This is a genomic window from Methylosinus sp. DMC45, from assembly GCF_056313885.1.
Genome location: NZ_JBQUZK010000057.1, coordinates 1 through 57,671, shown reverse-complemented (window position 1 = coordinate 57,671; position 57,671 = coordinate 1). Strand labels below are relative to the sequence as shown.

The 57,671-nt window shown below is 60.9% G+C and carries 43 protein-coding genes and 5 pseudogenes (1 of these 48 running past the window's edge); 27 read left to right on the top strand and 21 right to left on the bottom strand.

Going from position 1 to position 57,671, the window contains the following annotated elements:
* The 6 genes from ACT53T_RS22195 to ACT53T_RS22170 form a co-directional block, all read left to right on the top strand.
* A protein-coding gene (locus tag ACT53T_RS22195; protein WP_476162873.1) for a dipeptidase crosses the window boundary here: on the top strand, positions 1 to 30 show its 3' end. 1,095 nt of this gene lie to the left of the window's left edge; only the last 30 of its 1,125 coding nucleotides appear in the window; its start codon lies off the left edge, out of view; it ends in the stop codon at positions 28 to 30.
* Between the two features lie 173 nt (positions 31 to 203).
* Positions 204 to 857, top strand: coding sequence for a TetR/AcrR family transcriptional regulator (locus tag ACT53T_RS22190; protein ID WP_476162872.1), 654 nt, complete (start codon positions 204 to 206; stop codon positions 855 to 857).
* 130 nt (positions 858 to 987) lie between these two features.
* Positions 988 to 1,659 (top strand): IS6 family transposase, encoded by a 672-nt coding sequence (locus ACT53T_RS22185; RefSeq protein WP_476162871.1) that lies wholly within the window; start codon positions 988 to 990, stop codon positions 1,657 to 1,659.
* Positions 1,660 to 1,886: 227 nt separating this feature from the next.
* Positions 1,887 to 2,096 (top strand): cold-shock protein, encoded by a 210-nt coding sequence (locus tag ACT53T_RS22180; RefSeq protein ID WP_083967297.1) that lies wholly within the window; start codon positions 1,887 to 1,889, stop codon positions 2,094 to 2,096.
* 373 nt (positions 2,097 to 2,469) lie between these two features.
* Positions 2,470 to 2,835, top strand: coding sequence for a DUF6481 family protein (locus ACT53T_RS22175; protein ID WP_476162870.1), 366 nt, complete (start codon positions 2,470 to 2,472; stop codon positions 2,833 to 2,835).
* A gap of 68 nt (positions 2,836 to 2,903) precedes the next feature.
* Positions 2,904 to 3,188 carry a hypothetical protein gene (locus ACT53T_RS22170; protein WP_476162869.1) on the top strand — a complete coding sequence of 95 codons (285 nt, stop codon included), beginning with the start codon at positions 2,904 to 2,906 and terminating at the stop codon, positions 3,186 to 3,188.
* Between the two features lie 292 nt (positions 3,189 to 3,480).
* Here ACT53T_RS22170 and ACT53T_RS22165 read toward each other — a convergent pair whose 3' ends face one another.
* Complete coding sequence (locus tag ACT53T_RS22165; protein WP_476162906.1) at positions 3,481 to 6,618, bottom strand: efflux RND transporter permease subunit; 3,138 nt, start codon at positions 6,616 to 6,618, stop codon at positions 3,481 to 3,483.
* Between the two features lie 8 nt (positions 6,619 to 6,626).
* Positions 6,627 to 7,820 carry an efflux RND transporter periplasmic adaptor subunit gene (locus tag ACT53T_RS22160; RefSeq protein WP_476162868.1) on the bottom strand — a complete coding sequence of 398 codons (1,194 nt, stop codon included), beginning with the start codon at positions 7,818 to 7,820 and terminating at the stop codon, positions 6,627 to 6,629.
* A gap of 247 nt (positions 7,821 to 8,067) precedes the next feature.
* On the opposite strand from ACT53T_RS22160, the gene ACT53T_RS22155 reads away from it, so the two are divergent.
* From ACT53T_RS22155 to ACT53T_RS22145, 3 genes are read left to right on the top strand one after another with little or no spacing between them, the layout of a single operon-like run.
* Complete coding sequence (locus ACT53T_RS22155; RefSeq protein ID WP_476162867.1) at positions 8,068 to 8,754, top strand: response regulator; 687 nt, start codon at positions 8,068 to 8,070, stop codon at positions 8,752 to 8,754.
* A complete protein-coding gene (locus ACT53T_RS22150) occupies positions 8,751 to 9,848 on the top strand; it encodes an ATP-binding protein (RefSeq protein ID WP_476162866.1) in 1,098 nt (365 codons plus the stop codon). The genes ACT53T_RS22155 and ACT53T_RS22150 overlap by 4 nt, the downstream gene beginning before the upstream one ends.
* A gap of 42 nt (positions 9,849 to 9,890) precedes the next feature.
* Positions 9,891 to 11,714, top strand: coding sequence for an ABC transporter ATP-binding protein (locus ACT53T_RS22145; RefSeq protein ID WP_476162865.1), 1,824 nt, complete (start codon positions 9,891 to 9,893; stop codon positions 11,712 to 11,714).
* Here ACT53T_RS22145 and ACT53T_RS22140 read toward each other — a convergent pair.
* The gene (locus tag ACT53T_RS22140; protein WP_476162864.1) at positions 11,654 to 12,100 is read right to left on the bottom strand and encodes a hypothetical protein; all 447 of its coding nucleotides are present in this window, start codon (positions 12,098 to 12,100) and stop codon (positions 11,654 to 11,656) included. The genes ACT53T_RS22145 and ACT53T_RS22140 overlap by 61 nt on opposite strands.
* Here ACT53T_RS22140 and ACT53T_RS22135 point away from each other — a divergent pair.
* Together ACT53T_RS22135 and ACT53T_RS22130 are read left to right on the top strand one after the other, a co-directional pair.
* Positions 12,094 to 12,870: a hypothetical protein gene (locus ACT53T_RS22135; RefSeq protein WP_476162863.1), complete on the top strand. Its 777-nt coding sequence runs from the start codon at positions 12,094 to 12,096 to the stop codon at positions 12,868 to 12,870. The genes ACT53T_RS22140 and ACT53T_RS22135 overlap by 7 nt on opposite strands.
* Before the next feature lie 11 nt (positions 12,871 to 12,881).
* The gene (locus ACT53T_RS22130) at positions 12,882 to 13,529 is read left to right on the top strand and encodes an ABC transporter ATP-binding protein (protein ID WP_476162862.1); all 648 of its coding nucleotides are present in this window, start codon (positions 12,882 to 12,884) and stop codon (positions 13,527 to 13,529) included.
* A 542-nt stretch (positions 13,530 to 14,071) separates the two neighbouring features.
* On the opposite strand, the gene ACT53T_RS22125 is transcribed toward ACT53T_RS22130, so the two are convergent.
* Positions 14,072 to 15,853, bottom strand: coding sequence for a WG repeat-containing protein (locus ACT53T_RS22125; protein WP_476162861.1), 1,782 nt, complete (start codon positions 15,851 to 15,853; stop codon positions 14,072 to 14,074).
* Between the two features lie 159 nt (positions 15,854 to 16,012).
* Here ACT53T_RS22125 and ACT53T_RS22120 point away from each other — a divergent pair, with 159 nt between their 5' ends.
* Positions 16,013 to 16,195, top strand: a complete 183-nt coding sequence (locus ACT53T_RS22120; protein WP_476162860.1) for a hypothetical protein — start codon at positions 16,013 to 16,015, stop codon at positions 16,193 to 16,195.
* Between the two features lie 458 nt (positions 16,196 to 16,653).
* On the opposite strand, the gene ACT53T_RS22115 is transcribed toward ACT53T_RS22120, so the two are convergent.
* Positions 16,654 to 16,788 (bottom strand): hypothetical protein, encoded by a 135-nt coding sequence (locus ACT53T_RS22115; protein ID WP_476162859.1) that lies wholly within the window; start codon positions 16,786 to 16,788, stop codon positions 16,654 to 16,656.
* Positions 16,789 to 17,934: 1,146 nt separating this feature from the next.
* Positions 17,935 to 18,363 carry a phasin family protein gene (locus ACT53T_RS22110; RefSeq protein ID WP_476162858.1) on the bottom strand — a complete coding sequence of 143 codons (429 nt, stop codon included), beginning with the start codon at positions 18,361 to 18,363 and terminating at the stop codon, positions 17,935 to 17,937.
* Between the two features lie 569 nt (positions 18,364 to 18,932).
* Here ACT53T_RS22110 and ACT53T_RS22105 point away from each other — a divergent pair.
* From ACT53T_RS22105 to ACT53T_RS22075, 7 genes are all read left to right on the top strand, one after another.
* Complete coding sequence (locus ACT53T_RS22105; protein WP_476162857.1) at positions 18,933 to 19,343, top strand: response regulator; 411 nt, start codon at positions 18,933 to 18,935, stop codon at positions 19,341 to 19,343.
* A gap of 139 nt (positions 19,344 to 19,482) precedes the next feature.
* Positions 19,483 to 20,706 carry an ATP-binding protein gene (locus ACT53T_RS22100; RefSeq protein WP_476162856.1) on the top strand — a complete coding sequence of 408 codons (1,224 nt, stop codon included), beginning with the start codon at positions 19,483 to 19,485 and terminating at the stop codon, positions 20,704 to 20,706.
* Between the two features lie 1,859 nt (positions 20,707 to 22,565).
* Entirely contained in the window at positions 22,566 to 23,507 is a 942-nt protein-coding gene (locus ACT53T_RS22095; protein WP_476162855.1) for an NADH-quinone oxidoreductase subunit B family protein, read from the top strand.
* 1 nt (position 23,508) lies between these two features.
* Complete coding sequence (locus tag ACT53T_RS22090; protein ID WP_476162854.1) at positions 23,509 to 25,032, top strand: nickel-dependent hydrogenase large subunit; 1,524 nt, start codon at positions 23,509 to 23,511, stop codon at positions 25,030 to 25,032.
* Between the two features lie 13 nt (positions 25,033 to 25,045).
* Positions 25,046 to 25,507, top strand: a complete 462-nt coding sequence (locus ACT53T_RS22085; RefSeq protein ID WP_476162853.1) for a hydrogenase maturation protease — start codon at positions 25,046 to 25,048, stop codon at positions 25,505 to 25,507.
* Positions 25,500 to 28,205 carry a sensor domain-containing protein gene (locus ACT53T_RS22080; RefSeq protein WP_476162852.1) on the top strand — a complete coding sequence of 902 codons (2,706 nt, stop codon included), beginning with the start codon at positions 25,500 to 25,502 and terminating at the stop codon, positions 28,203 to 28,205. Before ACT53T_RS22085 ends, ACT53T_RS22080 begins: the two co-directional genes overlap by 8 nt.
* Positions 28,206 to 28,573: 368 nt before the next feature.
* Entirely contained in the window at positions 28,574 to 29,356 is a 783-nt protein-coding gene (locus ACT53T_RS22075) for a hypothetical protein (RefSeq protein WP_476162851.1), read from the top strand.
* A 228-nt stretch (positions 29,357 to 29,584) separates the two neighbouring features.
* Here ACT53T_RS22075 and ACT53T_RS22070 read toward each other — a convergent pair whose 3' ends face one another.
* The 4 genes and pseudogenes from ACT53T_RS22070 to ACT53T_RS22055 all read right to left on the bottom strand — a co-directional run bounded on the left by ACT53T_RS22070 (position 29,585) and on the right by ACT53T_RS22055 (position 33,221).
* Complete coding sequence (locus ACT53T_RS22070) at positions 29,585 to 29,914, bottom strand: cold-shock protein (RefSeq protein WP_476162905.1); 330 nt, start codon at positions 29,912 to 29,914, stop codon at positions 29,585 to 29,587.
* 604 nt (positions 29,915 to 30,518) lie between these two features.
* A pseudogene (locus ACT53T_RS22065) lies at positions 30,519 to 31,280 on the bottom strand (IS5 family transposase).
* Positions 31,281 to 31,343: 63 nt separating this feature from the next.
* Positions 31,344 to 31,438 (bottom strand): annotated as a pseudogene (locus tag ACT53T_RS22060) (IS6 family transposase); the annotation flags it as partial.
* A 205-nt stretch (positions 31,439 to 31,643) separates the two neighbouring features.
* The gene (locus ACT53T_RS22055; RefSeq protein ID WP_476162850.1) at positions 31,644 to 33,221 is read right to left on the bottom strand and encodes a methyltransferase regulatory domain-containing protein; all 1,578 of its coding nucleotides are present in this window, start codon (positions 33,219 to 33,221) and stop codon (positions 31,644 to 31,646) included.
* A 578-nt stretch (positions 33,222 to 33,799) separates the two neighbouring features.
* On the opposite strand from ACT53T_RS22055, the gene ACT53T_RS22050 reads away from it, so the two are divergent.
* Both ACT53T_RS22050 and ACT53T_RS22045 read left to right on the top strand, forming a co-directional pair.
* Positions 33,800 to 35,767 carry a YadA family autotransporter adhesin gene (locus ACT53T_RS22050; RefSeq protein ID WP_476162849.1) on the top strand — a complete coding sequence of 656 codons (1,968 nt, stop codon included), beginning with the start codon at positions 33,800 to 33,802 and terminating at the stop codon, positions 35,765 to 35,767.
* 18 nt (positions 35,768 to 35,785) lie between these two features.
* Positions 35,786 to 36,370, top strand: coding sequence for a hypothetical protein (locus tag ACT53T_RS22045; protein WP_476162848.1), 585 nt, complete (start codon positions 35,786 to 35,788; stop codon positions 36,368 to 36,370).
* Positions 36,371 to 37,008: 638 nt separating this feature from the next.
* Here ACT53T_RS22045 and ACT53T_RS22040 read toward each other — a convergent pair.
* Positions 37,009 to 37,251, bottom strand: a pseudogene (locus tag ACT53T_RS22040) (transposase); the annotation flags it as partial.
* Positions 37,252 to 37,513: 262 nt separating this feature from the next.
* On the opposite strand from ACT53T_RS22040, the gene ACT53T_RS22035 reads away from it, so the two are divergent.
* From ACT53T_RS22035 to ACT53T_RS22025, 3 genes are all read left to right on the top strand, one after another.
* Positions 37,514 to 39,280: a PQQ-dependent sugar dehydrogenase gene (locus tag ACT53T_RS22035; protein ID WP_476162847.1), complete on the top strand. Its 1,767-nt coding sequence runs from the start codon at positions 37,514 to 37,516 to the stop codon at positions 39,278 to 39,280.
* A 30-nt stretch (positions 39,281 to 39,310) separates the two neighbouring features.
* On the top strand, positions 39,311 to 40,546 hold the full coding sequence (locus ACT53T_RS22030) for an ATP-grasp domain-containing protein (RefSeq protein WP_476162846.1): 1,236 nt from the start codon (positions 39,311 to 39,313) through the stop codon (positions 40,544 to 40,546).
* 340 nt (positions 40,547 to 40,886) lie between these two features.
* Positions 40,887 to 41,081, top strand: coding sequence for a hypothetical protein (locus ACT53T_RS22025; protein ID WP_476162845.1), 195 nt, complete (start codon positions 40,887 to 40,889; stop codon positions 41,079 to 41,081).
* Between the two features lie 98 nt (positions 41,082 to 41,179).
* Here the strand turns inward: ACT53T_RS22025 and ACT53T_RS22020 are convergent, their stop codons facing one another.
* Genes ACT53T_RS22020 through ACT53T_RS22010 form a run of 3 tightly spaced genes read right to left on the bottom strand, consistent with a single transcriptional unit; the run spans position 41,180 to position 47,048 of the window.
* Positions 41,180 to 42,733 carry a response regulator gene (locus ACT53T_RS22020; protein WP_476162844.1) on the bottom strand — a complete coding sequence of 518 codons (1,554 nt, stop codon included), beginning with the start codon at positions 42,731 to 42,733 and terminating at the stop codon, positions 41,180 to 41,182.
* A 32-nt stretch (positions 42,734 to 42,765) separates the two neighbouring features.
* Positions 42,766 to 43,641 carry a CheR family methyltransferase gene (locus tag ACT53T_RS22015; RefSeq protein ID WP_476162843.1) on the bottom strand — a complete coding sequence of 292 codons (876 nt, stop codon included), beginning with the start codon at positions 43,639 to 43,641 and terminating at the stop codon, positions 42,766 to 42,768.
* The gene (locus ACT53T_RS22010) at positions 43,629 to 47,048 is read right to left on the bottom strand and encodes a response regulator (RefSeq protein ID WP_476162842.1); all 3,420 of its coding nucleotides are present in this window, start codon (positions 47,046 to 47,048) and stop codon (positions 43,629 to 43,631) included. Before ACT53T_RS22010 ends, ACT53T_RS22015 begins: the two co-directional genes overlap by 13 nt.
* Positions 47,049 to 47,751: 703 nt before the next feature.
* On the opposite strand from ACT53T_RS22010, the gene ACT53T_RS22005 reads away from it, so the two are divergent.
* A complete protein-coding gene (locus ACT53T_RS22005) occupies positions 47,752 to 47,982 on the top strand; it encodes a BON domain-containing protein (protein WP_476162841.1) in 231 nt (76 codons plus the stop codon).
* A 977-nt stretch (positions 47,983 to 48,959) separates the two neighbouring features.
* On the opposite strand, the gene ACT53T_RS22000 is transcribed toward ACT53T_RS22005, so the two are convergent.
* Entirely contained in the window at positions 48,960 to 49,154 is a 195-nt protein-coding gene (locus tag ACT53T_RS22000; RefSeq protein ID WP_476162840.1) for a hypothetical protein, read from the bottom strand.
* A gap of 275 nt (positions 49,155 to 49,429) precedes the next feature.
* Here ACT53T_RS22000 and ACT53T_RS21995 point away from each other — a divergent pair.
* Positions 49,430 to 50,030, top strand: a pseudogene (locus tag ACT53T_RS21995) (IS21 family transposase); the annotation flags it as partial.
* Between the two features lie 146 nt (positions 50,031 to 50,176).
* On the opposite strand, the pseudogene ACT53T_RS21990 reads toward ACT53T_RS21995, so the two are convergent.
* The 6 genes and pseudogenes from ACT53T_RS21990 to ACT53T_RS21965 all read right to left on the bottom strand — a co-directional run.
* A pseudogene (locus ACT53T_RS21990) lies at positions 50,177 to 50,473 on the bottom strand (ATP-binding protein); the annotation flags it as partial.
* A gap of 164 nt (positions 50,474 to 50,637) precedes the next feature.
* Positions 50,638 to 51,057, bottom strand: coding sequence for a hypothetical protein (locus ACT53T_RS21985; RefSeq protein ID WP_476162908.1), 420 nt, complete (start codon positions 51,055 to 51,057; stop codon positions 50,638 to 50,640).
* 856 nt (positions 51,058 to 51,913) lie between these two features.
* Positions 51,914 to 53,026 (bottom strand): glycosyltransferase family 4 protein, encoded by a 1,113-nt coding sequence (locus tag ACT53T_RS21980; protein WP_476162904.1) that lies wholly within the window; start codon positions 53,024 to 53,026, stop codon positions 51,914 to 51,916.
* 924 nt (positions 53,027 to 53,950) lie between these two features.
* A complete protein-coding gene (locus ACT53T_RS21975) occupies positions 53,951 to 54,730 on the bottom strand; it encodes an HWE histidine kinase domain-containing protein (protein WP_476162839.1) in 780 nt (259 codons plus the stop codon).
* Between the two features lie 127 nt (positions 54,731 to 54,857).
* Positions 54,858 to 54,995, bottom strand: coding sequence for a hypothetical protein (locus ACT53T_RS21970; RefSeq protein ID WP_476162838.1), 138 nt, complete (start codon positions 54,993 to 54,995; stop codon positions 54,858 to 54,860).
* A 33-nt stretch (positions 54,996 to 55,028) separates the two neighbouring features.
* Positions 55,029 to 56,234 carry a zinc-dependent alcohol dehydrogenase gene (locus ACT53T_RS21965; RefSeq protein WP_476162837.1) on the bottom strand — a complete coding sequence of 402 codons (1,206 nt, stop codon included), beginning with the start codon at positions 56,232 to 56,234 and terminating at the stop codon, positions 55,029 to 55,031.
* 313 nt (positions 56,235 to 56,547) lie between these two features.
* Between ACT53T_RS21965 and ACT53T_RS21960 the strand changes: the two genes are divergently transcribed.
* A complete protein-coding gene (locus ACT53T_RS21960) occupies positions 56,548 to 57,558 on the top strand; it encodes a cytochrome c oxidase subunit II (protein WP_476162836.1) in 1,011 nt (336 codons plus the stop codon).
* Positions 57,559 to 57,671: the final 113 nt, after the last annotated feature.

Sequence of the window (57,671 nt, the reverse complement as noted above, 5' to 3'; positions counted from 1 at the left end):
GAGGAGATTGCAGAGAAATCGCGCGACTAGCCCCTAGCGCATCCCTTTCGACCGGATAGCACACTCGCATTCTTTCGTTAGAGCAAATTTTGGTCTGTTGGACGATGTCTGTAAGAGGAGGTAATGAAGGCGATCCGCGGCGACTGGCGCGCAGCCTTCGTGCATCGGTCATGCATGCGCCGCTCAGGCAGAAAGGGACTGCGATGAACGCGGAACTCCCGACGGTCGATAACGAAGCGGCGGAGAAACGCGCTACCCTGCGCAAAGACGTCATTCTCACGGCGGCGCGGGCGCAATTTCTGGGACAGGGCTTCTCGGAGACCAGCATGGACGCGATCGCGCGTGCCGCAGGTGTGTCGAAAGCAACGCTCTACGTATATTTCGCGAACAAGGAGGCGCTCTTCGCCGATCTCGTCGAGAGCGAGTTTCGAACGTCGGTGCTTCGCTGCGCCGAACCTGATCTCAGCCTCGGCCTCGAGCCCGCGTTACGCAGGCTGGCGTGGGAGTTTGTGGGGTGCTGGCTCCGAAAGGACTCCACCGCATTCTTCCAAGCTGTATGCAGTGAACGCTGGCGCTTTCCCGGACTCTGCCTTCTGGTGTTCGAGAGTAATCAACGAGCTGCGCTCAAACTCCTCGTTTCCGTCTTCGAGGAGGCCGAGCGAGAAGGACTTCTCACTTTTGTCGACGCGAAGATCGCCGCCTCACATCTGCTTCATCTTGTCTTCGCGGATATGCCCCTTCGGATCGCGCTCGGCATCGCGCCGCCGACCAGAGCAGAGGCAGAGGCGACCGTTCAAGCTGGAATTGACTGCTTTTTGAGAGCGTATGGAACGTTGCGGTTTGCTTCTCTGGGATAGTCCGCCCGAGACGGCGCGGCGAACGTGAAACTCTGTCGAGTCGCCCGGAGGAAATTCGGTTTTGTCGCAAATTTTTTTCGAAGGTCGATATGGCCTATGATCGTCGGCAGAGAGCAGGCGGAATAGCGCGATGATCGACTTCGAGGGGAGCCATTTTGAACGCGACGTGATCCTGTGTGGCGTCCGGTGGTATGTGGCGTATCCGATGAGCTATCGTCGACTTGAGGAAATGATGGAAGAGCGCGGCGTCGACGTCGACCATTCCACGCTCAACCGCTGGGTCGTCAAGTATGCGCCTTTGCTGGAGAAACAGTTCCGTGCTCGCAAGCATGCGATCGCATCCAGCTGGCGTCTCGATGAGACTTATGTGAAAGTCAAAGGCTGCTGGAAATATCTGTATCGGGCCGTCGACAAAGCGGGTGCGACGGTCGATTTCCTTCTGAAGGCCAAGAGGGATTGCAAAGCGGCGTTGCGCTTCTTGCGCAAGGCGATCGGCCAACACGGCGAGCCGAAGAAGATAACGATCGACAAGAGCGGAGCCAACACATCAGCGATCGAAAGTTACAATGAGGAGCGTGAAGCGGACATCGAAATCCGGCGCATCAAATATCTCAATAATATCGTCGAGCAGGACCATCGAGCAGTGAAACGCGTCACGCGGCCGATGCTGGGTTTCAAATCATTTCGATCGGCCGCTGCGACACTCTCGGGGATCGAACTCATGCATATGATCCGAAAGGACCAGCTGCAGGCCAGGGGCAAATTGCGTCCAGCGCAGCAGTTCTATGCCCTCGCGGCGTGAGCCGCGTCACTCTCGGACGCCCGTGTCGCGTCCGTAGACAAAATTTGCGACGCAACCGATTGCATTGCAATCAGCACCGCAGGCCACTATTTCTCGCATCCATCGATTTTCGGCATGACGACTTGGACTTGCTTTGGGAACGAAGCCGCTGACGACCTCTTCCAAACATCGATCGACCCGGCCCCGCGCATGCGGGCCTTCTCCCGATACATGCCTGGAGAGACGAAATGGCTACCGGAACGGTGAAATGGTTCAATGGTCAAAAGGGCTTCGGCTTCATCCAGCCCGATGAAGGCGGCCCGGATGTTTTCGTTCATATTAGCGCCGTCGAGCGCGCCGGTCTGCGCGATCTGCGCGAAGGCCAGAAGGTGAGCTACGAACTCGCCCAGGACCGCCGCACCGGCAAAACCTCTGCCGATCAGCTCAAGGAAATCTGAGCCGACGCGCGAGTGGCGGTTTTCCGCCGCATCGACAATGGGTCGCTGTTCGCGGCGGCCCATTTTAGAAGAGGTCCGCCTCGCGCCCGGGCTGGGATACGCGGTGTCCGCGATGGGCGCCATGGCCATGCCTGTGGCCGCAATGGTCATGCCCGTCGCCGTCGCCGTGGTCGTGGTCGCCGTGATCATGATCGTGGTCGTGACCGTCATGATCGTTGGTCACGGTGGAGGCTTTTCTATCGGTCGGGGCTCGCCTCAGCGCAGGCCCTCTCCAGTCCGCGATACGCGTTCAGCTAAATTTTGTCCTGAGAGCGCGATGCCTTAAGTGTCTCGAAAGTAGTGGAGCAATCTAGGTCAGCGAGGACGTGAAAGTATGGCCCTGTTCAAGAATTCCGATTTTGGCGAGCGTCGAAACGCCGCCGAGGCGGCGAAAAAAGCAAAGCTGGAAAAATTCCGCGTCTTGACGGCCCAAATCAATGAGGGCGCGGCCGAGCGGCTGACGGCCCGGCAGGCGATCATCGCCGCGCGCGAGGCGCGAGCCGGAGAACGCGAAGCCGCCCGCCTCGCCGCCGAAGCCCGCGCGGCGGGAGACCGAGCCGCGCGCGAAACTGTTCTGAAGGCCGAGCAGGCGGAACGCGACGCGAGAGCCGCCGAACAGGCGGCGCGTGACGTTGCTTCTGCGGCCGAACGCAAGGCGGCCAGAGACGCACGCTATGCCGCCCGAAAGGCCCGCAAATAGCGACGACCGTCGCCTGACCGGCGATCGGCGTCCGCAAATGGTCGAACAGCTATTGCGAGAGCCGCAATGTGCTGAACATCGACACTTTCGGCATGACCAATCTGACGACGCTGGTTCAGATGGTCTCGGCGGACATGGGCTGCGCGCTGCTCCCGGAGATGAGCCTGCCGATCGAAACGGCGAGAGGAAGCGTCCGCCTGCTGCGGATCGAGCCGCCGGAGCCGCGCCGGATCATCGGGCTTCGTCTGTCGCAAATCCTCGCGCCGCGGCGACGAGTTTCGCGCCCTCGGCCGGCTGATCCCAGCGTCGCGACAAAAATCCGTGCGCGCCTCCATCCTGACAATTTCACTTGACGCTTTCAGGCGCCGGACGTTCTATTTTCTCCGTTTTGTGAGGCTCTTTCCCGCCTCGACGGCCAGCGGAACGTAGCAAAAGCTACGCCCGCCCAATGATCCTTGATAGGCAGCATCTCGGCTATGGCGGAATAATCGAAATTGCACGGACGTGTTCGGCACCCCAAGCGTCAACGACGTCTCGTCGGCGGCGATGATATCGACTTCGAGCGCCTCTCCAGGGCGGTCTATGTCCGTGAGAGCTATTCGCCTTTCCACGATAATTGCTCCTGAAAAAATCTTTGAAACGAGATCAACGCCAATCGTGCGGCTGGCCCGAAAACGTCGGCTCTTGTTTGGCGGGACGTGACAACGAAAAGGTGGCGACGAACAGCAGTGGAACGAAGAAGATGACGAGCGCCGTCGCTGCGATCATGCCGCCCATGACGCCGACGCCGATCGCGTTTTGCGCGGCCGAGCCTGCGCCGCCGGCGAAGGCGAGCGGCGCGACTCCGAGGATGAAGGCGAAGGAGGTCATCACGATCGGGCGCAGCCGCTGGCGCGCCGCGAGCAGCGTCGCCTCGATCACATCCATTCCCGCCCTTTGATGGTCGAGCGCGAATTCGACGATCAAAATTGCGTTCTTGGCGACGAGCCCGATCGTCGTCAGCAGGCCGACCTTGAAATAGACGTCATTGGCCTGGCCGAACATCAGCGCGGCGACGAGCGCGCCGAGCACGCCGATCGGCGCGCACAGCATGACGGCGAGTGGGACCGTCCAGCTCTCATAGAGCGCGGCGAGGCACAGGAAGACGACGAGGACCGAGATCGCATAGAGCGCCGTGGCCTGATTGCCCGAGAGACGCTCCTGCCGCGACAGGCTCGTCCATTCATGGGCGAATCCAGATGGCAGACTGGCGACCAGACGGTCGATCTCCGTCATGGCGTCGCCGGAGCTGGCGCCGATCGCAGCCCCGCCCTGGATCTGGACGGCGGGCGATCCGTTGTAACGTTCGAGGCGCGGCGAGCCGAACGCCCAGCGGCCGGACGCGAAAGACGAGAAGGGCGCCATCTCGCCCGAAGCGCCGCGGACATGCCAACGGTCGAGATCGTCCGGCTGCATTCGGAAATCGGCGGCCGATTGCAGATAGACCTTTTTGACGCGGCCGCGATCGATGAAGTCGTTCACATAGGCGCCGCCCCAGGCCGTCGACAGTGTGGCGTTGACGTCGGAAAGCCCGACGCCGAGGGCGCTCGCTTTTTCCTGATCGACCTCGATCGCAAATTGCGGCGTGTCGTCCTGGCCGTTCGGCCGCACGCCATTCAAGAGCCTGCTCCGCGCCGCTGCGGCGAGCAGATGGTCTCGCGCGGCCAAGAGCTTTTCGTGGCCGGCGCCGGTCATATCTTCGAGATAGAAATCGAAGCCGCTGCTCGTGCCCAATCCCTCGATCGCAGGCGGCGCCAGCACGAAAACCTGCGCGTCGCGAATGCCCGAGAGCGCCGCCGTCGCGCGCTCTGTCACTGCGGTCGCGGACATATCGGACGCCTTACGTTCTGAAAAGTCGCGCAGGCCGACGAACGCCATGCCGACATCCTGGCCGAGGCCGCTGAAGGCGAAGCCCCTCACTGTCATGACGCCATCGACGGCCTTGCCCTCCTGATCGAGGAAATAGCGCGTCACGCGATCGAGCGCGCGCTCCGTGCGATCGCTGGTCGCGCCGACGGGCAGCTGCACGCTGACCATCAGATAGCCCTGATCCTCCTGCGGCAGAAACGAGCTCGGCAAGCGCGTGAACAATGCGGCAGCCGCGATCGTCATCACGGCGAGAGCCGCGAAGCCACGCCTCGGGCGCCGCAGAACAGCGGCCGCGGCCTCTCGATAGGCGTCGGCGATGCGTTCCATGTTGCGATCGAACCAACGGAACAAGCCTGCCTTCTCGGCGCCCGGCTTCGGCGGGCGCAGAAGCGTCGCGCAGAGCGCCGGCGTCAGGATCAATGCGACGCCGACCGACAGCGCCATGGCCGAAACGATTGTGACCGAGAACTGGCGATAGATGACGCCGACCGAGCCGCCGAAAAAGGCCATCGGCACGAAAACCGTGGACAAGACCGTCGTGATGCCGATGAGCGCGCTGGTGATCTCGCTCATGGATTTGACCGTCGCCTCGCGTGGCGACAGCCCTTCCTCATGCATGATGCGCTCGACATTCTCGACCACGACGATGGCGTCGTCGACCAGGAGCCCGATCGCCAGCACCATGGCGAACATTGTGAGCGTGTTGATCGAATATCCCGCCACCGCCAGAACGCCGAAGGTTCCGAGCAGCACCACCGGCACGGCGAGCGTCGGAATGAGCGTGGCGCGAATATTGTGCAGAAAGGCCAGCATGACGAGAAAGACGAGTGCGATCGCCTCGATCAGCGTGTGAGTCACCTGTTCGATCGAGATTTTGACGAAAGGCGTCGTGTCGTAGGGATAGACGACTTTCACGCCTTCGGGGAAAGTCGGCGCGAGCCGCTCGATCGCCGCCTTGACCGCCGCGGCCGTGCGGACCGCGTTCGCGCCCGTCGCCAGATTGACAGCGAGACCAGTCGCCGGCGCGCCATTATAGGTCGAGGCGCTGACATAATCCTCGGCGCCCAGCTCGACGGTCGCAACGTCGCCGATGCGGACCAGCGAGCCGTCGGCCGCACTTTTAACAATGACGTTCCGGAACTGCTCCGGCGTCTGCAGACGGCTCTGCGCCGTGACGGTGGCGTTGAGCTGCTGCCCTCTGCGCGCCGGCAGACCGCCGAGCTGTCCCGCCGAAACTTGCGCGTTCTGCGCCTGAATCGCGCTCGCGACATCGCTCGGGTTCAGCGCATATTTGGCGAGCCTGTCCGGATCGAGCCAAATGCGCATCGCATAGCCGGCGCCGAAGAGCTGCGTGGCGCCGACGCCTTCGACCCGCTTCAACGTGTCGTTGAGGGCGCTCTTGACGTAGTCCGACAGATCCGTGCCGGTCATCGTGCCGTCGGTCGAGACGAATCCGACGACCATCAGAAAGGCATTCGACGATTTGGTGACGGTGAGGCCATTGGACTGAACCATGGTCGGCAGCAGCGCGGTGACGAGCTGCAGCTTGTTCTGCACCTGCATCTGCGCCACATCCGGATTGGCGGCGTTCGTGAAGGTGAGGGTGATGTCGGCCTGGCCGGTCGATGTCGACGTCGAGGTCATGTAGTCGAGATGGTCGAGGCCGGTCATGCCTTGCTCGATGATCTTGGTGACCGAATTCTCGACCGTCCGCGCATCTGCTCCAGGATAGGTGGCGGTGATCTGGATCGTCGGCGGCGCGATCTCCGGATATTGCGAGACCGGCAGGCCGATGAGCGCCAGCAGGCCGCCGAGCATGACGACGATCGCGATCACCGAAGCGAAGATCGGACGGACGATAAAAAATGCGGAGATCACGCGCGTCAGCCTTTCGCCTGGATTTTCATCGTCGTCGGCTCACGCTCGCGCAGGTCGCCGGTGGCGTCGTCGATCACGACCTCGACGCCTGTCGCCGGTTGCCCGGCGCGCACGAGCTGCAGGCCTTCGACAACCACGCGGTCGCCGTCGCCGAGCCCCGCCGTGACCAGCCAATTATTGCCGACCGTCCTGCCGACGGAGAGCGTGCGCTCTTCGATCTTATCGTCCTTGCCGAGCACCAGCGCCGTCGCCTGCCCCTTGACGTTGCGGACGACCGCGCGCTGAGGGACGAGGAACGCGCCGGGCGCGACGCCTTCCTCGACGATCGCCCGGGCGTACATTCCCGGCAGAAGCAGTCGCGACGGATTGGGGAAGACCACCCGCACTGTCGCGGTTCCGGTCGTCTGGCTGACTTTGGCCTCTGTGAATTCGAGCCGTCCGGTCATCGGATAGACCCAGCCATTTTCGAGCTTCAGCTTCACATCGACTTTGCGCTCCGACGATCGGACGCGGCCCTCGTCGATGGCCTGTCTCAGATCGAGCAAGGCGGCGCTCGATCGGGTGAGGTCGACATAGATCGGATCGAGCGTGCGAATGGTGGTGAGCGTGTCGACCTGACCGGCCGTCACCAGCGCGCCTTGCGTGAGCGAGGATTTGTCCGCGCGGCCGCCGATCGGCGCCTTGATCGTCGTATAGTCGAGATTGATCTTGGCGCTCGCGACATTCGCCTGCGCCGTCGCCACATCAGCGCGCGCCTGGGCCAGAGCCCCGACGGCCTCCTCGAGATCCTGCGTGCTGACGGCGTTCTTTTTTATCAGCCCTTGATAGCGCTCGACCTTGGCTCGAGCGCTGGGCACGGCAGCCTCGGCCTTCTGCAAGGCGGCGAAGGCGCTGTCGTGCGCGGCACGATAGGGGGCGGGATCGATCTGATAGAGCGGCGCGCCCTCGGCGACCTCGCCGCCCTCCTGGAACAGCCTCTTCTGAATGATCCCCGCCACATGCGGCCGCACTTCCGCCACCAGCGAAGCAACAATGCGGCCGGGCAGCTCGGAGGAGATGGCGACATTTCGAGGATGCAAGGTGACGACGCCCACCTCGGGCCGCTCGGGCGACGCCTTGGCTCGGTCCCGCGAAATGAAGTCGCATCCGGCGAGCGCGACGGCGGCGGTGAAGGCGGCGATCGTCGGACGAAAATTCATGGCGCGCTTTCGAGAATATTGCCGAGGCTTCGGGTTCGATCGTGACCTACGCCGTCGCCGTTCGAGAATCGTGCAGATTCGATGGAGATTTGATGGAGACCGCGGATGTCCGCGCTCTCGAGGCGTCGGGGGCCGTTTGCAGCGGCCGGAAATTCGGCCATATGTCGGGGCGGCCAGAGCACGCGAAGGCGCCGTCCCACCCGCGAGGACCGATGAGCCCAGTCAGCAAGCCCGCGAGCGTTCGACGATGAACGAGCTCGTTCTCATCGCCGACGACGAACCGGAAATCACCGCGATTCTGGATGCCTATCTGGCGCGGGAAGGGCTGCGAACCGTGAGCGCTGCGGATGGCCGGATCGCGCTCGATCAGCATGCGATTCTGAAGCCGGACATCGTCTTGCTGGATGTGAATATGCCGAATGTCGACGGCTGGGAGACTCTGGCCGAGCTGCGGCGCCGCGGCGATACGCCGGTCATCATGATCACCGCGCTCGACGAGGACATAGAGCGCCTGCAGGGATTGCGTCTCGGCGCCGACGATTATGTGGTGAAGCCGTTCAATCCGGCGGAAATCGTCGCGCGCGTCAAAGCGGTTCTGCGGCGAACCAATGCCCGCGCCGACAGCTCGGTCTTGCGGATCGGCAAACTCGAGATCGATCTCGAAGGCTTTCTCGCCAAGGTGCGAGACGGCAATGCGACATCGCCCCTGCCCCTGACGCTGACGGAATTCCGCCTCCTCGCGCATATGGCGAAATCGCCCTCGCGCGCGTTCAGCCGCAGCGAGCTGGTCGACGCCTGTCTGCCCGGCGGCGACGCGCTGGAGCGGACCGTCGACAGTCATATGAGCAATCTGCGCCGCAAGCTCGACGAGGCCGGCGCGACCGGCCTGATAAATGTCGTGCGCGGCGTCGGCTATCGGATGGCGGCGCCATGACCCGCTATCGTTTGAGCCGACAGATCACGCTGTCGATGAGCGCTGTCGTCGCCGTCGCGGTGATGATCGTTTTCGTCGGCTCCTTCACCTTCTACGGTATCTATCTGACCTACTACCCGCCGCCGCCCGGGCCGCCGCCGCTTCTTCCCGAGGCGCCGGACTTCGTGCTGATCGCGGTCCTGCTGCTCGTTGCTCTCGTCATCGCGATCTTCGCTGCGCTTCGCTTGACGAAGCGGATTCTCGTGCCTCTCAACTCGCTCGCCGAAGGCGCGCGCAGCATCGCCGCCGGCGATCTCACGGCGCGGGCCTCGCCCGGCGACAGATCGCTCGGCGAAACAGCTCGCCTGGTGGACGACTTCAATGCAATGGCGCAACGCCTCGAGGACAGCGTCGCGGCGATGGCCTCCTGGAATGCCGCGATCGCGCATGAGCTCCGCACGCCGTTGACGATCCTGCGGGGCCGGCTGCACGGCCTCGCCGACGGCGTGTTCGAGCCGAGCGACGAATTGTTTCAAAACCTCCTGTCGCAAGTGGAGGGCTTGTCGCGCCTCGTCGACGATTTGCGCATCGTCACTCTGTCGGAGAGTCGCCGGCTGGAGATGCGTTTCGAGCCGACCGATCTCGAGCGGGAGATTAGACAGGCCGTCGACGCCATGCGGCCCGCCCTCGTCGAGGCCGGCTTCACGATCGAGATCGACGCTCGCCGAATCGTCCTGGCCTGCGACGGCGTTCGATTGCGGCAGGCGCTGCTCGCGCTTCTCGAAAACGCAAAACGCTATGCGACGCCGGGGCTTTTGCGCGTTTCGACAAGAGCGGAGGAGGACAACATCGCGATCGCCGTCGAGGACCAAGGGCCGGGCCTCACTCCCGACTTCACGCCCCATGCGTTCGATACATTCAGCCGGGCGGAAGCCTCACGCTCGCGTCGACATGGCGGCGCGGGCCTCGGCCTCTCCGTGGTACGCGCCATAGCGGAAGCGCATCACGGCCGCGCGCAATACAGAGCGTCCGCGACCGGCGGCGCAATCTTCGAGATCGTTCTGCCGCTCGCCCGAGCGCGCGATCGCATCGGCGGCGACGCGCCTGCCGAATGACGGCGCCGCCGTGAAACTGATCGAACGAGCATGGACGATCGAATGACAGCTTCGCCTGCCACGGACCGACCCGAGAACGATTACACGAAACTCGCAGCCACGCATGTGTCTCTGCGCCGCATTCTCGGACTGTTCGAGCCTTACCGCGCCAAGATCGTCACTGTCGTGCTCCTGATGCTCCTCGGCGCGGGCGCGGGCATGTCATCGCCTTTTCTCTTGCGGGCAATCATCGACGAGGCTCTGCCCCGTTCCGATCTGCATCAGCTCGTCGCGCTGGTCGCGGTCTTGCTATTCGTCGCCGGCTTATCGACGTGCCTCAGCACGACGCAGGTGATATTGTCGGTCAGGATCGGACAGGCGATCATGCATGATCTGAGGGTGAAGGTGTATTCGCACCTTCAATCCTTGTCTCTCGGCTTCTTCACGGCGACGCGCGCGGGAGAAATTCAGTCCCGCATCGCCAGCGATATTTCCGGGCTGCAATCGCTCGTGACCACTAGCGCGAACGAGCTGGCGCGTTCCTCGGCCACGGTGGTCATGACCGCCGCGGCGATCCTGCTGCTCGAATGGCGATTGGCTCTCTTCGTCTTTCTGATCGTTCCCGGAACAGTGGCGATCAGCAATCGGGTCGCGCGAATGCGCGAAAAGCTTCTTTTCGAGCAGCACGAGCGCATCGCCGACATGTCGTCGGCGATACAGGAGACGCTTTCGATTTCCGGCGTGATCCTCGCCAGAACGATGAACCGCGGCCAGCATTTGTCACATCGCTTCTCGAGCCTCTCTGGTGAGGTGGCGGAACTCGAAGCCCGCGCGCATACGGCGGGCGAATGGCAATGGGCGCTCATCAACCTCGCGCTCTCCGTGCTTCCGGCGCTGACGCTGCTGGTCGGCGGACTGCTGATACAGGCCGACACGCCGATCACCATCGGCACGCTCGTCGCCATGATCGCGCTACAGGAGCAGCTATTGTGGCCGCTCGAGCAGCTTTTGGATATCGCGCGGGAGATGCGAACGACCCGCGCGCTTTTCGCGCGGATCTTCGCGTATCTCGACAAGCCGGTCGAGATCACGCAACACGCCGACGCGGTCGCACTCGACCGGGCGGACATGCGCGGCGCGGTCCAGGTAGCAAGTGTCTCGTTTTTCTATCCTGGCGCCGCGACTCCCGCACTGCGCGACATCTCCATCGACATTCCGGCCGGCGGCCATGTCGCCATTGTCGGCGCGACCGGCTCCGGCAAGACCACGCTCGGCTATCTCCTCGCGCGACTCTATGACGTGAACGCAGGCATCATCTCCTTCGACGGCGTCGATATTCGCGCGCTTCGCTTCGAGACGCTGGCCGACATGCTCGGCGTCGTGACGCAGGAACCCTATCTGCTCCATGCGACCGTCGCAGAGAATCTGCGCTTCGGCCGCCCGGAAGCGTCCGACGATCAGCTCGCGAGGGCTGCGCGCATCGCCCAGATCCACGAGACGATCATGGCCTTGCCCGACCGCTACGAGACGCTGGTCGGGGAGAGAGGCTATCGCTTTTCGGGCGGCGAGAAGCAAAGGCTGGCGCTCGCGCGCGTTATCTTACGCGATCCGCCGATCCTGCTGCTCGACGAAGCGACCAGCGCCCTCGACGCCAAGACAGAGCACGCCATGGCGTCCGCGCTGGCTGGGCTATCGCAGGGACGCACGACCATTACGATCGCCCACCGCCTCTCGACGGTGAGGCAGGCCGACCAAATCATCGTCTTGCAGAAGGGCCGGATCGTCGAGCGCGGCACACACGACGAGCTCGTTTCCCAAGGACGAACCTATTCGGAACTGGTGATGCGGTCGCATCTCGATCGGCAAGCTGCGTTATGGAGGGTGTAGCTCTCGTCGTTCCACGGCGGCAGGCGGTAGCGTCGATCGACAGCTTGTTGCAGCCGCCCATCGAGCCGTGCGAAGCCTTCGCCGAGATGCGGCTTCAAAGGCGCGATCGGGTCGAAGCCGCCGAGCAACGCCTCGGTCGCATCGCGAAATAGCTCGTGCAGAGACACACGGGGGATGAGCTTTCCTTCGCGTTCGCGCAGGGCCAGGACGGCGAGGCTGTGCTGGGCGACGCTGAGCGGCAGATCCCATGCCGAATATCCGCCCCAGCGATAGGCGCGCGACAGCCCGATCGCCAGATCCTCGTCGGTCCAGGCGTCCGGCTTCGGATCGAGCAGGTCGAGCCGACCGCCCGATTTGAGCAGCATCCAGGCGCGGTGCAATGTCATGGTGTGGTCCTTTCTCGTTGGTCGAGCATGTCGTTCCAGTCGCTGTCCTCGACGGGCGGACGCAGTCGCTCGAAGGGGACGCCGGCGGCTGCCGCGATCAGCTGGTGGCGGGCCGCGTAGCGGTCGCCGGCGGGATTGGCGTCGGCCGCGCTGCAGAAGCGCGAGCCCGGAATGGGCGCGACTGGACAACCGGGTCCTCGATCGCCGCGCGATACGCTCTGCGAAAAGCGGCCTCGAAACGACGCCGCCTGCTTCCGCCGCCGCCCCTTCCACTGCTCATTCAGGGCAAGGCCCTCGCGGCGCATTCCACCTCGGTCGCGCTGCGCATCGGGGCGGCCATCGGCCTCGCGATCGGAGCGGATGCGCTCGTCGACGTCTTCTCCTATGATTCGCGGTCTCTGCCGACGCTCATCACCGCTCTGGCGGGAATCGCGATTCTTCTGAGCGGCGTCTACCGCATTTTGGCCGCCGCCCACCGGACCATGGCGCATTATCTGCGCGCGCTTCCGGTTCGTCCGGCCTATTGGCCGCTGCGCGACATGGCGCTGGTCGCGGGGGTCGGCGCGCTGCCGCTGCTCCTGCTGTCGATCCCGGCGGCAACGCATCGACTGGCCGCCTCGGCGACGCTCCTCGGCCTCGCCGGAGCCGACTTGGCGCTTCTCGCCGCCATGCGCTTCCCGGTCACGCATGGCGGGAGACACGCCGTGCTGCTCACCGTGGCGCCTGCCGGGCTCTGGTCCACCGCGGCGATGGCCGCCATCGCGCGATGAAGGAGGAGCCGATGCTGCGGGTAGAAGGCTTGAGCAAGTCCTACGGCGAGAAACGCATTCTGGATGGAGTGAGCTTTGCACTCGGCGCCGGAGTCTTTGCGTTGCAGGGCGCGAATGGGATCGGAAAATCCACACTGCTCGCGCTGCTCGCCGGCGCCGAGCCCGCCGATGGCGGAGACATTTGGATCGACGGGCGCAATCTACGCGAGGAGACGCGCCCCGCGCGCCACCTCTTGTCCTATGCGCCCGATGAAAGCCCCGCCTATCCGTTCATGACCGGGCGCGAGCTTCTCGACTTCGTCGCCATGATCAAGAAGGCGCGCGTTCCCGATGTCGCGCTCGGCCTCGTCGAAGGCTTCGCCCTCGGCGCTTTCCTCGACACGCGCTTTTCCGATCTGTCGCTCGGCTCGCAGAAGAAATTCGTGCTCTGCACGGCATGGATCGGCGAAGCGCGGGTCATGCTGCTCGACGAGCCGAGCAACGGGCTCGATCTCGCAGCGCGCGACCTTCTCGCCCGGATGCTTCGCGCGGAGGCGCGGTCCAGAACCATAGTGTACGCCAGCCATAACGCGGAATTTGTCGAGACCGCGGGCGCGGCCGTCATCGCGCTCGAAACTCTGCTGATGAACCGTGGCGCTTGCAGCTCGGCCCGGACATAGACCCGATAGAGAAGACCTATTCCAAGCTGAACCACTCCACTCGCGTCACGTCATCGAACGGCTTGCGATGAACTATTGGGATCATCGTGGAATCTTCCACAAAACGCACTCTAAGAAATTGCCTTGGGTGTTGATGTTGCGCGGTCATGGGAGACGAAGCGTGAGATCGTCCCGCGGCCGGGCCATCTCCGCGACGGATTTGCGCCCGGAGGCGAATGCGAGAGGAAGCGGGCTATTCGCGTTACGAATACGATCTCGCATGAACCATAGCGCGCCTTCGAAGGCCTAAGAGCCGACCCGACCGGGCGTGCGCGTCCATTCAGATCTGGACGTCGCGGTCAGTCACCGCGAGAAGATGCAATCGGCCGCTCGAGGCGCACACGCCTGTGGCTGCGTTCCGCTCGGCGACCTTCGAACCCATTGAACCCGTGGCAGGCGTAGCAAAGGCGGTGGTCGAGGGCCGCGTCGGATAATCGCAACTTTGGCGACGCCATCATTTCATGCGCACGAATGTCGGCTTGGTCCAACAGCTTCCAGCCAGTTCAATCATCGAACGCTTCAATGGCTTTGACCCCGGCCCCATAACAGTCGGCTCGTTCCCCCGGCGGTCCATCGCCGTTCTCATACAAGATGAGCGGTTGGCGGCAGTGGCAGGACCTCTCGTCGCTGATCCTCCCGGCCTTGTCGATCCTGCACCACTCGCGCCGTTCGGGAATCGCCGCCCAAGCCACACCATGATCGAAGGGGCCGACCGCGTCGAATTGTGGCGCGATGAGGAACTTGCCGTCTCCATCGACAAATCCCCACTTGCCTGCCGCCTCGTCGCGTTGCGCGGCTAGGCCCTCGGACATGGGGTAGCGTCGCGGCAATGGACGTGACAGGACAGAGGGATCGCGGGCAAGTTCAGCGACGAGCGCCTTGTCGAGACGAACCCATCCTCTCTCGAGTTCGACTTGATAAGGACTATCAATCAGTTTGTGGGTCATTTTCAGCGGACCGAGCAGAAATTCGCCTTCTCCGTCGATGACGGCCCAAAGGTTGTTGTCGACGACACCGGCTACACCGTCATAAAAGTCGCTGGCTCTGTCGAAGTATTGGTGCGCCAATAATTTTCCGTCGCGCGTAATGTAGCCATATTTACCATTTTTCTCGACTAACGCCTGACCGTCACAGTGCAGCTGCACATATTGGAACCATGTGTCCGGCATCGCCGCGCCCTGCGCGGAAACGATTTTCACCAGTCCGTTTTCGAACAATAGTCGGCGTCCATCGGAACATTGCGGCGGATCTCCGTCCAAGAGTCTCGTTTTGGCCTTGTCGGCCCACACCAACGCCCCATCGACAGACGCCACCAGCTCTTTTTCGAACGAATGAGCCGAGTCCGAAAGACGCACCTTCCTCTTCGTAAGCACAACGCCGTTGGCGTCGACTTCACCTTCCTCGCCCTCGAGGACGTAGGACGCTTTCCCATTGTTGAAAGCGCCGAGCTTGTCGAATTTCGGCTCGATGACGATTTCGCCGACTGAGTTGATAGCCCCCCAGCGTCCGTTTCGTCGCACTGCGGCGCGGTCCACGGCGTCATTGATCCTTCCTACGATCTCGAAGACGCCATCGCCGACAGTCGTTCCGTCTAACCGTGTCAATCGCCACCCCCCGTTGTAACCGGGAAGTTCGTTCGACCAGAACATCGTGCTCGGCTTGTTGGAAAACGGCATCACCTGTTCGTATTTCGGCTCGATCAGCCAAGCGCCGCCTGGCGCAACGACGCCCCATTTATTGCCCGTCGGATTAAAGGCGTGAATGGAAACAGAGTTGAGCGAATCGAGGCGCCGATATCCGAAGTAGTCATTATCCCTGGTGGAGAGGGCGGAGAGAAAGGCGTTATTCGACAGTCGCACAATCACGCCATAGAGGGCCGGCAATATTATTTTGCCGTCGCCGTTGACAACCCCGATCCGGCCCCTGTCCATGAACAGGGCCATGTCGCCATCGAAAGCGCTCATCTTTTCGTAGATCGGCGGAATGACGATTTCGCCCTTCTCGTTGATGGCGCCGTATTTCTTGTCCTTTAGAACGACGGCGCGCCGCTCAAAAAAGCGATCCGCCCAATCGAACTCCGGGCCGACGATAACCTTGCCGGCGGCGTCGACATAGCCGCATTTCGCACCTTCAAAACGGCAGGAGGGGATCGGCGGCCCACCGCCATATGCGGCTCCCATAAGAGCTGCGGCGAACACCGCTACAGCGAGCTTCAACCTCGCCCGTACGTTCTTCTTGCTCGGGTTGCCGCGTTGTTCGCAGTCGGCGTTTGAAAGGGATGTCATCGACGTGATTCTAGCGCGAACAGATCCAATTTAGCTAGACGAATTCGTTCCGATTTTATGGGCTGTGATGCGATCCGCCGCACCGCGATCGGAAAGGCGACAAACGGGATGACCTGCTCCCGGTCGCGCCACCAGCCCTGCGCGATCGACGGATATTTCTTGCCCCAGGCGGAAGCGCAGGGACTGGAGATCGTGCGCCTCCACCAGACGCTGGAGGATTGGCGAGATCGCCGACGGCTGGCCGACGCCGCGGGTTGGCCGACGCTCGCCACGCACGTCATCGGCGTCGAAATCCGCGCGGTGGAGCGGGAGATCGCCCGGCGAGTCCGCGAGTTGTTTTGAGGTCGCGCCGACGCGAATGGCGGACCCCGCATCCGACGACGCCGATCCGCGGCCGCATCGACGGGGCGACGCCGATCTGCGATGGCCGACCACGGTCACGGACGCCGGTATCGGCGGCGCGCGCGGGCGACGCGAATTTCGCGGAACAGGGCGTTATGGAACCTCACGAAAAGTCGGCGTTTTGCAAGGTTCTCGTCTGAAGCTGCATAGCAACGTTCCCCGCGGAGTGACGCCGTCAATCCTGGCCCTCTATGATACGATGCGCTCGTTCGCGCGGAGCAAATTCCGCGTGGTGATCGTCCGTTCCAAGCTACTTTTGACGACGCTGTTCGTTGGCAGGGTTCTCGATCCGCATCAGGCCAGAGTTCACAGTCGCGAGCACATGTCCAAAATCAAATTTTGCCCAACAATGTTTGCGAAAAAGCCCCGCTGGCGTTGGACGGCAGGGGGCATCCGGGTCAATTCTCGCTGCGCTGGGCAATGCCGCCGCCGCGATCCTTTTCGAGAAGGGCATCCCGCGCCATCCGCAGAAAATATTCAGCCATCGGTTCGATCGCGCCCACCTCGGGCCGCAGATAGTCGATCAGCCCCAAGAGCGATCCCAACTGGTCGACCTCTGTTGCGGGAGCCAGTAACGACGTGGGTCTCTCTAATTGCCGCATCAGATTTCCCCTTGCAAACAAGGCACTTACTCGCGTAAACAACTTTAAGGCTAAAACGTGGCATAAGACAATCTAAGTATTAATACGTAGTCATTGCCAAACGGTCGGCGGCATGCCTCGTGTGGCTGAAATGCCCGCGTCTGCGACGCCCATCCGATTTCGGACGCCCTTGGTTCCTCGGGCGGTAGTCGGATCTTAAGAATCCACGTGCGTCTCAAGCGGGCCGCGATCGTGCTGGCACCTGTCCGCTGGACGAATCGTCCGATCGGCGTTCAGGGCGGGAGCCACGAGCATCCTCTCGGAGCTGTGTTCATCGGTTCGGGACTGGGGCCGCGGGCCGGAACAATCGATCCGATCAGCGCCTTCGGCTATTTCAACGTCGCCTGCACTGATAAGGTTCAACTGACGACCGCGGTGCTCCGCGTTTCCGCGCATTTCCTAATTCTTGAACTGCCCGCAATGCGCGCTCGTTGTCCCTGTGCGAGCTTAGACGCCGATTGCGCAGCGAGGACGGGTTCTCGGAGGCGTGGGCGAAACGCCGAGCCGCAGCGCGTGCCTCTGAGAGAGCAATCGCAAATCGCGCGCCGGTAGTTCTCATCACCAGCCAGATAACACGCGACCGGCTGGGCTTTGAATTCCCGCAGGAAGTCGACTTCGAATCCCTCTACGCAACGGGCGCCGTCTTTTTGCGAAGAGATCCGGCCCCCGTGCCGGGCGCCGCGGATTACCGCGATAGCGGCTCAGGCGGCGCTCTCTAGGCGGGGCGTCGCCGTGCAGATCGTCCCGGTCGACATCTCGCACACCATAAGCCCTTTGACGTCGGTGTGACGGACGTGTTCCGCGCCAAGGACGGATATTACGCGCTGGCCGAATGCGACGCGTCGTTGCTGGGCTCGGCTGCGATTTCGCATGTGCCAATTCTATCCGCAACGTGCGACGAACATCTAGATCGATAGCGACGCCACGCATCTTGGATGTCGGCATCGCCGCGGTCATCTACGAGGGATACGCTGTCGTTCGACGAGCTGCGCAGCGACATGGAAGACGACGCCGGCGAATGGTCCCGATGCCGTTGCTTCAATCGGTTTCGCGCGTTCGTCGAACATGAAGGGCAAGCCGTTCGGCCTCTTCTTTGGCGCTGGCGCCTACTTTGTCCGTGGCCTCGGAAGCCGACTTGATCGCCTGCTCCGTCGTACTCCGGGCCGAAACGAAGCTTTCCTTGGCGAGATTGGAACACAGCTCCCCAACGCGCGAGGCTCTGGTGAAGAAATTGCCATACGCATTTCGGCAGAACTCGGACTGAAGTTCCAGGACTTCGTCGACTTTCTGCGCCCGTAACAAATTCTCGAAATAGGCCCGGCCGTTGTCCAGGGATTGCTTGGAATATTCAGTCGCTTCCACCGCGAGCGCGGTGAGTCCTCTCGCCGTCGAATTGGCCGCGGAATTAAACGCCTCCAATTGAGTTTTCCCGAGCTTGCGAAGGTCATCGAAGTCAAGATCGGCCACTACCGCTCCCTCCAAGCTCGGTCGTATATCTAAATCACAAGGCGTGACGCCGCCTGCGAGGCAATCTTGGGAACGGCGCGCCTGCTGGCAAATCGGGGAATTTACGTAATCTATGACCTGACCCGTCACGGACGCGCATTACCGAGACGGCGCCCGCCAGCGACGTGCTGTGGGCTCTTCCAGCCCCGTCAGCGCCGTCATCGCACGGCAAGAACTTTCGATGGTTTACCGGACGACTGCGAGCCTCGTACCGCGGTTTGCCACCCTGGCTCCAGCCTTCAAAATGGCACACGCCTCAGCTTAGAGGCGGAGTTTCCATACCGCCATCGGGGCGGATCCTTGGTCCCGCCACATCGCTTTCCTCATGTCCGAATCTCCGCCTTTAATGTCCTTTCGGAAATTCGACCTGACTGCGAGTATCCGAGGCGCAAATTTCGCCTGCTTCGTGACAGCGAACCGCCGAGACCAGCTCGGGCCGCCGATATCCAAGCTTGCTATTTAGTCCGGAATAGCAACTGTTGTTGTCGATGAATGGCGACCTTCCGTCGCACAGCGCGGGTAGGATACCAATGCACACTGCGCTTCACCCCCTTTGCCGGGTCTTGGGCGTCGATGACGACCACGACGTCGCAGACAGTCTCGGCGCCTTCCTGGAATGCTTGGGCGTGGAGGTTCGGATCGTGTATTCGGGCGCGGACGCTCTCGCCGCCATCCCCGAATTCATGCCAGCCCTCGTTTTTTTGGATATCGCTATGCCGGTCATGAACGGACTCGAGACGGCGTCCCGGATTCGCCAGCTGCCAGAAGGAAAGGATCTCGATCTCGTCGCGTTGACGGCATGGGGCGACATCGCGACGCGAAAGGCGGCCCAAGAAATGGGCTTTGACCATTACGTCGTGAAGCCGATGCAAATTGACCTCGTGGAAGCTCTGATCAGCTCTGTCTGCGCCAGAGCATCGACAAAAAAACTCGACTGCTGATCGCATTCGACGAACATAAAATCCGACTTTGTCCTGCAATCTGCAAGACCTAGATTCGGGTCGAGCGATCGTCAGTGAACTCGAGCCAAAGTTCGGATTCATCGAGCCGTCGCGACCGCCACTCGCAGGAGTGCTGCCCATGTTTTCCGCGCTGAACGACTGGCTATTCGGCGCCTCCGGCGTAACACCGCATGGCTTCTGCCTTCTCTGGGAGACAGGACTCGTTTGGCTATTCGCGATTTCGGACACGGTGATCGCGCTCGCCTATTTCTCGATCCCACTCGCACTCGTTATCGTCGGCAAGCGACGAGGCGATCTTGTATATCGGCCTCTGCTATGGCTATTCGCCGGCTTCATTTTATTGTGCGGCGCGTCACATTGGCTCGACGTCATGACGATTTGGACGCCGATCTACGGCTTTCAAGGTATCGTAAAAGCAGCGACCGCCGCCGCATCTACGATCACTGCAATTACGCTGTGGTGGGCCTTGCCGAGTTTCCTCGCGCTTCCATCGTCCGATCAACTACACAAGGCCAATGTGGCGCTGATCGAAAGTGAGGAACGTCTGGCGCGTGCGAAAAAAATGGAGGCTCTAGGTCGATTGACGGGAGGCATCGCTCATGATTTCAACAATGTGTTGCAGGTCGTTGCGACTTCTATTGCAGTCATCGACCGTCAAAGCGCACACGCTCGACGGGGCGACATCAAACCCTCGGTCGAGGCAATAAAAAAGGCATCCATAACGGCCGCTAATCTAGTCAACCGTCTGTTGGCTTTCTCCCGGCGACAAGACCTCAAGCCTCGCGTCGTCGAGCCCGAGAAGCTCATTCTCGGCGTCGAGGACATTTTGCGACGTACTCTCGGGTCGGAGATCAAGCTCGACCTGCATCTCCACGACAGCCGATGGAACGTGATCTGTGATCCGTCTCAGCTCGAGAGTGTTCTGCTCAATCTCACGATCAACGCGCGGGACGCGATGCCGACCGGCGGCGCGGTCACGATCACTACGACAGACCTCACGTCGATTGCCGACCCGTCCGACCCAGAAGCTCAGATAGGCGATTACGTCGAGATAGAAGTGAAAGATTCCGGAGTCGGCATGAGCCCAGATGTGGTCGCCCGAGCATTCGAGCCTTTCTTCACGACCAAGCCGGCGGACAGGGGGACCGGCCTCGGGTTGTCGCAAACTTACGGTTTCGTAAGACAATCGGGCGGGTTCGTGCAGATTCAGAGTCGTCCTGGTGAGGGCACAAGCGTCCAGATATATATGCCAAAATGCACCGCTTCGATCGAATCGATCGGCGACGACAGTCCGGTTTCGGAAAACGTCGCAAACGAAAAACCGGAGCACTACGATACCTGACAGTGGCGTGCTCGGAGAGCCACCCGTTCCGGCTCATTGTACGCACACCTCGATCGGAGGTCGACGTAACTCGCTCGCCACTTTGTTCGGTTCGATTGCCACTCGGCGTAACCGGACAGTCCTCCCCCTGTCCAGCTACGCCGAGCCTTTTGTTTACGCAGCGAGTGTCGAAAATATATGGAGTTTTCGAACACGCGGCGCGCGATCGCTTTTCGCCGATTCGATTTACCCTTTCCAGGCCGAATATTTACCGAATGGGAGGGTTCGAATTCGCGTCAAGGACGCGCTTCGTGCGACGCTTCAGAGCCTCGATGTTCCAGAGGTTTGAAAAGGCGAGGACACTCCTATTTCGGAAGGCGATGGCGGATTACCCGGGGCCATCGTCGCCGCCTTCCTTAGACTTCAGGCCGGCAGATAGCGGGGCTTTTTTTTGCGATCTTTGGGAGAGGGAAAGCTACAAAATGGATTAAACTCGCGCGGCGCAATATGGGCGCCCCGAAAAGCGCGAGAGGATCATCGGCGAAGCTGTCGCGGATGAGATCAAACGCGAAAAGAGCGCGATCGTTTCGAGTATGGACGAGACGGGATCCTGCATCGGCGGCTCGATCTTCATCGAGCCGGTCGAAACAGCTGCCGCCAGGAATGATAGAGCGGATAGGTGTCCTCGTTCCCGTCCGTCACACAATCCTCGTGGGACCTGTGCGCGACACAGATCGAAGGGTCGTGCGGGTAATCGAGAACCAGCGCCGCGCCTCGAGCCAGGATTTCCGCCTCCCCGATGGGTTCCGGGCCAATTCGTTGTCCTCCCAGGACTTCTCCGTTCTTCACCGCGAAAACGAATATCGCGGGCCCGGGAAGTAGATGCCCGAAAATGCGAGACGCTTCCCGAGTGGTCAATATGATCGCATCCGGCGAGGCCCCATGCGGCCGAAGGATCATCCGCGGTAGGAGAGACTCCACTAGAGCTGCGCCTTGTTCAGATGGGAAGGATAGCCCTGCCTTCGAGCAAACAAACCCCGCGGTGAGCAAGTTGGCTTGACCATGAGGGCCCGCGATATGGAGCCCCTCGATCTAGCGACCCTAACCGCAGAACCGACGGTGGGCGTCGCAAGCCGCTCGCTGCCGAACTGCTACACCACCAGTGGGGGCATGACCCTGCTTACTTCCGCCTCCGTAAGCACAATAGACCCTGGAAAATCGCGTCGTAGCGCCGCTCGCGTAGCATCTTCGGTCCGAATAAAAGCGGAAAGACTGGAAAAGAACAGGCATGCCTTCCCTTTTTCCTCACTAGCGCCGACTTAAGCGTAGAAAAACCTCATTGACTCGAACGCCTTCGATGAATTACGCCAAGACCTGATTGGGAACACGCCCTGGTCAATGGATGAACTGCTCGCGCTGGTTCCCCGGTCGATACCTTTGAACACGTTTTATTCCCGAGCCCCAGTCTGAACACTCGATCGAGTCGCAGCGGCGCGGCTCTTCCGTTCATCGTAGCTCAACTTTTCTCTCGTATTTGATCATCTAAATGGGCGCTCGGACGGCGGTCTGGCGCGCGTCCGAATTCTTCTCTTTCTAATCCTTTTCAAAAGCGCAGCTGTCGCGCTCGGTGACGCAATGGAAGGCGGACAGACGGAGCTATGGGTCACAGCGCCATGACCCGCCGCGGATAGATTAATCTCTCGTTCTCGCTCGGAGTCCGACAGGGAGAGGGATATTATTCGTCGCGCGCGCGCCAGCCATCGCGCGCGACGGGGTCAGCGACGACCAAAGCCGCGTTACCGACGGAAATGCCGTACCCGCATTCGGCTTTCATTCATCGAGGCAGACGAGCAGCACTCGACAGATCGAAGGAGAGGCGATTGAAGACGTTGTTTTGGCTCCAGACAGGAGCGTGCGGCGGCGATACTCTCGCGATCCTCAACGCGGAATCGCCCAGCTTCGAACAGCTCCTGACTTCCTACGGAATCGAGCTTCTCTGGCATCCCTCACTATCGCATGCGCCAACCGCCCGCTTTGATCTGCTGCTCGACGCCGTCGTCTCCGGCGCGCAAAGGCTCGATATTCTCTGCGTCGAAGGCAGCATCGTCACGGCGCCGCGCGGCACCGGGCTGTACGACAGCTACAAAGGGCGAGCTCGGATGGAGATTGCGCGCACGCTAGCTGAACACGCGGATTTCGTCGTCGCAATGGGCACGTGCTCCAGCTTCGGCGGCATTCACGCTGCGAACCCCAATCCGTCCGATTGCATCGGCCTGCAATTCGATCACGACGCGCCCGGCGGCCTTTTTCCTGCGGCATGGCGTTCGCGCGGCGGCATGCCGGTCATCAATATCGCGGGCTGTCCGGCCCATCCTCACGCGATGACACAAACCCTCGCGGCGATCGCAGAGGGCGTGCCGCTCGGCCTCGACGCGCTCAACCGCCCGAGCGCTTTTTTCAGCTCGCTCGTTCATCAGGGCTGCACGCGCAATGAATATCACGAATATAACGTGGAAGACGTTCAATTGGGCGGCCACGCCTGCCTATTCTTTAACCTGGGCTGCCAGGGACCGATGACCCAGGCGGTCTGCAACAGCGATCTTTGGAATGGGGTGAGCAGCAAAACGCGGGCGGGCGTCCCTTGCTTCGGCTGCACGGCGCCGAATTTCCCACGCGAGGTCGATCTTTTCGCAACTGCGAAGATCGGCGACATCCCCCTGCGCCTGCCCGTCGGAGTCGAGCGCGCCCGCTACATGGCGTACAAGAACCTCGCCCGCGCTGCAGCGCCCGCGCGCGTCCGAAAGAAGGAAATGGACGTCTGACATGGCGCGAGTCGAGCTCAACGTCAGCCTCAATCGAGTGGAAGGCGATCTCGAAATCCGCGTGACGCTCGATAATGGCGTTGTCGCCGAGGCCCGCACCGTGGGCACGATGTATCGCGGCTTCGAGCAGATTCTCATCGGCCGCGCGCCGCGAGACGCGCTGGTGATCACTCCACGCGTTTGCGGAATTTGCAGCACATCGCATCTTTATTCCGCTGCGCTCGCCTTGGAACAAGTTTGGCGGACGTCGCCGCCGCCCAACGCCGTGCGAATCCGCAATCTCTGCCTGATGGCCGAAGGTCTTCAGAACGATCTGCGCCAAACATTTCTGTTCTTCGCCCCCGATTTCTGCAATGCGCGTTACGCGGGCGAGCCCTGGTTCGACGAGATAGCCGCAGCCTTCCAGCCGTTTCGCGGCGCGATCTATCTCGAGACGCTCGCCATGACACGGAAAATCGTGCAGGTCATCGCGCATTTCGGCGGACAATGGCCGCACTCCTCCTACATGGCGCCGGGCGGCGTCACGCTTCCGGCCGATTTGCGACGAATCTCCGCTTGCCGGGCCGCGCTGGACGAGGTCCAGCGGTGGTATGAGCGCCGCATCGTCGGAGCGCCGCTCGAACGATGGCTTGCACTCGACCGCGCAGAGGATTTCTTCGCTTTGCTCGAGACGCCTGCTCATGCAACGAGCGCTCTCGGGATGCTCAGCCGCTGCATCCGCGCGCTGGGCCTTCATCGTTCGGCTGCCGGCGCCGGACATATGCTGAGCTATGGCGCTTGGCGCGATCCGGACGCCGATACGACCGACTCCGGTACGACATTGCTTCCCTCGGGATTTTACGACGCCAACAGCAACGTGATCGCTCCCCTCGATCAGGCGCAGATCACCGAGCACGTCCGCTACTCATGGTTTCAACACTACGAGGGCGGCCGACATCCATGGAATGGCGAGACCATACCCAATTTCCAGCCGAGCGGCGATCGCTACACATGGGCCAAGGCGCCACGCTATGGCGACAAGGTCGTTCAGACCGGTCCGCTGGCGGAACTGCTCATCGGCGGCGATCCGCTGATCGGGTCGCTCTACGCTCTGGAAGGCGGCAGCGCCTGGTTGCGGCAGTTCGCGCGGACGCGTCGTGTCGCCCATGAATTCCTGCACGCACGCCGCATGCTCGATGCGCTCGCCGGCAATCTCGAAGGCGAACACTTCGTAGAGCCTGCCAACGAAACGGACGGCGAAGGGCACGGTCTAATTATGGCGGCACGTGGGGCTCTGGGCCATTGGGTCAAGATCAAGAACGGCGTCATCGAGAAATATCAGATCATCACGCCGACCGCCTGGAATGCCTCCCCTCGCGACAGTGCAGGTCAACCGGGACACTGGGAGCAGAGTCTTATCGGCGTCGAAATCAAAGACCTCGACGATCCGATCGAAATCGGCCACATTATTCGGTCTCATGACCCCTGCCTGGTCTGCACTGTCCATATGCTGGACACCGGCAGGAAGATCCACTTCAACGCATGAGCAGGACCCATCAGTGATTCGGCGGCACATCATCTTTTTTGGAAACCCATTACACGGGGATGATGGCTTCGGCGCGGCCGTCTATGCTCTGCTGGCGGCACGCGAGCGTCCTGTCGGTCTACGTTTGACGGAAGCGGGCGCGCCGGGTCCGGCTGCATTGGCGCTGTTTCAGGACTTTGACGAAGTCATTATCGTCGATGCTCTCTCCCCAGCAGGCGCGCCAGGGCGCATCAGCCGCCCGTCCGTCACCTCTATCATCGAGGAAGGAACGATCGCCGGACACGGTCAAGGCCTCGGCTATCTGCTGCGGGCGCTCATGGCCTTGCAAGAGGTCACGCCGCGGGTCGAGATCATCGGCGCCGAAGTCGCTGCCGTGACGCCATTTCGTTTGGAACTTTCGGCGCCGGTCGCTCGCGCGGCGGCCCAGGTCGCCGAACTGCTCGGCTCCTATTTCGAGGAGCGCGCTCATGTCTGACGTCGCTGAAGCGCTCGAAATCGAGAGCCTGCGCGCCGAGGTCGAGACATTGCGCCTCGCCAACGCCGCCCTTCAGGAGCAGTTGAGTATCGACGCGGCGGAGACCGACAAGATGCTGCGCACGCTGGAGCAGCAGGCCGAGGCGTTGCAGGACGCAAACCGGCGGCGTTCCAACCAGGCCGACTTCACCCAGCGTGTCATGGACACATCCAGCGCCTTGATGGTCGTTCTGGGACCAGAGGGACGGATACGGCAAGTCAATCGTCGCTTCGACGCCGAGTTGCGGATGGCGGAAGGCGAAATTGGAGGACGCGTTCTCGACGAATGGTTCCCGGCGGACGAAAGAGCCCAACTGGCGCAATCGCTCGGATGGCTGCCCTGGCCGGCGCACTCCCCGCTATTCGAAGCATTGCGTTCAGTGGGATCATACAGCGCCGAACACCGGTTGCTCGGCAAGGACGGGCGTTACCGCTTCTATTGGTTGGAGGCGAGCCTCCAACATGATCCCAAAGGAAAAGAGGAAGGCGCCGTCGTCTGCGCCACCGACATCACGGCGCTCAAGAAGCAGCGTGACGCGCTGCTCGACAGCGAACGCCAGCTCCGAGAGGCGCAGCGCATCGCTCAGTTGGGGCGCTGGGAGCTCGATCTCATCACCCTCGACATGGTCCATTGGTCGGACGAGCTGGCGCAAATGTGCGAACTGAACGCGCCACCAAAAGACTACGACGCTTTTCTCGCGCTCGTTCATCCAGACGAGCGACATGCGATCGACGAAGCCTTTCGCGCGTCGATACGAGAACGCAGCCTCTTCTCGTCGAGCTTTCGCCTCAACTTGGCGAGTGGACGCGCAAAATGGGCAGAATTGCGGGGCGTCACTCAATACGATGCGGATGGAAAGCCATTGCTTTCGACCGGGACATTGCAGGATGTCACCCCTCAGCGAACATCCGCAGAAGCATTGAGTCTCGCCGCGAGCGTTTTCGACACCAGCCTGAATGGGGTGGTTATCACCGACGCCGAGTCGCGGATAGTCAAGGCGAATCCCGCAGTCGGTCGCATTCTGGGCTACGCACTCGAGGACCTCATCGGAAAGCGGACCAGCGTCTTCAAATCGAAACGGCACGATTCCTCCTTTTACGAGGAGCTTTGGGCCAAGCTGAAACGCGAAGGTGAATGGCAGGGCGAGATTTGGGATCGTTGTAAAAATGGCGAGGTCGTTCCGCTCTGGCAGAGCATTTCGGTGGTGCGCGATGCACATGGAAATGCGAAAAACTATATTGGCGTCTTCTATGATCTGACCGAGCAGAAGCGCTCGGCTGCGCATATCCACCATCTCGCCTATTATGATTCGCTCACTGATCTACCCAATCGACGACTGTTCAACGATCGATGCGAGGCCGCCCTGAAAGCCGCCAAAAGAAGTGGAAAGAAACTCTGTCTGCTGTTTCTCGATCTCGATCGCTTCAAGAACATCAACGACACTCTTGGACATCCCACGGGCGATGAGCTCCTTCGCGCCGTCGCGGAGCGACTGACGCGGTGTTTACACCGAACGGACCTGGTCGCCCGACACGGCGGCGACGAATTCATCGTCTTGCTGCGCGACATCGACAATCCGCAGGAGGCTGAAAAGATCGCGCGTAAAATCTCGAGAACGTTGGCCGAGCCTTTCGGGATCGACGGGCACCGATTGGAGGTCCATACGTCCATCGGCGTCAGCTTCTATCCTGGCGATGGCGATGATCCCGCAACCCTGATCAAAAACGCCGACCTCGCCATGTATCGAGCGAAGGAGGAAGGGCGAGGGAAACTCCTCTTTTATTCGGCGGACTTTGCCGATCAGGCCAGAGAGCGGCTGTTTCTCGAAGGCGAATTGCGTGGGGCGCTCGAACGTGACGAGCTCTGCCTTCACTATCAGCCGCAATTCGCCCTCGCTGACGGTGTGCTCATGGGCTCAGAAGCGCTTATGCGCTGGCGCCATCCACAGCGCGGATGGATTCCGCCCGACGAATTCATCCCCATCGCCGAGGAAACGGGCCTCATCATCTCGCTCGGCGAATGGGCGCTACGCGAGGCCTGCCGTCAGACGATGGAATGGATGCGCAAGGGGCTCGGCCTGCATCGCGTGGCTGTGAACGTCTCTGGCGTCCAGATCGAAAACTCGGATTTTGTGGAAACGGTTGCCGACATTTTGATGGAAACCGGACTGCCGTCAGAATATCTGGAGCTGGAAATCACCGAGACCTATATCATGCGAAGGGCCGAGCAGAACGCGAAGGCGCTGGACAGCCTTCGCGCTTTCGGCTTGTCGCTCGCTATCGACGACTTCGGCGCCGGACAGTCCTCTTTAGCCTATCTGAAGCGCCTGCCCGTCAACAAGCTGAAGATCGATCGATCGTTCATCAGCGATCTTCAAGCTGGAGAGAATGGGGCGGCGATCACTCGCGCCATCGTCGCTCTCGGCCACAGCCTGCATTTGAAGGTTCTCGCAGAAGGGATAGAGACAAGCTTTCAAGCCCAGTTTCTCAAGGAACTGGGCTGCGACGACGGCCAGGGCTATTTGTTCGCGCGCCCAGTCGACGCCGACGGCATGGAAGGCATTTTTTTGCGCCTCGGCGCCGCCCAGCCCTTGACCCGCCTTTTGTCGAAACTAGACCGAGCGGAGCAAACGACGAGCCGCGCTTCGGCCACCTCGTGATCGAGGCTCGTGTTTCCGTCGATGACGCGTTCTCCGAGGCCTCGAGCGCGGTTTTTTTCCATCGAATTTTTGCTTTCGGAAAATTTCCGGAATCGAAATCAAGACGCCCCCCGACAAAATTTTTCGGCCGGCCAATGGAGTTGAAAATCGCCCTCGTCGACGAGAGAGGCATTGCGCCCGCCGTTCAAAGAGATCTTATCAGAAGCCCGATTGGTTCCCTTGCTCGGCCTAGCCGAAACGATCACGCGGAATCGCTCACGTCCGAGCTTAAGTAGGTATTATTTCGTATATTTCCGTTTTTTAACTGTCTATTCACGAAGATCGCCGCAGCCTCATGCCATTATCTTCTCATATTTTGGAGCACAACCATGTGGCGAATTTTCAACGCTTTCTGCATGCTGTCTGTTGTGGCTCTGCTCGGTTTGCATGACGGACAGGCGCGATCCAGTCCGGAACGGCTACAATGGCAATCAGACCACACGGATTGCGGCAAGCGAGAGCGCGGCGCACTCGACGCCTCCGCCAGCTTCTTCGGCGGCACGGCATCGGCCGGCCCAGTCTCGCATTGGTCTCCACCTGCCGAAATCGAGCGCGGAATTCTCGTTTGGCAGCCTCCTTGGGAGATCGCTCCCGCCCGGACCATCACCAACGTCGCCGGAACCTCGACCCCGCTTTCCGTGCGGAATTGGGCTCCCCCTGCAGAAATTGTCACGATAGCCAAGGGCCGCCGCTCGCCCGTCGCCAACCGCACTCGCGTCTGGCAGCCGCCGGTGGAAATCGCCTTTACGAAAACCGCCGACCTCGACGTCGAACCAGTCGCGAGCCTCGGTGTTCCCAACTCGTCCGAATTACCCGCCTCGGGATGGGCGCATCCAACCGAGATAGCGGCCGAGGAGCCCGCCATCGAGCACAGATCTTCGTTCACAAGCGACGCTCGCGACTGGCGGCCGCCGGCCGAGATCGCTTCGACGAAAGCCCTTTCCGATGACGTCGACGACATCACAGAAGCGGCCATTAGCGGTTCGCTCGGCCGGCGGCGTTCCAATTGGGCTCTTCCGGCCGAGATTTCCAAATTCTTGCCGCCTTCGCTCGGCTCCACGATCGCCAACGGCGCGCTGGTTTGGCGGCCACCGGCCGAGATCGCGAAATGAACCAAACGGCCGCTCCCGCGAAAACGCTGGCGGCCGTTTCTTCCCGGCATCGCAACACGCGCATCCACCGAACCAGGCGTTACTCGCCTGGGCAATGCGCCGTCTCGAAACGGCCCTGATGATCTCCCAAGTCCCGACAAAATAATCAGATCTCGCGCGGAAAGCGCTTTGGCTTTTATCATCGAAACGAAAACGTCGACACCGGCGAAGCAACCGGAATCGTTTGCACTATTTCGTGGGCAAGCGCCTCACAAAGGTGAGTGCAGCTTCCAAGATTTTGCGCCGTAATTCATCATCGCCGAACGCAATCGAACTCGCACGCACCCAACCCCGCATTCGTCGGCCGCGCGATATTATGGGAACGACGCCATCGCAATTCAACGCCCAGCCATCGTCGTCGGGATCAAGCCTCGCCAGCATGCCGTCGTAGCGAGCGCCGCACAAGAGGTTCCCATTCAGAAGAAACACACGCCCGCCGAACATCGCGCGTTCGGACAATGCTCGCTCTGCGGCGAGATCCTCTCGTAACAGCTCTTCGAGACCTTCATCGCGCGCCATTGAAAAATATTCTGCCATGCCGTCCGCACAAAGGGAAGAGAATAGCCATAGGTCTTTGCCGAGAACTTCGAGATCGCTCCGGACTCTCGTTGCGGGTCACGACATTCCCCTCGCGACGCATTCTGCGCCTTGCTGAGCGCAGCTGGTCAAGGGGACATAGGGGATTGAAATTGAGCCCAAGCGTCGTCAGGCTGCGGCCAGTCCGGCCGATGTTCAGACGGCCAGCCAGCCGCGCAAACCCGGCGGTGACCATCGCGACGAAGGGCAAGCGGGACGCTCCCGGGTCGCGCTGCGCCTTTCTCCCATCTGCGAGGAATCGTCGGCCCGTCGATCGGAGGCCCACTCTGGTGGGGTTAACGCATCAATGGCGTACGCGCGTCTTTGCGGCTTTTTGTACCGCCTCCTTTCTCGCTCGCACCCCTTTCGTCTGTGCCGCCTTGCATGCGGCGGCGGAACGGCCGACTGTTTTCGTCTCGGCGGCCTTTCTCGTAGCGGATGAGCGTTCCCCACGGGATCTAGTCCGCACAGCGTTCTCGGACTGTCGAGAAAGCGCCTCATGCGACACTGAATTCGCTTTTCGAACTCTGGAACCTAGGCTCAGGACTCATTGATTGAGATAGAAGGCGACAGTGGCGGCGATGCATACGGCCGAGAAGAAGGCGTGCGCGCATCGATCGTAACGAGTGGCGATGCGCCGCCAGTCTTTGAGCTTGGCGAAGAGGTTCTCGATCTTGTGACGTTGCCGGTAGAGCGCCTTGTCGTAATCGAGAGGCTTCTTACGGCTCTTCGTCGGGGGAATGCAGGGTTTGGTCCCGCGCTCCGCGAGCGCCTGGCGAAACCAGTCGCTGTCGTAGCCGCGATCGGCGATCAGGGCCGAGGACGGCGGCAGCGCCTCGAGCATCAGCCTCGCGCCTTTGTGATCGCTCATCTGCCCTTCGGTCAGCATCATGACGAGCGGCTTGCCGGCGCCGTCGCAGACGACGTGGAGCTTGGAGTTCAGCCCGCCTTTCGTGCGGCCGATACAGCGGGAAAGAGCCCCTTTTTTAGGAGGCTCGCCGCCGTCCGATGCGCCTTCAAATGAGTGGAGTCGATCATGATCCGCTCCGGTTTCGGCCCTTCTCCTGCGAGCGCGGCAAAGATGCGATCGAAGACGCCGAGCCGGCTCCATCGGATGAAGCGATTGTAGAGCGTCTTGGGCGGTCCATACTCCTTCGGGGCGTCCTTCCATTGCAGGCCGTTCTTGATAACGTAGACGATCCCGCTGACCACGCGGCGTGTCGTCCACCCGCGGCACGCCGTGCGCCAAGGGAAAATGAGGGGAAATTCGCGCCATCTGCGTTTCGCTCAGCAAAAACAAATCACCCATCAAAGCCTCCATATCGGAGACCTTGAATCACGCCTTACTCGAAATTAATAGGTCCTGAGCCTAGCGCTTGATGGTCGTATGCATAAAGACAAGCCGCGCTCGTCCATCATTTCCACGAGATCTCGACAGCTGCGATTGTATCGCAGAAACCAGCGCATACAGAGAACGATGATCTCACGTCGGAATGGCCGCCTTTTTGAAAAGATCGTTCGCACTCAGCATCACCCGTTAACCCCGCGTCGGGATGCGCCCATACACGGATTGTGTCCCGCTCACGCCGTTTGCACCAGAACCGCTAAAGCTGAAAAAGCGGCGCTGATCACGCGCAATCAGCTTGGGATCGAAGGAGCTGATCTCACCTCCTTAGCCAATAAGGCAAGAGTTCCGCAGGCAATCGGAAAGAACACGGTCAACGTGTTCGCTCGCGCACCGTTCTATACCACTTTGCTCTGTCATAGTTTTCCCATCGTTCTGGAATGAAAGCTTCCTCGCCGCCTCCGCGTCTACGACTGCGGAGATTAGCGCGGCTCGGTCGTTCGTTCCATCCAAAAGGGGAACCACGACCTGAGCTACCACGTCGAGTTCAATGCGTTCATGGCGTAAATTGGCGGAGCTCGTGGCCCCTGTAGCTGCGTCTTGCCGCAACATAGGGCATGCGATGGGGCGGACCGACAATACTCTTGCCGACTTCGTCGGGTCCACGGAAGGCGTTAAAATGTTGGCAATCAACATTTTGAACAGTCCATCGGCCAGGGTGGCGCGCGTAAGGATTTCGGAGGATTCTCCGAGTTCCGCCCCAAGTTCGTTTAGCGAACTCGACCCCGGCAGGCGTGCGATCAGAGTCTCTGTCGCTCTCCTCATTTTCGGATCGCTAGTCGCGAATCGCGCCCCGGTTCCATCCACGAATATATGCTGGCTATTCTCCTCGCGCGAAAAAGCGAAATCGGGGCGTGCGGAGAAATGCAGGTTCGCGATGGCCTCAGGGATCAAATGGCGAACGCATGATTCTGCACGATCCTTATGGACGAGAAGCGTTTGCCTAAATGTTCGACCTGTAAAAATATCGATATGCTGTTCCAGCGAGATAAGTTGATCGCCCGCAAGGGCGCGCAGCAATGGGGCGGCCGACGGAGTGATGTTTTCAGGAAGCATCGAGGAAAGGTCGGCTTCGCCGAGAAAGGCGAGACGTTGCGAAGCGGCCTCCTGCATGAAGTCGCTGAAGGTGCAGGGCTCGTTACAATCTTCGAGAAACTCATGGCCAATGTAGGAATCGGCCATCCCTTTCAGTTGAGCGGCTTCGAGGCGGAAGATTCGTCCCCAGTTGCTCTCGCACGCGGTGTTTTGCTCGAGGAATTCGAGCAACGAACGCGCTTTCGCGACTCGCGAGCGCAGGGAACCGTCCGAAGAGATGTGTAGTGCGAGGGCGTCCCGAACAGTCTGGCGGAGACGCCACCCAGGAAGCACGTTGTAGCTTACGAAAGCGATTCCATTCGGAGCGAGATTTTCTCGCGCTATGCGCAGGATCGCGCGGCGCACCGGGGCGGGTACCCAGCTGTAGACACCGTGACAGATGATGTAGTCGAATGCGCCGTCTTTCAGACTCAAGTCGGTCAAACTCTGCCGCCGCAAGCGGATATTGGAAAGGCCCAGTCGCGCGATGCGCCCGGAGCCTTCGTCAACCTGGCGAGGCGAAAGGTCGATCCCTAGAAAACGGCCATTCGGGTGACGTGCTGCGAGAGGGATCAGATTTCCGCCTGCAGCACAGCCGAGTTCGAGCACCCGCGCCGTCGCAGGTGGCGGGGACTCCAGCTTGAAGATTCTAGCGATCGCCGCGAGCCGGGCCGGATGGGTCTGAGGAAATGGATACGAAGCATAGGGGAGATCGTCGTAGGACGCGGCGTTGCGGGCGATTTGATTCTCGACCGTCGGCAGAGACCGCATGTTCGTCGTTCTCCAGCTCCTTCGATTCGCCTTTCTAGTAAGCCGACGGGGGCGAGCAAAGCGCGTCAAACTGCGTAGAGGGCGGCCGCTCATCTCACAAGCTGTGGCAAACGGGCATACCTACGTATATACGACAGAATTTTGCCGTTATCAGCAACACTTCATAAGTGTCAATACTATTAAATCAAGCGAATTGAAGCACACGTACGGTTGCCAGCGCGTCACATCACCCCGAAAATTACGAAGGTCTATCATTCCGAATTGACGCGAACTCAGCACGAACATTATGTTTGTTTCGGGCGCGTTTCTGTAGTGTTGCCATCCGCGAATAATGATCAGACCCCCCTTCGACTCGTCAAGGAAAGCTGCAGCCTTTGCTCCTTGTGACGATGCCTTTGCAACATCTGCTGATGGAACGATTGTCTCGGAGATGCGGACAAAAACCCCACCGATTCGTGAACACTGCAGCCCAGAAAAGACACTGTCATTGATCCCCAATTGGACAGTAACTCAGAGTTCGTTGTCCGTACTATCTTTATAGCCGCCGCCTCAGAGCGGCATTTCATGGAGACATATTCATGCTTTCGGGTCCAAAATTCATGAAGCGCAGCTCACTTCGTCACTCATTGTTCAGTGGCGCAGCCATGCTGACGACGGCCATCCCTTTCGCGCCATCGCCATTTGCGCTCGGTGGCGCGGCGGCGGTGACAATCGGGATCACGCTTGCGGCTTCGCCAGCGAATGCGGTCATTTGCACAAATGCGGGCGCCGGACCAGCTGTCGCAGGCAATGATAGCAATCTCGCCGTCAACACTGCCTGCGGTACCGGCGCAGTGGCGGGTCCCACCGTGGACGGCACGCCAGGCAACACTGCACTCGGGTCGGGGGCCTTTGCCGATGGCGATAGCACCGCCGTAGGCACGAACTCGAAAGCGACAGCGGCAGGCGTCGCAGTCGGCACGAATGCGAATGCGCCGGCCTTCGTGTCGACTGCGGTGGGTTTCGGTTCCAATGCTCTCGGCACGGCGGACGCCGCTTACGGTTTCGGCGCTAAGGCGGACAGTAGCGCTGCGCCGCTCAGCGGGGCTGTCGCCGTGGGGTTCGGAGCCAATGCGACCGGTGGCGGCACGGTTGCGATCGGCGGTCTCGGCGTGAACGGCGCGCCGGCGACACAAGCTCAAGCGCTCGGCAACGATAACACCGCGGTCGGTGCAAGTTCGCTCGCCGGAGGAAACGGGGCCGTACAAGCTTCTGCTTTCGGATCCCAGGCGGCCGCGACCGGTACAAATTCAGTAGCTGTCGGATTCCAGTCGAAAGCCGTCAATGTGAATGACGTCGCGATTGGCGGGCTCGCCAATTCGAGCGGCGGTGGTGTGGCGATCGGCGCATTCGCGAACTCCACGGGCACGAATGCGGTGGGCGTCGGTCCGGCGTCGAACGCGACCGGAACTGCGGCGGTAGCCGTGGGCAATCTGGCCAATGCCAGTGGCGCGCGCAGCACCGCTCTCGGTTTCAACACCAAGGCGACCGGGCAGGACGCGACAGCGCTCGGGGACGGAACGACAGCCTCCGGCGCGTTCTCCACCGCGATCGGCGGCTCTAACGCCAAAGCAGTTGGCTTAGAAGACGTCGCAATCGGCGCCAACACGGTGGCGAATGGCACCTTCTCCTCAGCGGTCGGCAACAACAATCAGGCCAACGGCGTTCAGGCCAGCGCATTCGGCAGTGGCAATACGGCTTCGAGCGCGACGTCGACAGCTCTCGGTGCGAATAACACGGCCTCTGGGATCTCCGCGACGGCCATTGGCCAAGGCAACACGGCGAGCGGCGCCAACTCTTTCGCCGCTGGCTCCGGCAGTACAGCCTCGGGAACGAACGGCATCGCGATCGGCAAGAGCGCCGTCGCAGGTCCCGGAGCGGACACAATCGCCATCGGCACCAACGCGAGGGCGACGAACTCGGTCGCGATCGGCCTCAACGCCTCGGCAGCCAACGGCGGCACGGCGATCGGCGATAATACGGTCGCCACTGGAACGCTTTCCACCGCTCTCGGCAATAATGCAAAAGCGACGGCGACGAATTCGACTGCGCTCGGCAACAATGCTCAGACGGCCGTGCAGAACGAGTTCCTGCTCGGAAACGCAGCCAACACCTATACCGCTCCCGGCATAACTTCTGCCGCGAGTTCGGCCAGACAAACCGGCCCAACCTTCTTCACGACAACCGATGCGCAGGGTCATCTCGCTACGTCGGCGTTTGGTCCTCAAGATATCGCCGCTCTTCAGGGGCAGGTATATGAGTTGAACAGAGGCCTCCGCCGCGCGTATGAAGGGACGGCAATCGCCTTGGCCGCCGCGACTACTGCGCTGCCGGACAACAAAAATTTTGCCGTTTCGGCTCACTGGGGTGGCTTCCGCGGCGAGAACGCGATCGGCGCGACGGCTTTGGCTCGCGTGACAGAAAATCTGATTGTGGACGGCGGCATCGGCGTGGGTCTATCTCGGGGCGGCGTCGGCGGCAGAGTAGGCGCAACCTTTGCGTGGTGAAATTTCGGAAGGTGTTTAATGACCAGATCTCGTTTGAGTGTTTTCTTTTCGCTTGCGGCCTTTTTGGCCGCAAGCGTTTCGTTCACGCATGCGGAAACGCAAAAGCACCAGCCCAAAGCGGCGCAGATCGACAAGAACGGAGTGATGATCTTGATAAGATCGACGCTCATAGCGCTCGATCAGGGGAATAAAACCGGCAATTACACAGTGCTGCGCGATATCGCAGCGCCCGGCTTCGCGGCCTCGAACAATCCGGCGCGGCTCGCAGAAATTTTCGCCAACCTCCGTCGGGAGAAGGTCGATTTGTCCGGCGTACTCGTGCTCGAACCTCAACTCACGACCTTGCCAGAGTTGGACGAGCACGGAATGATGCATTTCGCTGGCGTATTTCCCTCCGTCCCTTTGCAAGTCAATTTCGAACTTCTATTCGCCCCGGTGGATGGGCAGTGGAGGCTCTTCGGAGTTTCGACAAATCTCGGCTCAGCGACTCCTGTGGCCCCTCCAACTCCGGAGGCCGCCAACGCGGCGAAGCCGGGTCCGACAGCGGAGCGTAAGCCAGTCTCGGGCACATCTGGTTCGAGGCCGTCCTTGCCAGCGCGATAAACTCTGATTTTTAAAAGGCGTCTCCAAGAGGCTCTGGTGCAAACGGCGTGAGCGGGACGTAATCCGTGTGTAGGCGCATCCCTACGCGGGTGTAATCGGGTTGATGCTGAGTGCGGACGATCATTTCAACGGCGGCCATTTCGACCGCGAGATCGTCATTCTCTGCGTGCACTGAAATCGGCGATATAAGCTCAGCTTTCGATATCTCGTGGAAATGATGGACGAACGCGGCTTGTCTTTATCCCATATGACCATCATACCTCGACCATCACGCCCTGGGTTCAGCGCTATGTTCCAGAGTTCGAAAAGCGGTGGAACCGCTTCGCGCGCCGGGTCGGCGGATCGTGGCGCGTCGAAGAGACTTACGACAAGATCAAACGCCGATGCTATCTCTACCGCGCGGTCGACCAGACATGAAACGGTGGGCCTTTTGCTACGCACCAAACGAGATGTCTCCGCTGCCCAAAGCGTTTTTCCGTCGAGTCTTCGCTAGGCAAAGACTCCCGCCGCGCAAAATCACGCTCGACGGATATCAGGCGTCACATCGTGCAGCGCGCGAGATCGTGTCCCAGCGCGTGGTGTAGCTGGATCGAGGCGGACACTGAGATTTCCGCCTTTGGCCGGCAGGAACAGGCGGTCACGGCGGACAGCCTGACGATGGGATCATCGCTCAAAGACGCGATGGTTTCCAGCGTCATATAGCGACCGCGCTGCACGGCCGATACGTCGTTTGTCGCGAGCGGGATCGCGCCGACGAGACGGTGTCCTCGTCGGGAAAGATGCCGACGACCTCTCTGCGGCGTTCGATCTTCGCCATTCACCCGCTCGAGACCATTCGTCGAATAGATCTTCTGCCAATGGTCCTTGGGAAAGGTCATATATCCACCTCCCTCCGTGTTCGTTCCTGCGACATAACAACAATTGCCGTGGAGTGGTTCCTTTCGAAAGCGAAGCACCAAGAGCGCGCCTGCTGGGGCCTCGCAGAGTAGCTTCAAGTCCAACGGTCGTTGTCACGGAACGGACGGAACCTCTCATTGAGAGCGGTCGTTTTCCAATGGCGCATCGACGATGTCCCAGAGCCGAAGCGTGGCCTAGAGCGCCGATGATGGGATCCCACGCGCCGCCGTCGACTTCGAGGAGAGCATGATGAAGTTGGCGAATTCCTCCCGCCGCCGCGCCTTTGCCCTAGCCGGGGGCGCCGTCGTCTCGTCCTGCGTCGCATTCGCGCCCGCCCGGGCCGAGGGGGCGAAAAGCCCCTGCGCCGAATATGCCGGCCTCTCGTTGCCGGAAGGCTTCTGCGCCACAGTGTTCGCCGACCATGTCGGACATGCGCGCCAGATGGTGGTCGCGCCCAATGGCACGCTCTATGTCAACAGCTGGAGCGGAGTCTATTACGGGAACGACAAGCCGCATGACGGCAGATTTCTCGTCGCGCTGAAGGATACGAAAGGGAGCGGTAAGGCCGACATCTCGCTCCGCTTCGGTCCGAGCGTCACCGAGGGCGCGCATGGCGGAACCGGCATCTGGCGCTACAAACATTGGATCTACGCCGAAGCGAACGACAAGATCGTGCGCTATGACATCGGCTCAGGTCCGCCGGCCGCCGATGCGCGCCCGGAGATTGTCCTCTCCGGCATGCCGATCACCGGCGATCATCCCATGCACCCCTTCTCTATCGACGGCGAAGGCAATCTCTTCGTTTCCATGGGATCGGCGACCAATGACTGCGAGGCGAAGAACCGGATGCCGCATTCCGTCGGCAACGACCCCTGCGCGGAGTTGGAGACGCGCGCCGGCGTCTGGCGCTATCGCGCGGACGCGCTCAGTCAGACCTTCTCGCCGAAAGAGCGCTATTTTTCGGGTAGTCGCAACACCGAGGGCTTTGATTTCGACTCGGCCGGGCGTCTCTTCGTCACACAGCACGGTCGCGACCAGCTGCATGAGGACTGGCCCGAGCTCTTCACCGCCGAACAGGGCTTCGAGCTTCCGGCCGAACAAATGATGATCGCGAAGCAGGGCGCCTGGTATGGCTGGCCAAACTGCTACTTCGATCCGCGCCGCCGCAAGCTCGTCCTCTCGCCGGAATATGGCGGTGACGGCGAGAAGATCGGCGTATGCGAGCAGGCGGAGGCGCCGGTCGCATATTACCCGGCGCATTGGGCGCCGAATGATCTGAAAATCTATAGTGGCTCGCTCTTCCCGAAGGCCTATTCGGGCGGCGCCTTCATCGCCTTTCACGGCTCGTGGAATCGCGCGCCGGGGCCGCAGGGAGGCTATAATGTCGTGTTCCAGCCGCTCGCCGACGGCAAGCCCACGGGCGATTACATCGTCTTCGCCGACGGCTTTGCCGGGCGCTACAAGGAGCCGGGGCGCGCCGCGCATCGGCCGAGCGGGCTCGCCGTCGCCCCCGACGGTACACTCTTCATCTCCGACGATCAGGCCGGACGCATCTGGCGCGTGACCTATGTCGGCGACAGGAGCGCGCCGATCGCCGCCGCGCCGGCTGTCCACGCCCTATCGGCCGCGTCGCCCATGGCCGAGCCGCCCGAGGGCGTTCATCCGGACGCCTCGGCGCAAAGCGTGCTCCCGGTTCCGCCCGGCTCGAGCGCGCAAGAAGTGGCGCTCGGCAAAAAGATCTTTCACGGGGAGGCGGGCGGCGCAACATGCGCTGGATGCCATGGCGCGGATGGCGTCGGGACGCCGGTCGGCGCGGCGCTGAACACGGGCTCATGGCTCTGGTCGGACGGCAGCCTCGCGGGACTCACCAAGACGATCGAGGACGGCGTCACTGAGCCCAAGCAACATACGGGCGCCATGCCTCCGCTCGGAGGGGTCGCACTGTCGAAAGCGAACATTGAGGCGGTCGCCGCCTATGTCTGGGCGCTGGGGCATCGATCCGACCGCCGATGAAGAGAGTCGTCTCGACGGAGCGGCGATATCGTGACGTTGAGCAGCCGACGAGGGCGGCAATTGCGTCCGGATGGGGAAGTCGCGAAGAGCTTCTTCGCCGCTCTCACAACCGCCGGGCTCGGCGCGGTTCCGGAGGAGTTTTCCGTCTCGGCCGCGCATCAGATCGTCTCGCGCGACATTGTCGATGAGATCGGCGATTTCATCCGTCGCTTCGACAGGATCACGGCCGGCGAGCAATGGCGCGCCGCGGTTCGTCGCGAGGCGCCCATGGTCGCGTCGCGCACGAGCCCGGAGGTCTGTTTCTTCAGCGCATGGGATTTCCATCTTCCGCCCGAAGGCGGCTGGTGGCTCATCGAGTTCAACGACAATGGCTCGGGCCTCCTCCTCGCCGCCGCGATCAACCGTCTCTATTTCGAGCTCGGGGGAGCGATCGACGGCGCCATCGAGCCGCCGCCGACCTTCGCCGATGTCGAGCAGCGCGTCGTCAAGAAGGTGGAGCAGGAGGCGAAAGCGTATTTTGGAGAAGAGGCCGCCGACAATTCGATCCTCATACTGGATGATGCGCAATCTTTGCGCGACGGCAGATTTCGACGAGAGCTGCTGTTGCTCTCTGACCTCCTCGGACGGCAGGGTCGGCGAGTGCGTCTCGGGGCTCCCGGAGACCTCCGGTCGGACGGTCGAAATTTGCTGTTCGATGGACAAATATTCAATTTCGTCGTCAATCGCTCGACCGATTTCTTGTGGGAATCCGAAGAGCTCTCGGCTCTGCGCGATGCGCACCAGAGCGGGGTCGTCTACGTTACGCCAAATCCCTACTCGACGCGCAGCGACAAGCGACTGCTCGAATGGCTGTCGCTTCCGCAGCGGGATGACGAATTGGGGATTTCTCTGGACGACCGGCGCATGTTACGCGAGCACGTTCCGGAAACGCATGTCCTGCGCCGCGAGAACGTCGATCGGCTCGCGCGCGAGAAAAGCGATTTCGTGTTCAAGCCTTTGCACGGCTTCGCTGGACGCGGCCTCCTCGCAAGCGGCGAGGTCGGACGCACGCGCTTGCGGCGCCTCATGAGCCATGGCCCGGGTTATGTCGCGCAAAGGCGGGTTGCGAAGTCGACGCTGGAGGTCGACGACACGACGCTTTGGATCGATCTTCGGGTCTGGGCCTATCGGGAAGAAATCACACTCCTTTCCGGCAGAGCGTCGCGAAGGCAGGATCGGCTGGACCTCGCTCATCCCGGCGGCTTTCTGCCGACTTTTTGCTCCTGAACATTTGTCGAGATCGCTCTCGACGGGTTGCACGCGGCTGCGATCTTCGGCCGAGATCGCGCCCCATCTGACCCACTGGCCCCCTCGAAAGATTTCCCTAGCTGAAAGGGTCGACGTTCCGATGCTCTCTTGGCGGCGGCTCAGCAAAGGGAAAGCGGCCACGCACGGCGAGCGCGAGCGCGCCGAAGGGCTTCTGCGCCGATTTCGCGAAATGCTGCAGCCCTCGCCAATGCGACATTGACACGAATTGGCGATACGGACGGGGCCTTATTTTGGCATTTCAAAATTTGGAGGTTGCGGATAATCTTCGTCCGGCTTCTCCGAGAGGACGGAGATAACGATGATAAAAATCGAGCTAGAGCGCGCCGTTGCAACAGACTTGATCGATGTCCTGGAGCGACGTCTAGAGGTCGTTCATGCCATGGAAAAGACCGGCGAAACGAACCTAGCCGATGAGTTCGAACGGGAAAAATCGGCGATAATCCCGGCGCTGATCGCTTTGGAAGCGGCGTTGAAGATTCCGCCACATCAATAAAGGCTCGGCTCGTCGTCAGCCGTTTAAAACGAGGTAGTCAATTTCGTTTGCCGCCGCGGATTACATTGTAGTCGAGGCATGTTTGTCATTCGAAAAGTTCATTTTCCGAGGCTATCGCCGGGAGTGACTTCCTTCACGAGGGAGGCGAGCTTACGGCGCAGTTCCTCTGCGCCGATCGGCTTGTGGAGCATTTCGAAGCCATTAGCATGGGCGTCGGAGATGCGCGCCGGGTCGGTGTCTCCGGTCACGATCAGAGTAGGTATGGCCCGGCGGGCGCGCTCGCATATCCGACGGGCGACGACAGCGCCTGTTTGGCCAAGCCCCAAATGGTAGTCGGTGAGAATGGCGTCGATATCCGCTGCTGCTTCCGCGACGATGGCGAACGCATCTTCTCCCGTTTCGGCGGCTAGAACATCGTATCCCCAACCTTCGACCATTGTAAGCAAGCCAGCGCGCAAGGCGGCATTGTCTTCGATCAGCAGAATGCAGCGCCTTTCTCGCACCTGCGGATACATCCCTCGTCGCGCGACCTCGTCGAACGGCAGGAGGATAGAAAAGCGTGAGCCCCGGCCGACGTTCGACGTTACTCCGACTTCCGCGCCGATAAGTCGGGCGAGGCGGGCCACGACCGACAAACCGAGACCTAGGCCCTGCGCGCGATCGCCGACGGAGCCGCCGAGGCGATAGAATTCTTCGAAAATCAACTCCTGCTGTTGAACCGGAATGCCGACACCTGTGTCGATCACCTCGACCGCGAGCCGTTCGGATCGACGGCGCGCCGCCAGCAGAATGCCCCCACGCGCCGTATACCGCAGCGAGTTTTCGATTAGATTGCGGATCATGCGTTCGAGCAGAACCGGATCGGCTCGAACGTGTCGCGTCGATCCACGGAAAAGAACGACGCGCAGCCCTTTATCGGCTGCTGCGAGAGAATATTCTCGCGACAACCGGCTGAGGATCTGCGTAACATCGACGGCTCCCATATGAGGCGTAACGACGCCGGCGTCGAACTGGGAAATATCGATCACGCCTGTCAACAAGCCATTCAGGCCGGTCAAGGCGGAATCCATGATTTCGAGCGCTTTCGTGACGAGATCTGGAGCATCGTTACGGCGCTGGAGCAGCGCCTGCGCTAAAACCAGGGACTGAACAGGTTGACGTAGATCGTGGCTTACCGCCATCAGGAATTTCGATCGGGCGAGGCTAGCTCGTTCGGCCTCGGCCTTGGCCCGGTCCGCCGCCTCGATCGCCCCGCGTAAGGCCTCCTGCTGAACGAACAGACGCACGAAGACCTGGACCTTGGCGCGCAACAATTGGCTGCTGATCGGCTTGATCAAATAGTCGGTCGCGCCCTCGGCATAACCGCTGAGCGCATCCTCGGCGGCGATCAGAGCGGCGGTGAGGAGGATGATTGGCGTCTTCGCGGTTCTGGGATTGGAACGAAGCCTTGCGCAGACTTCGCGTCCATCCATGTCGGGCATTCGGACGTCGAGGAGGATCAACGCAAATTCATGCACGAGCGCCCGAGATAGGGCATCGAAGCCGCTCGATGCTTCCTGCAACTCGACCGCGACCCCATTCAACGCCTTACGAATGGCGTGGCGAGTCGGCCCGTCGTCGTCGACGATCAGAATTTTGATCGTGGATGTCATTAGCGGATCTGTGTCGAAAGAATTGGCCATTGTCAGACGCTCACTCGCGGCCGCATCCTCACGGGCTTTCGGTAAATTCGATAACAATCCTGCACGACGTCGAAGTCCTCAAGCGTTCCAGCGGCGTCAAAAATAGCTTCCGAGCGACCCAATAACAAGTATCCACCGCGCTGAAGGCTTCTTTGGAAAAGATCGAGGCTACGCTCCTGCAATTCAAGGCCGAAATATATCAAAACATTGCGGCAAACGATGAGTTGGGCTTCGAGGAAGACATCGTCGGTTACGAGGTTGTGCTGTACGAACTCGATGGAGCATCGCAAGCCGTCCGCCACGACGATCTGGTCGCCGCGGGTATTGAAATAATTCTCGAATTCGCGGACGCCGCCGCTCGCAGCGTAGTTGCGCGTCCAGTGATCGAGCTCGCACTTGCCCCAGACGCCTGCACGGGCGGCGGCCAAGAGGTCGGCGTTGAAGTCGGTCACGATCAGACGCGTCCTGGCGGACAATCCCAGTTCGTGGAGCAGGATCGAGAGGGAATAGGTCTCCTCTCCGCGCCCGCAGCCGATCTGCCAGATATTGACGCGCGGAAAGCTTTCTAATTGAAGAACGATCGTTTCTCGCAAGTAGCGCCAGACTTCTGGATCACGGAAGAACTCCGAAGTCGGTACCGACATTCCGTGGATGATCGACCTGGCAGTACGCTCGTCGGAAAGGATGGGCGCCAGAAGATCGAGCGCGCGAGCCGCGCCATGCGCTTCGCAGAGACGGGCCAGACGACGCTTGACGCCCGACAGTGCGTATCCCGTGAAGTCGTAACCCCAGCGTCGCTCGAGCGCTGTCAGAACGAGCGATACCTCGACGTCTTCGATCTCACCGCGCCTCACGAGCCTTTGCGTCAAGTCAGCCATCGGCCCAGCGCCTCCAAAAGACGTTCGGAATCGATCGGCTTTGCTAGATAGTCCGACGCGCCCGATCGGAGGCATTGCTCGATGTCTCCGGGCATCGCCTTGGCTGTGAGCGCGATGATGGGCAGGCGGTCGAAAAGGGAGCGTATGCGACGGATCAATTCGTATCCATCCATATCCGGCATCATGATGTCGGTCAGGACGGCGTCGAAGTTTGCAGAACCCAAAAATTCTAGCGCCTTGGCGCCACCGGAGGCGACTTCGATGTCGAAACCCCTGGCGCGTAGGCTTTTGGTGAGCGCGAGCAGATTGCGCGGGTCGTCATCCACAAGCAGCAAGCGATGACCGCGAACCAGAGTCGGAGCATCGAACATGACCTTCTCGTTGTTCGGTTCTTCGATGGCCTGGAGCACCTCCTCGCGTAGTCGACTTTGTACACGCCCTTTGAAAACCACGCTCTCCGCGAACGTGCGCAGCTGGTAGATGTCCTCCGTGGTCAGGTCATGAGCAGAATAGACGACGACTGGAGGATGGCCCCCCGGCTCGGAATGGACACGCTCCAGCAGAGTGAACCCGGACATATCAGGGAGCATCAGGTCGAGGATCACCGCGTCGAAATGAGTGTCGGTCAGCCGGTGTATGGCTTCATCTCCCGAGCCAGCGACGACGATGTCGATGGCGTCGCGCCGGAACAGCTTTCGAAGCGCCTGCGCATCGATGGCATTGTCGTCGACGACGAGGACGCGGTGGCGTCCAGACGGAGGAAAGCGACTGTCGAGCATTGTCGACAGCGCGGCAAAGACGTCATCTCGTTTGACCGGCTTATCGAGGCTTCCCATCGCGCCCGCGGATTTTGCCGCACGAGCGTCGTCGGTGCTGGATGCAATGACGTAAACGGGAACCCGGGCGCTGTGAGGATCCGATTTCAAGTGCCGCAATGCCTCCGGCCCGGGCATGTCCCTAAGGTCGAGATCGAGAAGAATCGCGGTCGGCGAAGCCTGCTTCGCCACAGTCGAGGCGCCTTCACCGCTGTCTGCGAAGACGACGCTATAACCGAGTCCGGTAACGAGTTCGCCGAGTATCGCCGCGAGATCCGGGTCGGGCTCGACGAGTAGGATCGTCGAATCGGAGGCTCCGGGCCTCTCTTCGGGACTCGGATCGGGAACCATTCTGGTGTTGTGCTCCGAGCCGAGCCTTTCCTCCGCCTCTGATGCTGGCCGGACCGGCAGAAATACGGAAAAAGCGCTGCCCGCGCCGGGTGTGCTCGCGACCTCGATCTGGCCGCCCATCAGCGTCACGAGGTCGCGACTGATCGTCAGACCGAGGCCAGTCCCGCCATAGCGGCGGGAGGCGGCGCCGTCCGCTTGTTGGAAGGCGCTGAAGACAGTTTCGATCTGGTTCGGCGCGATGCCGACGCCCGTGTCCGACACTGTGAAGCGAACCCCGCCCTCGGCTGGCGACGTCACAACGCGCACCTCACCTCGATCGGTGAATTTCACAGCGTTTCCGACCAGATTGAACAGAACTTGGATGATGCGTCGACGATCGGTGCGAATAACGGCTGGCGTCGCAGGATCCGTTTCGACGATCAGTGCGACACCCTTGCGTTCGGCTTGCGTCGCGAATGTCCTCGCCACAGAAGTCAGCGCCTCGTCGAGACGGACGTTTTCGTCGAGGAGCTCCAGCTTTCCGGCCTCGATCTTAGACAGATCGAGAATGTCGTTGATCAAAGCCAGCAGATGGTCGCCGCTCTCGCCTATGACTTTCGCCGACTCGACGTGATCGGCGCCGAGCTTGTCGTCCTCGGCGAGCGTATTGGCTAGGATCAGTATGCTATTGAGAGGCGTGCGCAGTTCATGAGACATGTTGGCGAGGAACTGCGACTTGTAGCGGCTCGCTTCGGCTAATTCGTCGGCGCGGCGTTCGGCCTCGAGCCTGGCGGCTTCGAGCTCTCGGGCTTGTGCCTCCAGCCGATGTGTTTTTTCGGCCAATTGATCGTTGGCGACCTGGAGCTCTTCCCGTTGAAGGCGGAGCTCCTCTTCGGATGTTTGTAGCTCATCCGTTTGGGCTCGCAGCTCCTCGGCCTGCACGCTGGTCTGCGCGAGCAGCGCGTTGGTTTTCAGATTGCGCTCGAGCAAGCCGAGGTTGAGCGCGACGATGGGGACCACGAGATCGAGCAGCTCTCGATGAACTTCAGTGACATGGCCGTAGCGGGCGAATTCGATGACGCCCAACACCCCTTCCGCGGCGCTGACGGGAACGCAAGCGACAACATCCGGTGTCCCCGCCGTCAGACCGGACCCGATGACATGGCTGCCGGGCGGCAAGTCCGTGATGACGATCATCCGCCCAGTCGCGACGCATTGTCCAGGTAAACTTTCGCCCTTCGAGAAGGATCCGCGCAACGCTCGGCTCGCGTCACAGGCATAGGCGCCGGCAACGTGAAAGCGTTCTCCTCCGGTCTCCCGGACATAGAAAAGAGCCAGACCCGCTGAAAGATGCGGAGACAGAAAGTTCAACAGTGTTTCGGCGAATGCCGACGGAGTGGTCGCGAGCTGCAGGGCGACCGAAAGCTCCGCCAATTCGGCGTTCAGCGCTCGGCGTCTCTCTCGACGGATTAGCGCCTCTTTGAAGAATTGAAGAGCAGCCGCCATGACACCGATCTCGTCACGATGATCTTGCGCAGGGATGGCGACGGCGAGATTGCCGTCCGCCAATTGGCGCATGGCTCCCGTCATGGCCGTGATCGGACGAATGATCGCCGCGCTCATGAGAGCCGCAGCAACCAGACCGGACAGGATGGCGACCGCCGATACCACTACCGCGGTCGTCGCCGTCTGCTCGACATCTGCGCTGGCGCGTGGCCCCAGGTCGTCCTGCCTGGCGAGATTGGCGAGCCTCATCGTCTCGATCGCCGAGTCTATGGCTGGCCCCTGTCTATCCAACATATCGCGAAGCAAACGATCTCTCTCACGCGCATCCTTGCTGTCTTGTTCGCCTGCTCGCGGCTTTCCGAGCTCTGCCACCTCGACAAAGGCCGCGACATAAGCGCGTCCATCTGCTTCGATTCGATTTAAGACCTCGAGCACATGCCGATCCTCGTCGAAGAGCCTCGTCGCCTCGGTAATCGTTGGGCTCAACCGAGCAGCATCGTCGCGCAGTCTACGAATCGACTCTTCTCGACCTCCGAGGAACCATTCTCCGGCGTGCAAACGGGTTTCGTCCAGATTGGTTTGGATACGAGCGAGCGCGTTATTCTGGCGCGCCAATCGCCGATACTCGACGAAGTCTTTCTTGGCAGCGGTGAGGCCCTGATACGAGACGGTAGCGACCGCGATCAAAAGGCAAATGAGGATGCCGAAGCCAGCTGCAATCTTTGCGGCAACACTGAAACGACTGAGAAAAATCATGACTGGCCGCTGCTGCTGTCCGCCATGTGATCGGCGGAATGGGTTGCCGTACTGGCGGAACCGCTACTATGCTCGCGTTGGCCGAACCTGTCACCCTTCTCGGGTTCGACGCTCGCTCAGCCCTCCACGACGGGAGTTCCGCCTCGATGAAAGCACTCGGATCACGATCAGTCCGAGCCTAACGAGAATGATTTTCGTATCAATTTGTTTTTTTATAACCGGCCATCCTCGAAGCTCATACGAACCATACATCGTATTTTTGTCATTTTTTGGAGCATAATCCATATGACGACTGTTCAATGCTCTAGGCACGCGGTCGGTTGTGGCTCTACCTTCTACTCACACGCCGATCTTCTTTCTGCTCATCACGAGCCGTAGGGGCGCAATCACGGCGAGCGCAATGCACCTCGCCCACAACGTGGGGTGACCCAATGATCACTGCGGGTCAGACCAAGGCAACCTACGAAAGCTCCGTATCGGCATTCCTATGGCTCGCTGAGCGCTCGCTCCGTTTCCAGTCGGCAGGAACCTTTTGTCCCGCAACGCGTTGTCCCCCACTGCCTTTCAATCATACGGCTCGCGTGGAGAGGCGGATTGGATCGAAGACGCAGCGCTCGAATCGAGCAAATCTTCGAGAAGCTTGGGACATTGCCGTATGGGTTCCGCACTCAACAAGTGCTGCGCGTCTAATGGGGCGTGACAAATGCCGACAAGAATAAGCATTGCCGTGGAGTCCGGGACGGCCGTTTTGAGAGGAACAGTTGCGACGCGTGCGGCTGCCCAGGAGGCCGAGACCATAGCGCGCAAATTCTCCGAGTCCGGGAAGGTAGTCAATCTCCTGACGATCTCGGAGGCTCAGGACCGTCAAGACGTGGTCTATGAGGCAGGCGTCGAATCCTTCCCCGCGAGCGATCCTCCCTCGTGGAATCAATAAGAAAATTTCCGTTCAGGAATTCATTGCTGACAGCGTCATATCGAGGCGCGGGCAGTTCGTTTTGCGAGCGCAACGGCCGCCACTTTCGCCGGTCGGCGCACACGCACCCTTTTATGCGTCCTTCGTTGCTCGGTTGCCGTCGGCGTAAGACGGCGACCGCGTCCGCGATAAGTAGCGACCCGGAGTTATTTGTCGCCGCGCTTGCTGGAGCCGCCGAGCCTATCCTTGCCTCCCCTGGAATTTTGCCGAGGCGTCACGCCGCGAACTCGCGTCCAGAACGAAACAGGCTGGCAGTCTGTCACGGCGATCGTCCCTGATCCCAACGCCAGGAATGCTCGATAGCAGTCGGGCAATGGAATTCGCCCGGTACCATTTAACCAACCGCGTTTCGAAGAGTCGAACGCGCGCGGCGGTGTCATCGAGCGGCGCAGTGATGAGTTGCGGGATTGAGCGCGTCAGCTCGGTTAGCTACGCGATGGGATCCGGCAGCGAGCACAGCACTCCTCATTTCGGGCGCAGTCGCCCCGGCGGCCAGGAAGTTCAACGCACGTCGCCGGCCGTCCACAAGCGCATTTCGTCCGAATGCGCAGAAAATCGAATGCAGCGTTTCCGCTCGCGCGGTTCGACGGTGAGGGGGCGCATGTCGTTCGCCATGCCCACTCCTTTGCTTCAGATACGAAAGTGCATGCGGGCGACAAGTGGCCGCCCGCATGCCGCTCTCCCGGATGGTTCCTCGAATCGAGTTTGCCTCGAAACAGTTAGTTGACGCGGGCACCTCGTCAATGCCCGTCAATGCCTTCCATACTCACAAGATCGGTAGCGGCCGAGTACTCTCTTGGCGTTGGCGTTCGTGCTTGATGACGTTCGTGCGCCGATTCAATTCTAGTAAAAATCGTCCTAAACTCAAATGCTTCTAGCTATGTGAGTTACTGGGGGTTTTCTCTACGGGATACCCGAAAGAAGCTCCAACGCGATAATCACTGACGCGGCGCTTTCTTTAGTGCCTGCTCGATCGCCACGATTATCGGAACTATCGCGTCGCGCTCCCCTTGGAGCGCCTTCGACATTCGCTCTGAATGATTATTCTCAATATGATGAATGATCTCGAGCCTCCGCTGGAGAGCCGCGAGCAGCACTTCGGCGTTTAGCCGCTCGACTTCGATTTTTATCATCGGGCTATTCCCCGCCGTCGGTTTTGGACGACGTGAAAAGAATGCATGCGAGCGGCCGATGTCGCCACAACCGCCCGAATGTGGTGATTCCGACTGAAGGCGCCCCCCCTAAAACGAGATGATGGCGCCCCCCGATTACGAGATAATCTCGCCCCCTGTAACGGAATGATCCCGCCCGGGTGATTTCGTGCAGTGACGGGCTCCGTCGTTGGCCTGATCAGATCGCTCCTTTGGCAATCCAAGGGGAGCGGCCCATGCCAGCGGAGCGGATTACGATGCGCCATGCGCGCGAGATTATTCGGCTGAAGTCCACATCGGTTTCGGCCACGAGATTTCCCGGCGTCTCGACATGCCGCGCTCGACGGTGCGGGCGACGATCGAGCGCGCGGAGAGCGCCGGACTGCCTGGCCGCTGCCGGAGGGGATGAACGACGACGCGCTGGCGCAGGCGCTCTACGCCGCCCGGCGAAGCAAACAGGGCCATCGGCGAGCCGAGGAGCCGGACTGGACGGGCGTGCATCGCGAGTTGAAGCGCAAGCACGTCACCCTGACGATTTTGTGGGACGAATATATCGCCGCCAATCCGGGCGGCTACAGCTATTCGCGTTTTTGTGAGCTCTATCGCGCCTTCGAAAAGACGCTGTCGGTCACGATGCGGCGGACGCACGCCGCCGGCGAGCGGCTGTTCGTCGATTACGCCGGCGAAGGCGTCCCGGTCGTCATCGACAGGCTCACCGGCGAGCTTCGCATGGCGCAGATATTCGTCGCCGTGCTCGGCGCGTCGAGCCTCACTTTCGCCAAGGCGAGCTGGACGCAGACGCTCCCCGATTGGATCGACGCCCATGTCAGCGCGCTCGAGGCCGTGGGCGGCGTCCCGCAACGTCGCATTATGCCTGGCGATCGAAACGAATTACAATAATTGCATGAGGCAACACGACGGACGCCAGAACGAGTGCGCCGCCTGGGTCTACGAGCTGAAGGCGAACAAATGCTTCTGAGCGCCATCATCCCGGGTAGCGTGATGATCGCCTGAAACCCATGAGGGCTACAAGTCCCGAAGCGAATTTGCCCGCCATAGGCGTCGACGATGTCCGACGAGATGGATAGCCCGAGCCCGGTGCCCTCGGTCTTTTGGTCGAGGCGAACGCCACGCTGCCCGAGGTCGACGAGCTTCTCGGGGGGAACTCCTGGACCGTCGTCCTCGACGAGGATCGACAACACGCGTTCGCATTCCGCCGATACACGGACTTCCGTGACGGCCCATTTGACCGCATTTTCCAGGAGCGCGCCAAACAGCTCCGTGGCTTCTTCGACGCCCATGCCGATCGTCACATCCGCAGGAATGTCCAATCGCCAGGACAGAGCGCCGCCACGCGGCATTCGCATGAACGCTCTCGTCAAGCTTTCCACCACGTTTCGAAGAGGCGTCGCTTGGACAGGCGAGCCGGCGAGCGACTGCAACCGCGCCCGCGACAGCTCTCGATTTATGTGACGCCGCATGCCGAACGCAAGCTCCTGGAACTCGTCGGCGATCTCATCTCGACCGTCTTCCGGAGCCGTTCCGCATCCGTCGCGAGAATGGCGAGAGGCGTCTTCAGAGCGTGCGCCAAATTGGCGGCGCCCGCCTTGGCGCTTTCGACTGCTTTCGCTTTCGCCTCCAGCAGGGAGCTCACTTCGGCCACCAGAGGCATGATCTCCTCGTGGCCATCGACTGTAATCGATTTCTTCTCTCCTGATCGAACCGCATTGACGTTCCGCCGAAGCGCCTCCAACGGCCTCAGGCCGACCGCGATCTGCCCCCATGACGACGCCGACAGAATGCCAGAAGAATAAACTCGTCTCATTTTGGCTTCGCTCGAGTTCGAGCCGCGACAAATGCTCTCGCTGATCAGCGAGAAGACCAAGCTCGCTATCGAATTCACAATTCTTCGTCGATCGCGCGACTTGCCACGCCCAGACAGGGACGATGACGATCACGGTCGACGGCGCCGACGGTCGATCCTGGCGGCGCATGCTGAGGCCCCAGGATCGAGCCGCTGGCGTCCGGACGTCCATGAAGGAGGGTCACTCGCTGGGAACGTTCCAAGACCCGATTCGTAGACCTCGTCCTGCTGTGCCCCTATGATTAGAAGATTGACTACTTTACCGCTAGGCGACATTTTTCTTGCCAATGTCTCGACATCATGGGCCCCTGCCGCGGTCGGAACCGCACCGCGCATGACAACCGATTCAGCCTCCAGCGAGAGGCTGACGCTATAGCGATCGGAAGACATAGTCGACCTCCAGTCAGAGCGGCGCTTCGCCGTATGCGGTGCCTCATTTGCAGCAATTCTGTTCCATTGGCGTAACAAGATGATTCATAGGCCGTCGGCTATACAAGAAGGCGACCTCGGTCTCGCTGCTAGCGTCCTCGGTGCCTGATGGGTAGAACGATCTGCTTGCGATCAAGAATAAGAGTGTGGAAAGCGAGACCGCGTGTCGGGCGCTCTCGTCGACGGCGACCGTGCGCCAAGCGTGAAGAAGGCGTTCAAAGCCTTGGGGTCCGATACAGCGGTTCAGTGCTGCACTGCGCCCACACATCGCAAACTCCTCGCTCGCATGCCGGGAGATAATCCAAGCCGACGTGAACCAGCAGATCGAAGCGAAACACAAGGCGTTGAACCTGGAGTAGTCCGACGACAAGCTCACGGCCTTCACGCGCTTTTCGCCGAACCAATGGAAATCGACCCGCGCCTCGAGCGAAGGAGGCCAAGCGAAGTATCAAGACGGATATCTCTTCAGCTCGATCTTTGCACCATTGAATTCAGCCCGTCGCGCTATTCGAGAGCGTAGAGAAGACCTTCCGTTCGATACCAACTGAAGGCGACGATACACTGCTACGTAATCACTCGCCATGCGTCTAGAAGTGAAGCGGGCTTCGAAGCAGCGGCGGACGCGCGCGCGATCGAGACTTAACAGCTCCTCTAACCTTGCCAATCCCTCATCAACGCTACGCACGAGCACCCCACTTACGCCATCGTCGATTACCTCAGCGGCCGAGCCATGCCGAAACGCCAGCACCGGCGTTCCGCACGCCATTGCCTCGATCATCACCATTCCGAAAGGCTCAGGCCATTGAATTGGGAACAATAGAGCAGCCGCTGCGCCTAAAAAGCTGTTCTTGCGGCTATCATCGATCTCGCCCAAAAATTCAATATTGGGTGTGCCGAGAAGGGGCACGATCTCACGCTGGAAATAGGCCTCCTCTGTGCGGTCTACTTTCGCGGCAATTTTGAGCGGGATACCCGCGGCGATCGCGATTGCAACAGCCTGAACTAATCCCTTTTCCGGAGAGACACGTCCGAGGAATGCGAGATAGCTGCGACGTCGATCAATCGACAATGTGAACCGGCCCTGCGGCAGGCCATTCGGAACTGTGGCAATGAAATTCGCGCGCGGGACGGGGACACGTTGCGCGTCTGAGATCGAGACCAAGGGCATTTTAGGGAACATGTCGTATAGCTTCACAAGATTCGGCAGATCCTGCCGACCATGCAAAGTCGTGACAATCCCAGCTGACATGTCTTGAAATAACGGAAAATGCATGTTCTCGACATGAAAATGCAGCACGTCGAACTGAGCCGTCATGCGGCGCACTGCTTCCAACATCAGCAAATTCCACAACACGGGATCAGAGGAGCCATCTTGCCGAAGAGGAACATCGCTACAACAGATCAAACGCGCCGACGTTTTCGAGCCTCCGCTTGCGAAAAGCGTCACATCATGACCGAGTGAAACAAGCTCTTCAGTGAGGAAAGAGACAACGCGCTCCGTACCACCATAGCGGCTCGGCGGTACGCTTTCCGTAAGAGGCGCGATTTGAGCGATCTTCAGACGACGATTCAGCCCTTCGGGACCGGCTACCGGACGATTCGACAACATTTCAGTTCCATCATCGCGCCCATATTCCCGACCTATTCAACTTCCCGGTCGGTCGGAAGTTCCTTACCGAAGGGTTGGCATTTGCTTCTCAGGTCGTGCGACGTGCTGAAAGTGGTCAAGTTCTCGTTACTCCACGCCCGGGCCCGGTATCTGGTCGCGAAGTGCGTTTGTCCGAAATACTCCTACAGGCGGCGGCGGCTCCTACGCGGCTCTTCGTGGCGTTCGTCGTCAAGCGTACGACCGCCAAAGACGGGGGGCTTCGCCAAACTATGCCTACGAACGGCTTCGTGGGCGCGGCAACGTCTATTCAGAGCGCCTGCGTGGAGGGGAGGCTACCGGACGGGCGCTTACATCGGCAATAGAAGGCAGGGCGTCGACGAGCGGCGGCGCGGAGGAGCCGGAAGCTGGGAGCACCGTTCAGCAACGCCAGACGCGTCCCGCTCACGACTGCAGGAAAGTGGAGGCGGAATTGGAAAGGGTGGAGCTTCGCACGCCGGTAGCTCGCGCGAAGGATCAGGCGGCGGCGCTGGAGGCATAGCTGGCGGCAACCGGCGCTAAGCGACCCACTTCAGCGGGCCGTTCGACTTCAAGGGCCATGGGACACGATCGTCGCGCGCGGGCACGCCACCGCGTGCGGCGAAGCTTTCCGCTGCAGTCTGGGTGCGTTTGCTTCTGACAGGAGTTCGAGCGGAACCTGCCCCATCCAGAGTTAAAGATCCTGAAACCCGGCGTCGGAGCATGTCAGCTTATCCGCTGCCTGAATTACTATCAGAGCGCGTATACCATCGGGTTCAAAACGCAGTTCTGCCTTCCCACCACCGGCTTCAGCGCTGCTTTCTATCATTTTCATTCCGAAGCCCGGACAGTGGGAGGATTTCACAGGGGGACCTCCTTCTTCCCGCCAATTGAGCTGAAGGGCCGCCCGGTGTCCGCGTCCGGCATGCTCCAGCTCAGTTGCACAACCCCGTCCGGACTCGACAACACACCGTATTTGAAGGCATTCGTCGTCAGCTCGTGAAGAATCATGCGAAGCGGTCGAACGCTGGATCGTTCGACCTGGATCGGGGGACCGGGCTCGACGCGGAGCTGGCTTACATCGGAGCGCAGCGCGTCGTCGATGATCGCCGCCAGATCAACTCCGGTCTCGCCGGATTGGGCTGCAAGATCGTCGGCGGTGAGGAAGGCATCCAAGCGACCCAAAAATGTATCGCGGTATTCTACGGCTGATCGCCCTCTAGTCTCTGTTCGGAAGGCAATCGTATGCACAACGGTCAGCACGTTTTTTATTCGATGGCGGGTCTCGGCGAGCAGAAGGTCGTTCTCGGCATTGCGCGTCTCTGTTATATCCTTGAACATCACGAGCAGGATTGTGCTGTTATTGCTTTCCAGGACCAGCCGTCGCGCACTTACCAGCATGGTGCGGCGGCCTATCGACGGAAAGTCATGGTTTACCTCGAATCCGAGTACGGCCTGAGATTTCGGGATCACTTCACTGAGGAGCCGTCGCAATTCAGGGATGTCCCACTGCCCATTACCGAGGGCAAAGAGTGATTTAGACTTGGTATCGATCAGTTCGACGTGGAATGCTTTCAAAAAAGCGGGGTTGGCCTTGATTACACACTGGCTCTCGTCCAGTAGCAGCAGCGGCTCGTCCAAAGTGTCGACGATCCCCTGGGCGGCTCCTCACATAGGAGCTGATAGAGGTTTTCCAGCGCCATGCTCCGAACCTCACTCTAACCATAAACGTCGTAATGGATTCAGGCTCGAGGCTACTACACCCGCGTCATTTTTGCGAGCGTCGCCGGTGAAATCCCACCACACCTGGAAGCGGCGTCGGAACCGGAAGCAACAGCTTCCATTTCAAAAGCAGCGCGACGAAGTCGAACGAACCGGCCTGATCCGAATGGTATCCCGCGGTCATTCAACGGTCCGGCGGCGTAGAGCGATATCGGCCTCACGTCGCCGGCAGAAGCTCCACCTTCATCCATCCTGTTTCGCGCGAATCAAAGGCCTCATAGGCGTCGACGGCGTTTCGCATGGGCTCCGTCCTGGTGAGTATGTTGGCCGGGTCGATCAAATTGGCGGTGACAAGATCGAGCAGATGCGGAATATATTTGCGATGATGGCAATTGCCCGTTCTCACCGTCAAATTCTTGTTCATTGCCTGACCAATCGGAAATGATTTGTGGTCTGGCGGATAGACGCCGATGATGGACAGTGTCCCGGCTTTGGCGAGAGCGTCCACCGCCCAGAGCAATGCCTGATCGGGGCCGTCGCCCGGCGTCCAGGAATGACCATGCGGCCTGCGCAGAGACGCGGCCGCGGCGCTCAACGCCGTCCCGGCCTTCGCGAGACTGGAGGCGGCGGGGCCCTGATGAGCGTGCTCGGCGTCCACGCCGACAGCGTCGATCGCGCGATCGACGCCTATGCCGCCGGTCGCCTGCAAGATGAGCTCGACCGGATCCTCGCGCTCGAAATCGATCGTCTCGGCGCCTTGGCGCTGCGCCATGCGCAGGCGATCCGGATGATGATCAACGGCGAAAATCCTGCCTGCGCCTTGCAGACGCGCACTGGCGATCGCGAATTGTCCGACGGGCCCGCATCCGAATATGGCGACGGTGCGGCCGGGCTTGATGTCGGCGAGCTCCGCGCCGAACCAGCCGGTCGGAAAAATATCGGAGATCAATATCGCCTGGTCGTCCGCGACTTGATCTGGCACTTTGAACATGCCGACATTGGCGTAAGGGATGCGCGCCTTCTCCGCTTGCAGCCCATTCCAGGGGCCGGCGGAGCCCGGGCCGCCGAAAAATGCAGTGCCTGCCCGCTTGCCGTGCGGATTGGCCTCGTCGCATTGCGCGAAATAGCCCGCGCGGCAATAGGCGCAGCTCCCGCAGGCGATGGTCGAGCCGATGACGACGCGATCGCCGGGGCGGAAATTGCGCACCATGGGCCCGACCTCCTCGACGACGCCGACGCCCTCGTGGCCCAAGATCGTCCCGGGAATCATCCCGGAGAAGCTGCCACGCACGAAGTGAAGATCGGTGCCGCAAATGGCGGAGGCGGTGAGACGCACTATCGCGTCGGTCGGCTCCACGAGCTTCGGCTCGGGAACATCATCTATTCTAATGTCTCCGGTTCCGTGAAAGACAACCGCCTTCATGAGAAATCTCCTCTTCCTTTGCCCCACAACGACGGAAGCGACGAGCGGTTCCCCTCGCGAAAGCCTGTCGCGCTCGGCCGCGTGAAACAGTTCGGACGAAGCGAGGAACCCGAAGATCAGATTGGGCGTTCCATAGTTCGTGATGAACAGCGAGCAGGCGGCCGCCAAAGCGGCGCGCTGTGAAACGCGCCGCTCTCCCGTCACGTTCTGCGCCGGAGCCTCTTTGCTGCCGCGAGTGCGAATGAATGAGATTGACGCGACTCCGTGACGATTCGAGAACCCTGCTGTCCGGCTCTGCGGAGATACCGCGCCCGTGAGCTCACGCGCACAGGTCATCCTCTGTGCCTGCGCGACGCTCCTCCTCGGCTGCTCGCCGGACGCTTCGATTCTCGATCCGCGAGGCGAGAGCGCCTCCGAAATCTCTTCGCTGTTCTGGCTCTTCGCTGGCGTCTGCGCTTTCGTATGGCTCATGGTGACGGCGGCGCTCTTTTCAGGCCTGCGCGCGCGCGGGGCGCCGGCGGCTCCCCTGCCGCTCGACGATCGCCGCGAGAAGCACGACAGGCTCAAGGTCGTCATCGCCGTCGGCGCGACGACGATGATTATCGTCGGCTTGACGGTCGTCAGCTTCTTCGTCGACCGCAGGGTGGCGCGCATCGGCGGTGCGACGCCGCGACTGACGATCGAGATCACAGGCCGTCAGTGGTGGTGGGGGGCGCGATATCTCGACCCGCGGCCCGACCATATTTTCGCGGTCGCCAATGAGATACACATCCCGGCGGGCGAATTCGTCGAGCTGCGACTCCGCTCTGCGGACGTTATCCACTCCCTCTGGATTCCGAGCGTCGCCGGGAAGGAAGATCTCATTCCAGGCCGAGAGAATCGTTTGCGTATCGTGGCGAATAAGCCAGGCGTATACCGAGGGCAATGCGCGGAGTTCTGCGGACGCCAGCACGCCCATATGGCCGTAATCGTCATAGCCGAGGCCCGCGAGGCATTCGACGCATGGCGGGACGCGCAGCTGAGGCCTGCGGAGCCACCACGCGACGCGGCCGGGCAGAGAGGCGCGCAAATCTTCGCCTCCCACGCCTGCGCCGCATGTCATCAGCTGCGCGGCGCGACCGCCGCCGCGACCATTGGCCCGGATCTCACTCATCTCGCGAGCCGCAGCACCATCGCCGCCGGAGCCGCGCCGATGACACGCGGCCATCTCGCAGCATGGATCGTCGATCCGCAGGCGCTGAAGCCCGGCGCGAAGATGCCGGCCATGGGCCTTCGCTCCGCCGAGCTCGTGGACCTCCTGCGCTATCTGGAGGGATTGCAATGAGCATTGAGGAGCGATCCCAGACGCCGCTGGGCGAGATACTCGATCGGGAACTCGACGGCGCGCCTCTGGGCCGCCTGCTCTCGCAGAGCTGGGGCGACAGTCCGGGCCTCGTC

What these genes read in the sequence shown, in the direction of transcription:
- ACT53T_RS22080 (WP_476162852.1), top strand. Translation starts at nt 25,500, where the DNA reads ATGTCTGACGTCGCTGAAGCGCTCGAAATCGAGAGCCTGCGCGCCGAG.
- ACT53T_RS22160 (WP_476162868.1), bottom strand. Translation starts at nt 7,820, where the DNA reads ATGAATTTTCGTCCGACGATCGCCGCCTTCACCGCCGCCGTCGCGCTC.
- ACT53T_RS22145 (WP_476162865.1), top strand. Translation starts at nt 9,891, where the DNA reads ATGACAGCTTCGCCTGCCACGGACCGACCCGAGAACGATTACACGAAA.
- ACT53T_RS22140 (WP_476162864.1), bottom strand. Translation starts at nt 12,100, where the DNA reads ATGACATTGCACCGCGCCTGGATGCTGCTCAAATCGGGCGGTCGGCTC.
- ACT53T_RS22105 (WP_476162857.1), top strand. Translation starts at nt 18,933, where the DNA reads ATGCACACTGCGCTTCACCCCCTTTGCCGGGTCTTGGGCGTCGATGAC.
- ACT53T_RS22150 (WP_476162866.1), top strand. Translation starts at nt 8,751, where the DNA reads ATGACCCGCTATCGTTTGAGCCGACAGATCACGCTGTCGATGAGCGCT.
- ACT53T_RS22050 (WP_476162849.1), top strand. Translation starts at nt 33,800, where the DNA reads ATGCTTTCGGGTCCAAAATTCATGAAGCGCAGCTCACTTCGTCACTCA.
- ACT53T_RS22190 (WP_476162872.1), top strand. Translation starts at nt 204, where the DNA reads ATGAACGCGGAACTCCCGACGGTCGATAACGAAGCGGCGGAGAAACGC.
- ACT53T_RS22010 (WP_476162842.1), bottom strand. Translation starts at nt 47,048, where the DNA reads ATGATTTTTCTCAGTCGTTTCAGTGTTGCCGCAAAGATTGCAGCTGGC.
- ACT53T_RS22015 (WP_476162843.1), bottom strand. Translation starts at nt 43,641, where the DNA reads ATGGCTGACTTGACGCAAAGGCTCGTGAGGCGCGGTGAGATCGAAGAC.
- ACT53T_RS22180 (WP_083967297.1), top strand. Translation starts at nt 1,887, where the DNA reads ATGGCTACCGGAACGGTGAAATGGTTCAATGGTCAAAAGGGCTTCGGC.
- ACT53T_RS22000 (WP_476162840.1), bottom strand. Translation starts at nt 49,154, where the DNA reads ATGATAAAAATCGAAGTCGAGCGGCTAAACGCCGAAGTGCTGCTCGCG.
- ACT53T_RS22045 (WP_476162848.1), top strand. Translation starts at nt 35,786, where the DNA reads ATGACCAGATCTCGTTTGAGTGTTTTCTTTTCGCTTGCGGCCTTTTTG.
- ACT53T_RS22070 (WP_476162905.1), bottom strand. Translation starts at nt 29,914, where the DNA reads ATGGCGCGCGATGAAGGTCTCGAAGAGCTGTTACGAGAGGATCTCGCC.
- ACT53T_RS22100 (WP_476162856.1), top strand. Translation starts at nt 19,483, where the DNA reads ATGTTTTCCGCGCTGAACGACTGGCTATTCGGCGCCTCCGGCGTAACA.
- ACT53T_RS22055 (WP_476162850.1), bottom strand. Translation starts at nt 33,221, where the DNA reads ATGCGGTCTCTGCCGACGGTCGAGAATCAAATCGCCCGCAACGCCGCG.
- ACT53T_RS22135 (WP_476162863.1), top strand. Translation starts at nt 12,094, where the DNA reads ATGTCATGGTGTGGTCCTTTCTCGTTGGTCGAGCATGTCGTTCCAGTC.
- ACT53T_RS22155 (WP_476162867.1), top strand. Translation starts at nt 8,068, where the DNA reads ATGAACGAGCTCGTTCTCATCGCCGACGACGAACCGGAAATCACCGCG.
- ACT53T_RS22130 (WP_476162862.1), top strand. Translation starts at nt 12,882, where the DNA reads ATGCTGCGGGTAGAAGGCTTGAGCAAGTCCTACGGCGAGAAACGCATT.
- ACT53T_RS22025 (WP_476162845.1), top strand. Translation starts at nt 40,887, where the DNA reads ATGATAAAAATCGAGCTAGAGCGCGCCGTTGCAACAGACTTGATCGAT.
- ACT53T_RS22075 (WP_476162851.1), top strand. Translation starts at nt 28,574, where the DNA reads ATGTGGCGAATTTTCAACGCTTTCTGCATGCTGTCTGTTGTGGCTCTG.
- ACT53T_RS22175 (WP_476162870.1), top strand. Translation starts at nt 2,470, where the DNA reads ATGGCCCTGTTCAAGAATTCCGATTTTGGCGAGCGTCGAAACGCCGCC.
- ACT53T_RS22090 (WP_476162854.1), top strand. Translation starts at nt 23,509, where the DNA reads ATGGCGCGAGTCGAGCTCAACGTCAGCCTCAATCGAGTGGAAGGCGAT.
- ACT53T_RS22125 (WP_476162861.1), bottom strand. Translation starts at nt 15,853, where the DNA reads ATGACATCCCTTTCAAACGCCGACTGCGAACAACGCGGCAACCCGAGC.
- ACT53T_RS21970 (WP_476162838.1), bottom strand. Translation starts at nt 54,995, where the DNA reads ATGACCGCGGGATACCATTCGGATCAGGCCGGTTCGTTCGACTTCGTC.
- ACT53T_RS22005 (WP_476162841.1), top strand. Translation starts at nt 47,752, where the DNA reads ATGCCGACAAGAATAAGCATTGCCGTGGAGTCCGGGACGGCCGTTTTG.
- ACT53T_RS21965 (WP_476162837.1), bottom strand. Translation starts at nt 56,234, where the DNA reads ATGAAGGCGGTTGTCTTTCACGGAACCGGAGACATTAGAATAGATGAT.
- ACT53T_RS22185 (WP_476162871.1), top strand. Translation starts at nt 988, where the DNA reads ATGATCGACTTCGAGGGGAGCCATTTTGAACGCGACGTGATCCTGTGT.
- ACT53T_RS22035 (WP_476162847.1), top strand. Translation starts at nt 37,514, where the DNA reads ATGATGAAGTTGGCGAATTCCTCCCGCCGCCGCGCCTTTGCCCTAGCC.
- ACT53T_RS22020 (WP_476162844.1), bottom strand. Translation starts at nt 42,733, where the DNA reads ATGACATCCACGATCAAAATTCTGATCGTCGACGACGACGGGCCGACT.